We start from the raw sequence: 56,659 nt of genomic DNA on the forward strand, positions 1-56,659 counted from the left end.
GGGTCGCCGGAAAACCCGAGTCCGGTGGCCCGGATGGCCTCGTGGATGGCGAGATAGGCGGGTGTGGAGAACCGCGCTTCCGAGAAGCGCTGCCATGTCTCGCCCTCGAGCATGCCGGGTTCCTGCAGCGCGACCTCGAGCGCCTGACGCTCCATCGCTGCCACGGGGTCCCGGGGATCAGGGCGATTGAAGGACGGGAGTACGGCCGACGGCGGCAAGGGGGCAACGCCGGGCGCGGTCCCGGCGTAGCCGCGGCCGGACCCGGCATAGCCCTGCCCGCCGCCCTGCCCATGGCTCTGGGCCTGGCCGCCGCCCGGCGGAGCCGATGCGGCCTGCGCGGCGCGCTTGGTCGCCGCACCGACGGCCCTGCTGACCTCCTCGACCGGCATCCCCAGCCAGCCGGCGAGCTCCCGGGCATAGGCCGGCCGGATTCCGGCGTCGCGGATCTGCGCCACCACGGGCGCGGATTCACGCAGGGCCGCGATCCGGCCCTCGACGGTGTCCAGATTGTGCCGCTTCAGGGTGGCCCGGATGGCAAACTCAAACAGCGGTCGGCGGCTCCCGATCAAGTCCCGGACGGCGGAGTCGCCCTTGGACTGGCGCAGTTCGCAGGGGTCCGCGCCATTGGGTTCGACCGCCACGAAGGTTTGCGCGACAAACCGCTGGTCCTCTTCGAAGGCGCGCAGGGCCGCCTTCTGCCCGGCGGCGTCGCCGTCGAACGTGAAGATGACCTCTCCCCCGCTGCCGTCATCGGAGAGCAGCCGGCGGGCGATCTTGATGTGCTCGGTGCCGAAGGCGGTCCCGCACGTGGCTACGGCCGTCGGAATTCCGGCCAGGTGGCAGGCCATGACGTCGGTGTAGCCTTCGACCACCACGAGCTGGCGGTCCTTGGCGATGTTTCGCTTGGCGAGGTCGATTCCGTAGAGGACCTGGGACTTCTTATAGAGCGCGGTTTCGGGGGTGTTCAGGTACTTCGGACCTTGGTCGTCCTCATAGAGCTTGCGTGCGCCGAAGCCGATGGTGTCGCCGGCGATGTCCCGGATGGGCCAGATCAGCCGGCCGCGGAAACGGTCGTAGATGCCCCGGCCGCCTTCAGAGAACATGCCGGTCAGCTTGAGCTCGGCGTCCGTGTAGCCGCGGCCGCGAAGGTGTTTGAGGAGCGAGTCCCAGCCCTGCGGTGCGTAGCCCACACCAAACTGTTCGGCCGCCGCACGGTCGAAGCCGCGCCCGTAGAGGAAGTTGCGGCCCTCCGCGGCGCCGGGGGTGAGCAGTTGGGCGCGGAAGAACTCGTCGGCCACCTTGTGCGCGTCCAGGAGACGCTGGCGCCGGCCGATGTCCTCCCGGTTGGGCCCGGAGCCGCCGTCCTCGTAGTGGAGCTCGAAGCCGATCCGGTGGGCCAACTTCTCGACGGCCTCGTGGAAGGAGATGTGGTCCAGCTTTTGGACGAAGGAGATGACGTCGCCGTCCTCGCCGCAGCCAAAGCAGTGGTACCGGCCAACCTGGGGGCGAACCGTGAAGGAGGGTGAGCGTTCGTCGTGGAAGGGGCACAGACCCTTGTAGGACCCCAGCCCGGCACCCTTGAGCGTCACGTAGCCATCGACGACTTCCTTGATGTCGGTGCGCTGGCGCACTTCATCGATGTCTTCGCGTTTGATCAGGCCGGCCACAGTGCCATCCTAGTCCCCGGGTACGACGCCGACGGGCCGGCCATGGTGGCCCTCACCACAGCGACGGCAGGCTGCCCACGAGACGCTCGTACATGGCCAGCGCCGAGCCGTCCGTCAGCGACGCGACCTGATCGATGACGACGCGCAGCCGCGCGGCGTCGTCGCCCGCGTCGAGCCAGTCGGCGGCGAACATCGGCTCCAGGTGGCGGTCCCCCGTGGCGCTGAGCGCAGTGACGAGGGCATGCAGGACCTCGCGCTGGCGCTCATAGATGGGCTGCCGGTGTTCGGTGGTCATCACGAAGGTGGTGGCCAGGCCCTTCATCACCGCGATTTCCATGACGGTCTCATCCGGGACGATCAGCTCCGCGTTGTAACGGGTCAGGTTTTCCGGGCCGTAGACCGTGCGGGTGGCCTCCAGCGCGCTCTGGCAGAAGCGGCCGATGAGCTGGCTGGTCATGTCCTTGAGCGCCGCCATGGCCTTACGGCTGCCGTCGGCCTCGCGCACCCAGACGTCCGTGGCCTCCAGCCGGGCCAGAGCGGCGTCGATCGCGGCGGGATCGTTGTGCGGCAGATACCACTGCTTGGCGTAGCCGACGACGCGGGCGCGGTGGTCCGGGTTGTCCATCCAGCGCAGCTGGAAATGCCCTGCCACGATCGCGTCCTCGACGTCGTGCACCGAGTAGGAGATATCGTCCGCCAGGTCCATGACCTGCGCTTCGAGGCAGGACCGGCGTTCCGGGGCGCCGTCGCGGATCCAGTCGAAAATGGGGAGGTCGTCCTCGTAGGCGCCGAACTTGCTGGTCCGCTCCCCGTGGATGACCGGGGCGTTCACAGCGGACCACGGGTATTTGGCAGCGGCATCGAGGCTGGCCCGGGTCAGGTTCAGGCCGGCCGGCCGGCCGTCGGCGGCCAGGACCTTTGGCTCCAGCCGGCTCAGCAGCCGCAGCGTCTGGGCGTTGCCTTCGAAGCCCCCGATCCCGTGCGCCACCTCGTTGAGGGCCGCTTCGCCATTGTGGCCGAAAGGCGGGTGGCCCAGGTCATGGCTGAGGCATGCGGTGTCCACGACGTCGGGGTCACAGCCCAGCGCACGGCCCAGTTCGCGGCCCACCTGGGCAACTTCGAGGCTGTGGGTGAGCCGGGTCCGGACGAAGTCGTCAGTATCCGGGGCCACCACCTGGGTCTTCGCGCCGAGCCGGCGCAGCGCCGAGGAGTGCAGGACCCGTGCACGGTCACGCTCGAAATCCGACCGGTAGGTGCTCTTGGGCGGCTCCTCGACCCAGCGGGCCCAGTCGCGGGAGGTGTAGCCGTCCAGGACGGGGGCGGTGGTCCGGGTCTCAGCCACCGGAGACGTCCAGTTCGGCGAAGGAGATGTCGCGGGTCTGCGCGTCGTCCAGCGTCCGGTTCAGCAGCCAGTCCTTCGGCAGTGCCGGTTTTTTGGGCGAGCCGGCGCGGCCGCGCGGACCCTCGGCGTCGCCTCCGGGATACGGCGAGTCGAGGTCCAGCTGGTCCAGGGTCCCGCGCAGCACCTCCAGGCTGGTGACGAGCGCAAGCTTGGTCCGCAGTTCGCTGCCGACCACGTAGCCCTTGAAGTACCAGGCAATGTGCTTGCGGATTTCGCGCAGGGCCTTGCCCTCGTCCCCGAACGTCTCGACCATGAGCTCGGCGTGCCGGTACACGCTCTCGGCCACCTGGCGCAGGTCCGGCCGGTGCCGCTGGTCGCTGCCTTCGAACGCGGCCATGAGGTCGCCGAACAGCCAGGGCCTGCCCTGGCAGCCGCGGCCGACGACGACGCCGTCCACACCCGTTTCGCGGACCATCCGGACCGCGTCCTCCGCGGACCAGATATCTCCGTTGCCGAGAACGGGAATGTCCGGCAGCGCCTCACGCAGCCGGGCGATGGCGGACCAGTCGGCCTGGCCGGAATAGAACTGGGCGGCCGTGCGGCCGTGAAGGGCGACGGCGGCGACGCCGGAATCGCGGGCGATCCGGCCGGCATCGAGGTAGGTCAGGTGGTCCTCGTCGATGCCCTTGCGCATCTTGATGGTCAGCGGGACGTTGCCCTTGGAGGCTTCCTTCACCGCCGTCTGGACGATCGAGGTGAAGAGGTCGATCTTCCACGGCAGGGCCGATCCGCCGCCGCGCCGGGTGACCTTGGGCACGGGGCAGCCGAAGTTGAGGTCGATGTGGTCCGCCCGGTCCTCCTCGACCAGCATCCGGACGGCCTGTCCGACAGTGACGGGATCCACGCCGTACAGCTGGACGGAGCGGACTTTTTCGTCGTCGTCGTGCGAAATGATGCGCAGCGACTCCGGCGTGCGCTCGACGAGGGCGCGGGAGGTGACCATCTCCGCCACATACAGGCCGCCGCCGTATTCACGGCACAGCCTGCGGAAGGCGGAGTTGGTGATGCCCGCCATGGGAGCCAGGATCACGGGGGTGTCCACCGTGATCGGGCCCAGCTTCAGGGGCGGGAGTTCCAGCTTGGGGGCGGGAGGGGTTGCTACAACAGTCACCCGTCCATTGTCTCAAAGGCGGGCAAATCGGCCCGGTCCCGCTCCGGCTATGTGGAAATCTCCCCTCTACGGCAGCGTTCGGGTGCCGGCAGATCCCCCGTCAGCCCCGCAGGGCGGCCCGCCGCCCGCGGCGCGTGGCAGCACCGGCGCCGTCGGACCCGCCCGATTCGGACCCGGCCCGATCCGGCCCGCCCGTGTCTGGCCCGATCCGTTCCGGCCGGCCCCGTTCCGGTTGCGTCCGACCCGGCACGGTCCCTTCCGGCTGAGTCCTTTCCGATGCGACCCTTGCCACCACACCGCCCCTGATGCCGGTGGCCTTGACCACCAGCACAGCGATGAGGGTGGTGACCGGCACGGCCAGGACGAGTCCCACGGAGCCGACGAGGGTGCGGATGACTTCCTCGGAGAGCTCGGCGCTGGTCAGGGCGTCCCCGAGCGGCCGCTCGTAGAGCATGACCAGGATCAGCACCGGCAGGGCCGCGCCGGCGTAAGCAAAGGCGATGGTGTAGACGGTGGAGGCGATGTGGTCCCGGCCGATCCGCATGGCGGACGTGAAGAGCTGCCGGGCGCTGGTTTCGGGGGCGAGTTCCCACAGTTCCCAGACGGCCGAGGACTGCGTGATGGTGACGTCGTTGAGCACGCCCAGCCCGGAAATGATCAGTCCGCACAGGATGATGCCGGAGATCGAGATGTTGTCCGAGATGTTGGTCAGTGTGGCAGCGTCGTGGCTGCCCACACCGGCGAGGTTGGCGGCGTCGGTGGCCCAGGCCGCCAGCAGCGCTGTGATGGCGAGGCCGAACATCGTCCCGAGCAGCGCCGTCGACGTGCGGGCGGAGAAGCCGTGGGCGAAGTAGAGCACCCCGATCATAATCACCGTGGATCCCACGAGCGCCAGCAGCAGCGGCGGCTTGCCCTCGACCAGCCCGGGCAGCATGAATGAGACAAGCACGACGTAGGCACCGACAAGTCCGATCAGCGCCCGCAGGCCGCGCCAGCGCGCCACGGCGATCACGACGACGGCGTAGAGCACGGCCAGGAAGATGATGGGCAGGGTCCGGACAAAGTCGACGAAGACGTAGGCCGGCGCGCCCTGGCCCGCGGCGCCCTGCACCTTCGAGAGGTTCAGGTAGCGGATGTTGTCCCCGGGCTTCACGCCGTGGGACTTCGCGACGTCAGGGTTGATGACCACCTTCACCGGGTTGCCGCCCTTGTCCGGCTCGGTGTAGGCGAACGTGCATTGCGAGCCCGCGTTCGGGGGCTGCGGCGCGGTGCCGGAACCGGGGGTGTCCTGCTGGGCCGCGGCGTCGCCGCCGGCCTGGACATCCGAACAGCTGCCGACGACGACCCGCTGGATCTTGCCGGTATCAAACGTCACTCCCGGGGCCGTCGCGTAGGGGCTGGCCAGCGTGATGCCTTCCTTGCTCCCCGACGGCCACATGAAGGCCATGGCCGCCAGGGTCAGCAGCGTCAGCGGGATCAGGATGGCAGCCAGGATCCAGTTGGCCTTCTTCCGCGCCGCCAGCATTTGAGGCGTGGGCTCCGGATGTTGGTTATGGGAGTGCGAGTGTCCGACGCCCATCAGCAGTTCAACCTCATGCCGAAAACTCTACGGCGTGGGCGGGGCCGCCCCGGACCGATGGCGCCGCGCTTACGCCGGCGCGATGTTCTGGTTGACGTGGAAGAGGTTCTGCGGATCGTACTTGGCCTTGACCTCCCTCAGCCGCTTGTAGTTCTCCCCGTAGTTCTCCGCAATCCTGGGCAGATCATCCCCGTCCATGAAGTTGATGTAGCCGCCGGGAGCCGAATAGGGCCGCAGGGCGGCCGCGTAGTCCCGTACCCACGCGATGTTTGCCTCGTTTTCCGCGGGGTCCAGCCACTGCGCCGCGATCACGGGCGAGAACTTCACGTTCCGGTTGGCGAACGCCGTGTCCGTGGCGCCCACCCGCTGGACCGCACCATCGATGGGGTAGAGGTGTACTGCGGTCTGCACGCTGGGGACCTTGCTGCCGTGTTCGATGTGCGCGGCGATGGCGCCGTCGTTGAGCTCGGCCAGAAAATCCGCTTTCCAGTAGGCCTGCATGCCGGGGGGCTGCAGCGGGTCGAAAGCCGTGTTCAAGGCGGGGTACGGCATCGGCCCCACCATGGATCCCGCCGCCGGCGCGGCGTCCAGGAACGGCTGCCAGCGTGCCGGACCTTCCGCCGGATCGCCGGTCCACATGCCGACGACGACGCACACCGGTTTGCCGTGCCACTCCTCGGGCAGGAACGGAACTGGCGGACCTTGGTGGAAGCCCAGGAACGCGCCAAACTCTTCGGGGGCGCTGGCCATGTGGTCCCGGTAGAACCTTGCCACCGTCTCAGCATGCTCGATGGGGTAAATGATGATGCCGGCGTGGACCATGTCCACGGGGTGCATCCTGTACTCGAACGACGTCACGACGCCGAAGTTCCCGCCGCCGCCGCGCAGCGCCCAGAACAGGTCCTCGTTCTCGCTTTCGCTGGCGGTAAGGAACTTGCCCTCGGCCGTGACGACGTCGGCGGAGAGGAGGTTGTCGCAGCTGAGGCCGTACTTGCGGCTCAGGTACCCGATGCCGCCGCCGAGGGTCAGCCCGGCGATCCCGGTCGAGCCGACAATGCCGCCAGGAGTGGCCAGCCCGAAGGCATGGGTCGCGTGGTTGAAGTCGGCCCACGTCGCACCCGGCTCCGCGCGCGCCGTCGCGGCTGCGGGATCGACCCGGACGCCGGTCATGTTGGAGAAGTCGATGACCAGGGCGTCATCCCAGGTGCCAAAGCCCGGGGCGCTGTGTCCTCCACCGCGGACCGCCAAGTCCAGGGAGTTGTCCCGGGCGAAGTTGACGCAGGAGATGACATCGGCCACCTGGGATACCTGGGCCACCGCTGCCGGCCTTTTATCGATCATGCCGTTGAAGACCGCACGTGCCGCGTCGTAGCCGGCGTCGCCGGGCGTGATGATCTGTCCGCGGACTTGCCCGCGCAGGCTATCGAACTGTGTTCCGTTCATTTTCTATACCGTCGATTTCGTCGTGAGATTCGACCGGACGGTCCTCTGCGCTCCCAGCCGGCGTGGCGTCCGGAGGTTTACCTGCACATGCCTACTCTTACCGGATTCCCACGTCAAGGGGTCACGGCAAGCCGCACCCATCACCGGGGGCGCCGGCTCCGAATGCACACTAGGGGACCACCTGTCTTGACGGGAGAGGGCCGCAACCTATGGTTGGTAATTGACGGACGAAGGACCGGAAGGACACACACGTGGCTATGCGCAAACTCGACGACCGCGAGCCGGAGGCGGGCCGTTCCGGGCCTGCCGCCAAAGCCGTGCTGACCATCGCCGAAGCCGCCGGGGAGACCCGCGGAGTCGCGTTGATCCTGCACGGCGGGCGGGCCGACAGTTATGACGCCGTCCGCGGCCGGCACCTGAGCCCGGCCCGGATGGTGCCTTTCGCCCGGGCGCTTCACAGGCAGGGCGGCCCGCATGGGCTGGCCGTGTGGACCCTGCGCAACCGGTACCGTGGCTGGAACGGGGAGGACATGTCCCCCGTTCACGATGCCCGCTGGGCGCTCGCCCGGATCAACCAGGAACATCCCGGCGTGCCGGTGTACCTGCTGGGCCACTCCATGGGCGGTCTCACGGCGCTGTGCGTGGCCGACACCCCGCAGGTCGAGGCCGTCGTCGCGCTCGCCCCGTGGCTCAATCACAAAACCTCGGTCCAGCCTGTCGCAGGCCGCCGGGTCCTGATCGTCCACGGGACCGAGGACCGCTGGACCAGCCCGGCGAAATCCCTGGACTATGCCCGGCGCGCCGAGGGCGTCGCCGCGTCCGTTGACTACGTCTCGCTCAAGGCTGCCGGCCATTTCATGGTCCGCCGGCTGGCGCTGTGGAACGTGCTGGCGAACGGCTACGTCCTGGATGCCTTCGGCGAGGCAACGGGCGCCGAGATCTCCGGCGCCAGGGACGCATTGCGCGGCGCCCTCGGCAGCGCCCCGCCGGCAGCCGGAACACGTATGCCGGTGGTGTTGTGATGCCGCCGTTCCCGCTCGACGCTTTCCTTGCCAGCCTGCCATGGGTCATCGCGGGACTCGTGGTGCTGCTGGCGGTGACCTTCGCGGTCGCCGTGCGGCAGAACCGGCACTCGGTCATCGACACCGTCTGGGGCCTTGGCTTCGTGGTGGTGGCCGGCATCTCCTGGGGGCTTTCCGCCGGATACGGCGACGCCGGCAGGCGGCTGCTGCTGCTCGCCCTGGTCGCGGTGTGGGGCATCCGCCTCGCCGTCCACATCGGGGCACGCGCGCGCGGCGGCCACGAGGACCCGCGCTATGTGGACATGCTTTCCGCGGCGCCCGGATCACGCAACGTCTATGCCCTGCGGCGGGTTTACCTGCCGCAGGGGCTGGTGATGTTCTTCGTCTCGCTCACCATCCAGATCGGCATGTTCGCCACGGGAGGCTTGGGCTGGGTGGCCTTTGCCGGCGTCCTGCTCTGGATCCTAGGCTTCGTGTTCGAGACGGTCGGCGACTGGCAGCTGACGCAGTTCAAGGCCGATCCCGCCAGGCGCGGCACCGTCCTCAACACCGGCCTGTGGCGCTACACCCGCCACCCCAACTATTTCGGCGACGCCGCCGTCTGGGCAGGGCTCTTCCTCGTGGCCGCCGATTCCTGGCCGGGGGTCCTGACCATCCTCTCCCCCGCCCTGATGATCTGGACTCTTGCCGGCAAGACCGGGAAGCCGCTGACGGAAAAGGCAATGTCCGCCCGTCCCGGTTACAAGGAATACATCGAATCCACCTCCGGCTTCCTGCCCTGGCCGCCCCGGCGGCGGGTGGGCGGACACTGACATGCGGGGCCCGGGAGGTGCCCGGTATGGGCTGGGCTGGCGGCCCGTGAAGTGGCGGCCGGAGCCCAGCGACCGGTTCTACCGTTTCATCGTCCGCACCGGGCTGGCGCTGCGCTGGCTGTTCCGGATCCGTGTCCTCGTCACGGGCCGGGAGCATCTGCCGCCACCCGGGCCGCCCGGCGCATCACCCCGCGGCGCATCCACCCGAGCCCCGTCCCGTCCGGTGGTGCCCGGCCGGGGCGCCGTCGTCGCGATCACGCACTTCGGCTACCTCGACTTTGCCTTTGCCGAGATGCTGCTGTGGTGGCACAGCCGGGCCCAGCTGCGTTTCCTCGTCACGCAGGGCGCCGCCGACCACTGGTTTGCCGGCCCCGCGGTCAGCGCCGCCGGACATGTGGTTGTCGGGTACGGGTCGGGAGCACACGCCTACGACGCCGCCGTCGCCCGGCTGAGGGAGGGCGAATACGTCGCCGTCCTGCCCGAGGCCGGCGTGAGCCGCAGCTTCACGGTGCGCGAATGCAAGACCGGTGCGGTGCGGATGGCCGCCGAGGCCGGCGTGCCGATCATCCCGGTCTCCATCTGGGGCGCCCACCGGCTGATGACCCGCCACCATGCCTTCTCGCCGCGGCGCGCCTGGCGCGCCCCGGTCCGCATCCACGTCGGCGAGCCGATCCTTCCCGGCTCGCTCCCGGACCCGGCCGACGACGCCCGGACGGCGACGGCGCGCCTGGCCAAGACGCTGCAGGACGGGATCGACGCCGGCATCGCCGACTTCCCCCTGCAACCGGCCCCCGGGGCCTGGTGGATGCCGGCAGGTCTCGGCGGAGGCGCCCCGACGGAGGAGGAACGACGCCGCCTCGACGAGGCCGACGGCCCCCGGCGCGCGGGTGCCCGGCGCCGATAAGCCCTACTTCCGCTATCGTCTTGACTAAACTCCATGGGGTACAAAAAGCACTCAATGGAGAGGGACACCTGTGGCAAGCACAGTCGTGACCAAGAGCGGAACCGAAGAACGCGGTCTCGCCCGGATAGCCCAACGAATGGCGGCGTGGACGGAGCGGTGGTTCCCGGACGCCTACATCTTCGCCCTCGCCGGCGTAGTCATCATCGCGGTGGCCGCCTTGGCCATCGGCGCCACGCCCCAGGCGATCGCTGACTCGTTCGGCAACGGCTTCTGGGACCTGACGGCCTTTACCCTGCAGATGGCCATGGTGGTCCTCACCGGCTACGTCGTAGCCACCTCCCCGCCCGTCGCGAGGCTGATCAACAGGCTGGCCCTGGTGCCGTCAACCGCGCGGACCGCGGTGAGCTTCGTGGCCGTGCTGGCCATGTCCGTGTCCTTCCTCAACTGGGGGCTCAGCCTGATCTTTGGCGGGCTGCTGGCCCGCGCGATCGCCCGCCGCAAGGACCTGACGGTGGATTACCGTGCCCTGGGCGCGGCGGCCTTCATGGGCCTCGGCGCCGTCTGGGCCCTGGGGCTGTCCTCCTCTGCCGCGCAGCTGCAGGCCACGGCCGCGTCGCTGCCGCCGGCGCTGCTGAAAATCACGGGCATCCTGGACTTCGGCACCACGATCTTCACCTGGCAGTCGCTGCTGACGCTGGCCATCCTGATGGCCCTCACCACCGTGATTGCGCACTTCTCCGCACCCCAGGGCGGCTCGATCCGCACCGCAGAGGACCTGGGCGTGGACCTGGACGATGAGCCGGCAGAGTCCGCGCCGCGTTCCCGGCCGGGCGAATGGCTCGAATACAGCCGGGTCCTGCCGATCCTGGCCGGCGTCCTCACGCTCGGCTGGCTCGTCTCGCAGTTCCTCACCAAGCCGTTCCTCAGCGTGGTCAGCAGCCTCAACGGCTACCTGCTGGTGTTCCTCATCCTGGGCCTGGTTCTGCACGGGACGCCGCGGAACTTCCTGCAGGCCGTCACGAAGGCCGTCCCGGCCACCGCGGGCATCCTCGTGCAGTTCCCGCTTTACGCGGCGATGGCGGCCATCCTGACCAAGGCCACGGGAACCGGCGGCATGAGCCTCTCCACGCACCTCGCGGCGTTCTTCTCGGACATCGGCAGCGGCGGCGGCTTCGCCGTCGTCATTGCCCTGTACACGGCCGTACTCGGAATCCTGGTCCCCTCCGGCGGCGGAAAATGGCTGGTGGAGGCGCCCTACGTGATGCAGTCGGCCACCGACGTGCAGATGAACCTCGGCTGGACCGTGCAGATCTACAACATCGCCGAGGCGTTGCCGAACCTGGTCAACCCGTTCTTCATGCTGCCGCTGCTCGCGGTGCTGCGGCTGCGCGCCCGGGACCTGGTGGGCTTCACCTTCCTGCAGTTCGTCTTCCACCTGCCAGTGGTCCTGCTGCTTGTCTGGCTGCTGGGCATGACCTTCGACTTCGTGCCGCCGGTGATGCCCAAATAACTGCGCCCCCAACAACTGTGTCTTAACGCAGACTGACCCGCAGTCTGTGGCCGTTATCAAGCTTTATACGGCCACAGCTGCGGGTCAGTCGGGGTGAAGCCTAGGCCGGGTCGGAGACCACGAGCGTTTCCGAGCCCTGGACGTGGGCCTTGCCGCTCTCAAGCAGCGGTTCGACGACGGTGCGCAGGGCGGTCATTGCGTCGTCCAGTTCGAGCATCACCGGGTGCTGGTAAGCGATCAGGGCCAGGAGGTCCCGGACGGCGGCCCGGGCTTCGTCCACGCCGAGCTTGGGTTCGTGCCCGAGGAAAACCTCAGTGGGCCCGGCCGAGCCGCCGGCGCCGGCACCTGCATCGGCGCCGCCGTCGGCCCCCGGAGTTGCCGCCGCGTAGCTGATGGCGAACCCCTCCAGCCGGCCCTTGCGGCTGGCCGCAATGCCGTGCCCGAAGGCGCTGGCCTTGGGCGCCCGCAGCACGATCGCTCCGTGGGCGCCGCTGAGGTCATCGAGGAACAGGCGCTGCACCGCGGCGACGCTCAGCTCCCCCGGGCTGTCCCAGCCGTGCACGGCGGTGTAGTAGCGTCCCACGACGTCGCTGAGCTCCACCGAGCCTGTGGCCAGGTCTTCGACCTGGTCGGTAGCTGCGGACTCCGACCCGTCGCCGAACACCGGCAGCTTGAGCGGTGCCGGGTCAACGACAACGAGGCGGGAACGCTGGATCGGGGCCAGGCCCGCGGCCTCGGCAAACGCCGCCCCGGGGGTGCCCGGCTCCACTTTGCAGCGCAGTCTGGACACGCCCGACGGCGCCTGGGCGGCCTCGTGCCGCAGCATGGTCAGCAGCGTGGACCCGAGGCCGGCGCGGCGGTGGTCCCGGGCGACCTCGACATACGCCCAGAGCCGTTCCGGATGCAGCGAGGCCTCGTGGACCACGGCGGCCGCCACAGGAATGGCGACACCGTCCACGACGTCCTCGGCCACGATGCAGCGGCGCCACGGCGAGTTGCCCGAGGGCGCCAGCGTGCCGCGGAACTGTCCGGCCTGGACGGTCTCAGGGCCGCCCCAGATCTCCAGCAGGGCGAGGTCGTCGCCTTCCCGCCATTCCCGGTATGCGATGGCCATGATCAGGCGCCGATCAGCCGTGCGGCCAGGTAACCCTCCACCTTGTCCAGGGAGACGCGTTCCTGGCTCATGGTGTCGCGTTCGCGGATGGTGACGGCCTGGTCCTCGAGCGTGTCGAAGTCCACGGTGATGCAGAACGGCGTGCCGATCTCGTCCTGGCGGCGGTAGCGGCGGCCGATGGCGCCGGCGTCGTCGAACTCGATGTTCCAGCTCTTGCGCAGCTGCGCTGCGAGGTCCTTGGCCTTCGGGGACAGGTCCTCGTTGCGGCTCAGCGGCAGCACGGCCGCCTTCACCGGCGCCAGGCGCGGATCGAGCTTGAGCACGGTGCGGATGTCCACCCCGCCCTTGGCGTTGGGGGCCTCGTCCTCGGTGTAGGCATCGATCATGAAGGCCATGAACGAGCGGGTGAGGCCGGCGGCGGGCTCGATCACGTACGGGGTGTAGCGTTCGTTGGTGGCCTGGTTGAAGTAGCTCAGGTCCGCGCCGGAGGCCTTGGCGTGGGTGGAGAGGTCAAAGTCGGTGCGGTTGGCAATGCCCTCGAGCTCGCCCCACTCCGAGCCCTGGAAACCGAAACGGTATTCGATGTCCGTGGTGCCCTTGGAGTAGTGGCTGAGCTTGTCCAGCGGGTGCTCGAAGAAGCGCAGGTTCTCTTCGCGGATGCCCAGGCCCGTGTACCAGGACATGCGTTCCTTCATCCAGTACTCGTGCCACTGCTCGTCGGTGCCGGGCTCGACGAAGAATTCCATCTCCATCTGCTCGAACTCACGGGTGCGGAAGATGAAGTTGCCAGGCGTGATCTCGTTGCGGAAGGACTTGCCGATCTGGCCGATGCCGAAAGGCGGCTTCTTCCGCGAGGTGGTCAGGACGTTGCCGAAGTTCACGAAGATGCCCTGGGCCGTCTCGGGCCGCAGGTAGTGCAGGCCTTCTTCGCTGGCGACGGGGCCAAGGTAGGTCTTGAGCAGCCCGGAGAATTCGTGCGGCTCAGTCCACTGGCCGCGGGTGCCGCAGTTGGCGCAGGCGATGTCCTTGAGGCCGTTCTCGGCGGGACGGCCCTTCTTCTCCTCGTACTCTTCCTCGAGGTGGTCCGCGCGGTAGCGCTTGTGGCAGGACAGGCACTCCACCAGCGGATCGGAGAACACATCGACGTGGCCGGAGGCCTCCCAGACCTGGCGGGGAAGGATGACGGAGGAATCCAGGCCTACGACGTCTTCGCGGCCGCGGACCACGGACTGCCACCACTGGCGCTTGATGTTTTCCTTGAGCTCGGCGCCGAGCGGCCCGTAGTCCCAGGCAGAACGGGAGCCACCATAGATTTCACCGGCCTGGAAAACGAATCCCCGGCGCTTGGCGAGGGAAATGATCTGGTCGAGGACGGATTTTGCTGCCATGGGAACTCCAATTTTCTACAGGGCCGCTGGGTGCGGTCCGTGGTGTTGGCCCCGGGACGCCGGCTGGTTGCCGGCCGGGACGATACGAACAAAGCGATACGAACAATGCGATACGCACAAAGCGGTACGAACAGTGCGTTACGCACAACGCGGTAGGAACAGTGCGATGCAAACTCCAAGCCTACCGGCCCGCTAGCGCTTCAGCGCGCCCTTGGGCCAGGGCAGGGTGGCCAGGACTATGGCGCCGAGCGTCAGGACGGTGCCGAGGACTGTCGGGAGGGTGATCACTGTTCCGGGTACCGGCAGTATCAGGTCCAGCCCGAGGGACCCCAGCAGCTGGCCGGCGATCATCCCGAGGCCGGTGACCAGCACGCCCAGGCTGCGGACCAGGAGGGCGCCGATGCCGATGAAGATGCAGCCGAGCGGGCCGCCAAGGTAGTACCACCACTGCGCCGGGAGGGGGTTGCCGGCCCCGGCCACGGCGAGTTTGATCAGCCATGCCACCCACAGCAGTGCCGCCCCGGCGATGAAGTTCACCAGTGTCGCGGCGATGGGGGTGCCGTAGTGCACGGTGGCCGTGCCGTTCATGGCCTGCTGGAAACTCATCAGGAACCCGGCCAGGAGCGGAAGCAGCACGGGAACCAGCAGCTGCAGCCCGGATTCCCCGGCGCTGAACCGGGGCGACACCGCCCAGGCGACGGCGGCGACGGTGAGCACACTGCCGAGCACCCGGATGCCGGTAATGGGCCTCTTCCCCGCCGGTCCGATCCCCATCCGGTCCACCAGCAGGCCGCTGAGGGTCTGCCCCGTCACGGCGGCCACCGTGAAGAGGGCGACGCCGAGCAGTCCCACGGTGAAGGACTGGGCGAAGACGAAGAAGGCGCCGATGCAGCCGGCCAGGACGTAGTACGGCGGAAACTGCCGTTCGCGCACGGCCGGCAGGATCCGCGCCAGCCCGGCCCGGCCCCGGGGCAATGCCAGGGAAATGGCCACCATGACGACCAGTCCGGTGCTGAAGCTGACGACGGCGGCACCGATTCCGTCCCCCAGCGCCACCCCGAGCGCGCCGTTGATCCGGCCCTGGATCGGGATGAACAGCCCGGTTGCGACGGCCATGGGCAGGCCGACGATCAGCGGGAGACGGGGGGTGTGGGTCATTGGTGTCACCTTAGGTCAGGCATCATTGCTTGTATGAGCAATCCGGAATTCGAAGACATCACCATCCGCGACAGCATGATCCGGCTGGGCCAGCTGCTGAAACTTGCGAATCTGGTGGAGGACGGCGTGGAGGCCGCGGAGCTGATCAAGAACGGGCTGGTGAAGGTCAACGGCGAAATCGATGAGCGCCGCGGCCGCCAGCTGCACGACGGCGACACCGTCACCGTGAACGGCCGGACCGTGCGGATCAGCGCGCCCCCGGCCGCCTAGCCGCCCGCCCGCTTCTCCGGTGCGGCTGCTTCTCCGGTGCGGCTGTTTCTACGGCGCGGCTACTTCTTGGAGTTGAGCACCACGTGCGTGAGGAACTCCGAGACGTGACCGATTTCCTGCTGGTTGATGCCGTGCCACATGCCCGTGTAGAGGACTTTGGTGAGCTTCACATGCTTGCGGACCCAGCCGATGGTGTAGTCGATCTTGTCCTCGGTGATCACGGGGTCCTGCTGGTCCCGGCCCCAGAACAGCGGCACAGTGCCGTCTAGTTCGCCGTCGCGGAAGCTGGGGTCGTCACCGGCGTCGACGACAAACCCGGACAGGCCGACGACGGCGGCAAAGTCCGCCGGGCGCTGCCGCAACAACGTGGTGGCCATGGCCATGCCCATCGAGAATCCCAGCAGTGTCACCGACGGGTGGTTGGCTTTGACGCCGTCGAGCCAGTCCTGGACATACGCTGCGGCGCCCTTGACGGCGTCGAGCGAATAGTCAATGGACGCTGTCAGCGGGAACCAGGTGAAGCCCGGACCCATGGCGATCGGGGCGCGCAACGAGGCCACCGCGAAGTCCTGCGGGAGCATTTCCGCCAGGCTGAGCAGATCCTGTTCGTTGGCGCCGTAGCCATGCAGCAGGACAAGAAGCGGCTTGCCGGCCCGTTCCTGCTCCGGCTGGGACCATTGGACGACAGGGGCGGGGAAGGCGTCAGCGTGAGTCATGGAACCATTCTTACAGTTACCCGGCGGTAACAACTGACGGTGGCGCAGCTTAACGGGAACAGTGCAGGATAAGGGGGTGAGCAATACCGATCCCATGGAAAATTCACCGGACACCTCAGCCGCCCCCGCAGACACCGTCACCCACCCCTGGACCCGCTATGTGGCGATGGGCGACTCTTTCACGGAGGGCATCGGCGACCCGGAACCGGCCAGTCCGGGCGGCCACCGGGGCTGGGCAGACCGTGTGGCCGAAGAACTCAGCCGTGGGCACAACGACTTCGCTTATGCCAACCTGGCCGTCCGCGGCAGGCTCCTGCAGCAGATCGTGGACCAGCAAATGGCGCACTGCCTGTCCCTCAAACCGGACCTCATCACGCTCTCCGCCGGCGGCAACGACCTCATCCGCCCCGGCGGCGATCCGGACGTGCTGGCCGAAAAGCTGGACTCGGTGGTGCAGATCCTCAGCCTGGGCGGCGCCACCGTCGTCCTGTTCAACGGCCCGGATACCGGCTCCACGGTGCTGGGCCGGATCCGCAGCAAGGTGGCCATCTACAACGAGAACCTGCGCACGATCGCCGCCCGCCACGACGCCGTGATCGCGGACATGTGGTCGCTGCGCCAGCTCAATGACCCGCAGATGTGGAACGTCGACCGGCTGCATTTCTCACCGCTGGGCCACCACACGATCGCGGCCATGGTGCTGGATTCGCTCAACGTCGAGCACACCCTCCAGCCCCTCTCCCCCAAGCCGCTGCCACAGCGCAGTTGGCGCGAGGCGCGCAGTGGGGACCTGGTGTGGGCCAGGGAGTATTTTGTCCCCTGGGTGGTGCGGCGGCTGCGGCACCGCTCCTCCGGCGACGGCATGACGGCCAAGCGGCCGCTGGCCGGCCCGGTGTTCGGTCCCGGCGTTCCGCTTGGCTCCGGCGAAGGCCCGCCCGGCGCCGAGGACGCGGTGCGGTCCTGAGGCTGCGGTCCTGAGCCTGCGGGGCATAAGCTGGAGGAACACTTCTCCGGCCCTACCGATGAGCCCGCAGATGAGAAGGCCCAGCAGCTGAAAGGCCCAGTACCGTGAGCAGTATGTTCTTCTGGATCATCGTGTTGTCGTTCCTGGTTCCCGTGGCGATGCGCCTCTACCGCAGGTCTGCCCGCGGCCGGAACCAGGGCACGCCGGGACAGTTCGGCCGGTTCCCCGGCAACCAGAACAACCCCGGCCAAGGCAACCAGCCGCGGGACGGCTACACCCAGCAGGACTACTTCGGCGGCTTTGGCCAGCTGGGCGCCCCGAAGCAGTCGGGTCCGGCCAACCCGCAGTACCCCAACCCGCAGTACCCCAACGCGGAGTACCCGCAGCACCCCAGTCCCCGGTTCCCCGACCAGCCGTTCCCGAACCAGCCGTATCCCGGCCAGCAATACCCGAACCCGGCCGGTTACCAGTCCCCCGTCCCGTATGAGGACAGCCCCGAGTACTTGAACAACCCGCCGCAACCGCAACGGCATGATCCGGCGCCGGGCGCGGGACAGCCGCAGGCGCCGCAGACTCCCCCGCCGCCGTCGGCCGGGCAGGGCTACCGGGCCCGCAAACTGGCCGAACTCGACCAGCAGTACACCGACGGCAAGCTGTCCATAGAGGACTACATGGCCCAGCGCGCCGAAATCATGAAGGGCTAAGACCCTGTTGTTGGGCCGGCGAAGTTGACGTCGGCCGCGTTGACCGTTCCCGCCGTCCGCCCCGGCGCCTTGTGGTACTGCCAGTACAGATTGGTGTGGGCCACCACCAGTGCCGGCGGCGGCGCGCCATAATCGGTCAGGTCCTCGGTGGTGTGAGCGTCCGCGACCAGCGTGACATCGTAGCCGCGGGTGATCGCGCCGTGCAGGGTCGAGCGGATGCACTCGTCGGTCTGCGCACCGGCCAGGAAGACACGGCCGATGCCCCGCCCGGCCAGCACGGACTCCAGGTCGGTGCCCTCGAAGGCGTCGCTGTACTCCTTGGCCACGAGTGGCTCCGAACCGCGGCGCGCGAGCTCCGGCACATACTGCCAGCCGTCGCTGCCGTGCGGCAGGTCCTCGCCGCTGTGCTGGACCCAGACGACGTCCACCCCGGTACCGCGCGCCTTGTCCACGAGGGCGGCGATGGTCGCGACGACGTCGTCGCGACGGTAGGCCTCCGCGACGACGCCGACCTGCATATCGACGACGAGCAGTGCCGTGTTGGGGCGGTTGACGAGCGTGGTCATGGTGCCTCCCGGATCGTGGCTGTCACTGCCTGCCTACTCTAATCCCCGCCCCTAAAGCAACGCGGGGTCACTTACGGCCCATGATCCGGTGTCGGATGGGCGCGAAGTGACCCCTCGTTGCTTGGAAGGGGTGGCGCGTCAGTCGACCTGGGGGAAGCCGAGGTCGATCACCGAGGTGGACGGGTCCGGCCAGCGGGTGGTGACTACCTTGCCGCGGGTGTAGAAGCGGATGCTTTCGGGCCCGTACATGTGGGTGTCGCCGAAGAGCGAATTCTTCCAGCCGCCGAAGGAGAAGGTGCCCACCGGCACCGGGATAGGCACGTTGACGCCCACCATGCCGGCCTCCACATCGAACTCGAACTGCCGGGCGGCGCCGCCGTCGCGGGTGAAGATGGCCACGCCGTTGCCGAACTCGTTGTCGTTGACCAGCTTCACGGCGTCGGCGTAGGTCTCAACGCGGACCACCGAGAGGACGGGGCCGAAGATCTCGTCGTCGTAGACCTTCATCCCGGGCTTGACGTGGTCGATCAGGCTGACGCCAATGAAGAAGCCGTTGGAGTCGAATTCGTGCTCGCGGCCGTCCACCACCACGGTGGCGCCTTCGTTGGCCGCGCCGGCAACGTAGGAGGCCACCTTGTCGCGGTGCTCGGCCGTGATGAGCGGGCCCATCTGGGAGGCCGGGTCCGTGCCCGGGCCGATCGTGAGGGCAGCCATGCGGGTGCTGATCGCCTCCACGAGGTCGTCGGCGATGCTGCCGACGGCGACGAGGACGCTGACCGCCATGCAGCGCTCCCCGGCGGAGCCGTAGGCGGCCGAGACGGCGGCGTCCGCGGCCATGTTGAGGTCCGCGTCCGGCAGGACCACCATGTGGTTCTTCGCACCTCCCAAGGCCTGGACGCGCTTGCCGTGATCGGCGGCGCGCTTGTAGATCGACTGCGCGATCGGCGTCGAGCCGACAAAGCTGACGGCCTTCACCGCCGGGTGTTCCAGCAGGACGTCCACGGCTTCCTTGTCGCCGTGGACCACGTTGAGCACACCGGCCGGCAGGCCGGCCTCGGCGAAGACCTGGGCGATGAAGACGGCGGAGGACGGGTCCTTCTCGCTCGGCTTGAGCAGCACGGTATTTCCGCAGGCCAGGGCGCTGCCGATCATCCACAGCGGCACCATGGCGGGGAAGTTGAACGGCGTGATGCAGGCGACGACGCCGACCGGCTGGCGGACCGAGTGGACATCGACGCCGCCGGAGACCTGCTCGGAACGCTCGCCTTTGAGCATGTGGGAGAGCCCGGTGGCGAATTCGATGTTCTCCAGGCCCCGGGTGATTTCACCTTCCGCGTCCGAGAGGACCTTGCCGTGCTCACTGGTAAGCAGGGCCGCGAGTTCGGGCCGGCGCTGCATGAGCAGTTCACGGACCTTGAAGAAGATGGCGGTGCGCCGGGCCAGGCTTGTGGCTCGCCAGCCGGGCAGCGCGGCACGGGCGGCCTCGACGGCCTCCTCGACGCGGGCGGCCGAGGCCAGGGCGACCTCTTTCTCCTGCTCGCCGGTGGCCGGGTTGAACACCGGGCCGAAGCGCTCGGCGTCGGAAATCAGGGCGCCGTTGATGAAGTGCGGAATGCGTTCCATGGGTGGGTCTCTTTCGTGAAGGGGGGCCGTGAAGGGCTAGTTGGCGGACTCGAGGGTGCCGTCGACGAGCTTGACGATCATCGAGCAGTCCTGGCCGGACTGGCCGGAGTCGATGAGGCGCTGGAAGAGCTGCTGGACGTGCTCGCCGAGTTCCAGCGGGGTGCCGGTGTCCCGCGCAGCGCTGATGGCCAGGCCGATGTCCTTGTTGGCGAGTTCGGTAGTGAACGTCGGGGCGAAGTCGTTATTGGATGCCGCAGTGGGCACGACGCCGGCCACGGGGTACCAGGTGCGGAGCGCCCAGCTGTCGCCGGAGGAGACCGACGCGATGTCCCAGAAGACCTGTTTGTCCAGGCCGAGGCGGTCGGCGAGGACTGCGCCCTCGGCGGTGGAGGCGAGGTTGATGAAGAGCATGAGGTTGTTGCAGATCTTCGCGGCCTGGCCGGTGGTGGCGCCGCCGGTGGGGATGATGTTCGCGGCCATGGGGCGGATGTATTCGGTGGCGTCGGCGACGGCGCCGGGCTCGCCGCCGATCATGAACGTCAAGGTGGCGGCCTTCGCGCCGCTCATGCCGCCGGAGACGGGAGCGTCGACGAAGCGGAAGCCGGCGGCAGCGGCGGCGTCGTGTAGGGCCTGCGCGGAGGCGATGTCGATGGTGGAGGAATCCACCAGGAGGGTCCGGGTGTCCGCGTGGGCAAGGACGCCGTCCTCGCCGAGGTACACGGCGCGGGCGTGCTCACCCTTGGGGAGCATGGTGAAGACGACGTCGGCGCCGGCGACGGCCTCGGCGATGCTGCCCGCAGCTTTGACTCCTCCGGCCTCGGCGGCGGCGAGGGCTGCGCTGTTGAGGTCGAAGCCGCGGACCTCGTGTCCGGCGTTTGAGAGGTTGACGGACATGGATCCGCCCATGTTTCCAAGTCCGATCCAGGCGATGACTGCCATGGCTTAAGCTCCTTTGCTTGATGTGCTGCCGGCGCCTTGACGCTCCGGCCTGAAAGCCGAAACCCCGGCGCCCCGGTGTCCACCATCACACCCTGTTAGAGTGCAATCAAGGTAAAAAATCACAGATGCCATGTGCACAGATGCACAATCGTGGCTCTGGCTTCCTCATCCGCCACACTCGCTGCAAAGGGGACATGAGTGGACTTGCGCCGGCTTCCGAGCCCCGATGACCTGCTGATCCTGCTGACCGTGGCACGGCTGGGCCGGTTCAACGCCGTGGCGGAGACGCTCGGCACCACCCACACCACCATTTCCCGCCGCGTCCTGGCCCTGGACAAGCAGCTCGGCGGCCGGACGCTCGAACGCAGCCCGCACGGCTGGGAGCTGACCGAACTCGGCAGCCAGGCGGTCGCGGCGGCGGAAGCCATCGAGGGCACTCTCGGTGCCCTCTCCAGCAGCATTGCCCGCTCCGGCGATGTGGTCTCCGGCCTGGTCCGGATCAGCACACCGGACGGCTTCGGCGCCGAATTCCTGGCCCCGGCCCTCGTGCGGCTGCAGCGCGCGAATCCGCTGCTCAACGTGGAGCTGCTCAGCGCCACCCGCAAGGTAAGCCAAAACCGCTCCGGCGTAGACCTGGAAGTGGTGGTGGGCAACATGGAGGTCACCACCGCCCGCGCCATCTTCCTGAGCAACTATTTCCTCAGGCTGTACGCCAGTCCCGGCTATGCGCAGGAGCACGGCCTTCCGGCAACACTCGACGACGTCCGGCAGCACGGCTTCGTCTCCTACGTGGAATCGGCGCTCCAGGTGGCCGAGCTGGGCCACCGTTCCACGCAGCTGCCGGTGCCGCGGTCCAGCTTCCAGGCCACAAGCGTCTTCGCCCAGCTGGAGGCTGTCCGGCGGGGCGCCGGGATTGGCCTGCTCCCCAATTTCCTCGTGGCGGGCCGGCCGGGGTTCCTGCCCGTCCTGCCGGACGACTTCCAGCGCCAGCTGCCCATCTGGGCTGTGGCCCGGCCCGAGGCGCTGCGTTCGGCCCCGGTCCGTGCCGTACTGGAGGCGATTCGCGGCGAAATCCGGGAGCGGCAGGATGTGCTGTCCGCCTGAGGCCGCGCCAGCGCAGCCGGACGTGGGCATGCGGCGGCAGCCTGCCGCGTTGGCCTGCCGCGTTAACGCAGACTGCCCGGGTCCGCGCCGTGCGCGGATCCGGGCAGTCTGCCCCAACGGGTTTGATGGGGCCGGTGAGGATTACCGCTTGCTGGCGGCGAGGAGGTCAGCGGTGCCCTGGGCGTCGGCGGCGTCGACGTCCCGGAGCGAGATGCCGCGGGTTTCCTTAAGGAAGAAGACCGCAACCAAAGTGACCACACAGGCGCCGAGGAGGTAGATGGCGACCGGGACGGAGGACTTGTACTGGCCCAGGAGCGCGACGGCGATGATCGGCGCCAGCGAACCGGCCACAATCGAGGTGACCTGGTAGCCCAGCGAGACACCGGAGTAGCGCATCCGGGTCGGGAACATTTCGGCCATGAGCGCCGGCTGGCCGGCGTACATCAGGGAGTGGAACAGCAGGCCGATGGTGATCGCAGCGAGGATGATCAAGTCGTTCTTGGTGTCCATCATCGGGAAGGCGAAGAAGCCCCACGTGCCGCCGAGGATGGCGCCGGCCATGTAGACGGGCTTGCGGCCGACGTTGTCCGAGAGCCTGCCGACCATCGGGATCACGGCGAAGTGGATGAAGTGTGCCACGAGCAGCAGCAGCAGGATCCGGGAGGTGTCCGTCTGGACGACGACCTTCAGGTACGTGATCGAGAAGGTGACCACGAGGTAGTAGAGGATGTTCTCGGCGAAGCGCAGGCCCATCGCGGTGAAGACGCCCCGCGGGTAGCGGCGGAAGACTTCGGCCACGCCGTAGCCCTTGTTCTCGACTTCGACTTCCTTTTGGGCCTCCAGGAAGATGGGGGCGTCCTGGACCTTGGTGCGGATGTAGTAGCCGACCAGCACAATCACGGCGGAGAGCCAGAAGGCGACGCGCCAGCCCCAGCTGAGGAAGTCGGCGGAGGACAGCACGGAGGACAGCGTGAACAGCACGGCGGTGGCGAGCAGGTTGCCGAGCGGAACGGCCGACTGCGGCCAGCTGGACCAGAACCCGCGGGACTTGCTGGGGCTGTGCTCGGCGACGAGCAGGACGGCGCCGCCCCATTCACCGCCGACGGCGAAGCCCTGGGCAAAGCGCAGGAAGACCAGCAGCGCTGGGGCCCAGTAGCCGATCTGCGCGAAGGTGGGCAGGCAGCCCATCAGGAAGGTGGAAACGCCCACCAGGAGGATGCTGACCTGGAGCAGCTGCTTGCGGCCGAACTTGTCGCCGAAGTGGCCGAAGACGATGCCGCCGATCGGGCGGGCGACGAATCCGACGGCGTAGGTCAGGAACGCGGCGATAATGCCGTCGAGTTCCGTGCCCGAATTGGGGAAGAACGTTTTGCCGAAGACCAGCGTGGCGGCGGAGGCGTAGAGGAAGAATTCATACCACTCAACCACCGTGCCGGCCATGGAGGCCGTTACTACCTTCTTCAGGCCGGACGTTTGGACGTCCGGCTCGTCTGCGCGCGTTGTCGCGGCGTTTTCCGTACTCATGAGAACTCCTTCGGTGTCGCCTTCGACACCCTGCGGACCATTGGACTGAGGACGCCCGTGATGTAGGGCACATGGCGTCATTCCCCATGAGTATGGACGCTCCCGCGCTGAGCCTCAACGGCCATTAGTGCAGAGCGCATCTGCAAAAATGCACAAGCGGGCGGGCCTAGTGGCCGAAGAAGGTCTCCCGGAGCTGCCCGCTGAGCTGGCCGATTTCGGTCAGGAAGCCGTCGTGGCCGATCGGCGCTTCGATAATGTGCAGTTCTGCTCCGCCCGGCAGGGCCTCGGCCAGCTGGCGGGACTGGGCCGGGAAGTACAGGCGGTCCGAGTCCACCGCCGCCACGAGGAACTCTGCGGTGGCCGGGGCCAGGGCCTCCGCGAGGCTGCCGCGCCCGCGGCAGACATCGTGGCTCATGAGGGCTTCGGTAATGGCGATGTAGCTGTTGGCATCGAAGCGCCGGACCAGCTTGCTGCCCTGGTGGTCCAGGTAGCTTTCCACCTGGTAGCGCCCGCGTCCGGCCAGCGATCCGGCTTCCAGGGGCGTCTCGGACTCCTGGGCGTTCCGGCCAAACCGGCCGTCCAGTTCGGCCGCGGAACGGTAGGTGATGTGCGCGATGCGGCGGGCGAGGGCGAGCCCAGCCTCGGGTTCGGGGCCGCCGTAGTAGTTCCCGCCGTTGAAGTGGGGATCCTGGCGGATGGCCAGCGTCTGGGCCTGCGCAAAGGCAATCTGTTCGGCCGTGCTGCTGGGGCCGACGGAAATCACGGCGCAGCGCCGGACCCGGCTGGGGTACGTGACGGCCCATTCAAGGGCGCGCGCGCCGCCAAGCGAGCCGCCCACCACGGCGTACCAGCAACCGATGCCCAGGGCGTCGGCCAGCCGCGCCTCGGCAGCGGTGGTGTCGCGCAGGGTGACGAGCGGGAAGCGCGATCCCCAGGGGCGCCCGTCGGGGGCCGGGGTGGAGGGTCCCGTGGAACCGTAGCAGCCGCCCAGGATGTTGATCGAGACGACGAAATACTTGTCCGTGTCCACGGGCGCTCCGGGTCCGGCGAGCTGTTCCCACCAGCCGGGTTCCCCGCTTTCGCCGCGGGTCACATGCGTGTCGCCGGTCAGGGCGTGTTCAATGAGGACGGCGTTGGAGGCGTCGGCGTTCAGGGTCCCCCACGTCTCGTAGGCTAGGACCACATCCGGCAGCAGGATCCCGGATTCGAGCTGCAGATCACCGATCCTGACGAACTGGACGGTCCCGTCCGGGGTCCGGGATGGTTTGGTTTCGGGTACACCCGTGCGGGTGACGGCAATCGTCATGTGAGGACCTATCTTCGCGCTTGCCTGCCGTCAGCTGACCGGCAGGCCAGGTCTTCACCCGGGGCACCCCGCCGCAAAAGGAGGGTTGCCGGCCAGCAAGCCGGGGCTGTCGCTGGCACTCATGACCTGGTACGAGTCTACGAAACACGGTGCGGAAATCACGAAGATTGTGACTTCCATGTGACAGCCCCTTGGCCGGCCGCCCCTTGCGGGGAGGCCGGCCGGGGTGACTAGGCGGACTTGGCCGCGCGGAATCCGGCGTCGAGGTCCGCGAGGATGTCGTCGATGTGCTCCAGTCCCACCGACAGCCGCACCAGCCCGGGGTTCACGCCGGCGATCGTCTGCTGTTCGGGCGAGAGCTGGCTGTGGGTGGTCGACGCCGGGTGGATCACCAGGGACCGGACATCGCCGATGTTCGCGACGTGCGAGTGCAGTTCGAGGGCATCGACGAACCGCTTGCCGGCCTCCGCTCCCCCGGCGATGTTGAACGCCACGACGGCGCCGGTCCCCTTGGGCCCATACTTGCGGCCGCGCTCGTACCAGGGGCTGGACGGCAGCCCGGCGTAGGCGACCGATTCGACGTCGTCCCGCCCCTCCAGCCATTGCGCCACCTTGGTGGCGTTGGCCACGTGGCGCTCGACGCGCAGGCTCAGCGTTTCGATGCCCTGGGCGATGAGGAAGGCGTTGAACGGGGACACCGCGGAGCCGAGGTCGCGCAGGAGCTGGACCCGGGCCTTGAGGATGTAGGAAAGGTTCGCGCCCAGTGCGCCGTCGGCGCCGAGGTCGCGGGCGTAGACCAGGCCGTTGTAGGTGGGGTCCGGGGTGTTGAAGCCGGGGAACCGCTCCGGGTCCTTCCCGAAGTCGAAGTTGCCGGAGTCCACGATCACGCCGGCGATTGCGGCGCCGTGCCCGCCGAGGTACTTGGTGGCGGAATGGACCACGATGTCCGCGCCCCACTCGATCGGCCGGATCAGGTAGGGGGTGGAGAGCGTGTTGTCGACCACCAGCGGGACGCCGGCCTCGTGCGCCACGCGGGAGACGCCCTCGATGTCCAGCACGTCCTGGCGGGGGTTGGAGACCACTTCGCCGAAGAACAGCTTGGTGTTGGGCTGGACGGCGTTCCGCCACTGGTCCAGGTTGTCCGGGTCCGCCACGAAGGTCACGGAGATGCCGAACTTCTTCAGCGTGTGGGCGAGCAGGTTGTAGGTTCCGCCGTAGAGGCTGGGGCTGGCCACCATGTGGTCCCCGGCCTCGGCGATATTGAGGATCGCGAACGTCTCGGCGGCCTGGCCGGAGCTGAGCAGCAGGGCCGCGAGGCCGCCTTCCAGGCTGGCCACGCGCTGTTCGACGGCGTCCTGGGTGGGGTTGCCGATCCTCGTGTAGATGGGCGCGAGTTCGGCGAGCGCGAAGCGGTTCGCGGCGCTTTCGGCGCTGGGGAACACGAACGACGTCGTCTGGTAGATGGGCAGGGAACGCGCGCCGGTGGCGCTGTCCGGCTCCTGGCCGGCGTGGATCTGGCGGGTTTCAAAGGACCAGGCGTTGGACATTGATGCTCCTCGAGTCACTGGGCACAGCACCGGCCGGGGCTTTTTCGGCCCGGACCGGGACAGGCGCCGCGCTTGCCCTCCGGCGGGCGCCGGACGGCCAGGTCTTCACCCGGGGCACCCCACCGCGATACGAGGGTTGCCGGCCAGCAAGCCGGGGCTGTGCGCTGGCACTCATGACCTGGCTTCAGTGTAGGAACGGCGGCGGAGTCCTGGATAGCTTTGTGACGAAGATGAAGACGGTCTCCATGTCGGCGCGTCCCGGGCCGCCCCGATCGGCGCGCCGGGACGTCCCATGACGGTTAGGGGAGCCTAAGCTGAGAGGTCCATCACAAAGTGCCAAGATGATGGCATGCGCATGGATCACGTCTCTTACGCCTGTGAACACGATGGCTTGGCAGCCACCACTGAACGTATTGCGTCTGCCCTCGGCGTTGAAGCCGTGAAGGGTGGAGTGCACCCCCGTTTCGGGACACGCAACATGATTATCCCGCTCGCGGGACACAAGTACCTGGAAGTTGTGGAGGTCCTGAACCACCCGGCCTCCGACAAGGCCCCGTTCGGCCAGGCCGTCCGGGCACGTTCCGAGGCCGGCGGCGGCTGGATGGGCTGGTGCGTCGAGGTTGACGACCTGGCCCCGTTCGAGGAGCGGCTCGGCCGCGCCGCCGTCAACGGCAACCGGAAGTTTCCCGACGGCCGCGAACTGGTCTGGAAGCAGATCGGCATCCTGGGGCTCATCGCCGACCCCCAGGTGCCCTACATGCTCAAGTGGGAGGGTGACCCGGAACTGCACCCGTCCAACGCCTACGCGAGCGATGTCAAGATGTCCGCCCTGACCATTGCCGGTTCGGCAGCCCGCGTCACGGAGTGGCTGGGCGAACCGGTTGAAAAGCCGCTGGAAGACGTCGCCGTGAACTGGATCGCGCCGCACGGTACTCCCGGCATCCTCTCCGTCACCTTCGAGACCGCCTCCGGAGCGGTCACGATCTAACGCTCCACCTGCCCCACGCTTCGGCCGCCATCTCTTAGGTGCCAACGATGTCACCTAGGAGACGGCGGCCGAGATCATTTAAAGGCCGGTCAGGGTGCCGGCCCCTAAACGCAACGCGGGGTCACTTCTGGCCCATCCGGGGGCTCCGGATGGGCCAGAAGTGACCCCGCGTTGCTGTGTGAGGCTCAGCCCAGGCCCACGGCCTTGCCGAACAGGCTGAACCCCACGAACGCCACGGTGTCCAGGATGGCGTGGGCAATCACGAGCGGCATCACCCGTTTGGTCCGCGTGTACACCAGCGCGAAGACGACGCCCATCACCGCGTTGCCGATGAACGGCCCGAACCCCTGGTACAGGTGATAGCTGCCGCGGAGCAGGGCGCTGGCGGCAATGGCTGCCGGCACGCTCCAGCCCAGTTTCCCGAGCCGGTCCAGCAGGTACGCCACCACAATCACTTCCTCGACCACCCCGTGCCGGATCGCAGACAGGACCAGCACCGGCACGGTCCACCAGTACGCGTCCAGGGCGCTGGGGATGATCGCCGTCGTGATCCCCATCGCCCGGCCCGCCGCGTAGAGCCCCAGGGACGGAATGCCGATCAGCGCGGCGAGTCCCAGGCCCTGCAGCAGGTCCTTGCCGGGCCGGGCGAAGTCGAAGCCGATCCTTCGGAACGCCGAGGTCCCGCGCTGACCGGCCGGCCAGTGCTCGGTAAGGAAATAGATCACGAGGGCCACCGGGACCAGGGCGAAAACGATGTCCAGCAACTGGTACGTGAGGTCGAAGTATTCGCGCGCGCTCTGCGAACGGTTCAGGGTGGATGTCCCCTGGGCCAGCGGCGCCGTGGTCATCTTGTCCAGCAGCTGCACCAGGGAGTAGACCGCGGACTGCCCCAGCGACAACCCCAGGACAATCAACACTTCGAACCGCAGCCGACGGCGGGAGGGAACCAACATGGTTCTATCTTGCCTGCACTTGCCGATAGTTTGCTGGTGCCCGCGTGGTGCCGGCCGAACGGGGTTTTGGCTGCGGCACTTGCTTTTTGGGAGCCCTATGCTTGGGGACTATGAGCGCGCCCCGGAAAATCATCATGATCCGGCACGGCCAGTCTGCCGCCAATGCCGACACCTCGATCTACAACCGTGTTCCGGACTACCGGATCCCTTTGACACCCCTGGGCCTGGAGCAGGCCACCGCGGCCGGGGAGGAGGTCCGGCGCCAGCTGGACGGCCGCCCGGTGTGCGTCTACGTCTCCCCGTATCTGCGCGCCTACCAGACCCTGGAGGCGCTGAATCTCGGCCCGCTCGTGGAACGGGTGATCGAGGAACCGCGCCTGCGCGAACAGGACTGGGCGAACTTTCAGATCGCCGGCGACATTGAGGACCAGAAGGAGCTCCGCAACGCCTACGGGCACTTCTTCTACCGCTTCCGCGAGGGCGAGTCCGGTTCCGATGTGTATGACAGGATTTCCTCCTTCATGGAAACGCTGCACCGGCACTGGTCCAAGCCCGGCTATGCCCCGAACGCGCTGTTCGTGACGCACGGCTTGACCATGCGGCTGTTCTGCATGCGCTGGTTCCACTGGTCGGTGGAATATTTCGAGTCCTTGAACAACCCGGAGAACGCCGAGGTCCGCACCCTGCTGCGCACCGCGCGCGGGAAGTACGAGCTCGACAAGCCCTTCACGCAGTGGGAGAAGCGGCGCGTGGACGAGACCGTCCTGGACGCGCCGCCCATGATGTTCTAGGGCCCGTCAGCGGACGGCCGGCTAACGGATGGGCTGCGCTACGCCGGCCCGCCACACCGCGTGCGTCAAGGGGATGCCGGGCCGGTAGGCCAGGTGTGTGGCGGAAGGCGCGTTGAGCAGGTGCAGGTCCGCCCGGTGTCCGACGGCGATCGAACCCACCGCGCGTTCGCCGTCGACGTCGTTCCCGGACTCCCGGCCCAGGGCCAGCGCGCCGCCGTAGGTCGCGGCGCGCACCGCCTCGTGGACGCTGAGCCGCATCTGCAGCACGGCGGTGGTGACGCAGAACGCCATGGAGCTGGTGTAGGACGTGCCGGGGTTGCAGTTGGAGGCCAGCGCCAGCTGCACGCCGGCGTCGAGCAGTTCCCGGCCGGGGGCCAGCGGCTGCCGGGTGGAAAGATCGCAGGCCGGCAGGCAGGTGGCAACCGTGCCGCGCGTGCCGCTGCCGCCGGCAGCGTCCCACCCGGACCAGCTGGCGGCGAGGGCATCGACGTCCGCGGCCGAAAGGTAGTTCACGTGGTCCACGCTGGCGGCGCCGACCTCCACCGCCAACCGGACGCCCGGGCCCTCGCCGAGCTGGTTGCCGTGGACGCGCAGCCCCAGCCCGGCGGCCTTGCAGGCCAGGAGCACCCGGCGGGACTGGTCCTCGTTGAAGGCGCCCTGCTCGCAAAAGACGTCGGCCCAGCGGACGTAGGGCCGGACTGCGGTGAGCATCGGCCCGCAGACCAGCTCCGTGTATTCCTCCGCGTCCATCCCGGCGGGCACGAGGTGCGCCCCCAGGTAGGTCACCTCGTCCGCCACGGTGGAGGCGATGCGGGCGCTGCGGGCCTCGTTCTCGAGGTCCAGGCCGTATCCGGTTTTGGTCTCCAGGTAGGTGGTACCCTGCGACACGGCCTCCGCGACGCGGCCCATCGCCAGCCGGGTCAGGTCGAAGTCGCTCGTGCTCCGGGTGGCGCCGGTGGTGACGGCGATCCCGCCGGCGCTGTAGCTTTGTCCCGCCATCCGGGCCTCGAACTCGGCCGTGCGGTCCCCGGCGAAGATCAGGTGCGTGTGGGAGTCGACCCAGCCCGGCAGGAGCGCCCGGCCCCCGGCGTCCACCCGTTCGTCCGCGGCCGGGGCATCCGCTGCGGGGCCGAGCCAGGAAATCCGCTCCCCCTCGATCACCACCGCCGCGTCGCGGAGGACGCGGTGTTCCGCGTCCTGGGTCATCAGTTCGGCGATATTGGTGATGAGGATACTCATGGATCCATTCTTCAGCGCCGGATGGACCAGCGGGTCGCGGCCAGCGCCTCCGCTGTCCGGGATGCCGGACTGGCGTCCCCTGCCGGGAACACCGGCGGGGACATAGCCGGGGCTGCGCCGGCGGATCCCTGGCCGGCGAGGATCAGGCCGGCGGCAAGCTCCGCGACGCCGGATGAGGTCTGGAATCCGTACCCGCCCTGGCCGGCGAGCCAGAAGAATCCGGTGGCCTCGGCGTCGAACCCCACCACAGGGACGCCGTCGGCGGCCTCCGTCCGCAGCCCCGTCCAGGCCGTGCGGACGTTCCGGATCCCGAGTGTCGTGATCGTGTTGAGCCGGGCGACGAGCCGTTCAACGTCGCCGGGGTAGGGCTGGGCGTCCTCGGGCCCGCTCGGCACGTGTTCGGCGGGCGAGATCAGAACCTGGCCGCCGTCGGGCCGGAAGTAGAAGCTGTCATCGGCCGCCGCCACCATCGGGCAGGCCTCCGGGAGGGGATTCTCGACGTCGACGATCGCCGCGGTGCGCCGGTACGGCTGCAGGCCGAGCTTCTCGACGCCGCTGAGGACGGCGAGTTCGTCGGCCCAGGCACCGGCGGCATTGACCACGACGGCGGACTGGAAGCCTTCCTGTCCGGCGCCCAGTTCCCAGCCGGTGCCGAGGCGCTGGGCCGAATGGACCCGGGCGCCGGTGATGATGTCCACGCCTCCCGCTTCGGCACGGCGCCGGTGGTCCTCGAGCAGCACGGGGGCGTTGCAGGCGAAGGATCCGGTGTCGAGGCCGGCGGCGCTGAACGAGTCCGGGACCAGGGCCGGGCACAGGTCCAGTGCCTCGGCGTGGGTGATCCGGCGCATGTGGCCGCTGGCCTCCGCCCGGACGGTGGCATCGTCCCCGATCAGCATGAAGCTGCGCGGGGTGAGCACCGGCTCCGGACGTTCGGCGTCCTGGGCCGCGATGAGGTCGAGCGTTTGGACGGTCAGTTCCTGGACCACGGGCGGGCCGTAGCTGGGAATCAGTTGCCGGGCCGAGCGGGCCGAGGTGTGGTAGGCCAGGGTCTGCTCGGCTTCGATCAGGGCCACGCGGCAGTGCCCGGCCAGGGTGGAGGCGAGGGACAGGCCGGCGATCCCGCCGCCGACAATTACGACATCGTAATGAGCTGACATGGTCCCATCCTTGCAGATTCTCGGGTCAGGCCGTGCCGCGACCTGCGCCCGGGCGGGCCGGTTCCGCACCACTGGACATGTCCCCCGTTGCGGCGGGCCGGACCGGGACATGCCCCTCCCTGGTCCGCACCACTGGACATGTCCCCCGTTGCGGCGGGCGGGCCCGGGACATGCCCTTCGTTGCTCGTGGCCGTTGGACATAGTGGCATTATGTCCAGTCCTCGCCGCCGGAGCTGGGCATGTCCCGCGGACAAGCCAGTAGAGAAAGCCGGGTTGAACGCGCAAGGCCGGGCAAAGCCAGGATGAACGCGCAAGGCCGGGCCGGGCCGGGCAAAGCCGGAGTGAACGGGCCGAGCCGGGCCCCTGGAGCCGGGCCGCGCTCTCGGAGTGGGGCCGGACCCCGTGCTGAAAGTGGGGCCCGGCCTCAGGGATCCGGACTAGGAGGCTGCGGCCACCGCAGCGCGGCTGCGCACGAACGCCTGGACGCAGGCCTCGACGTCGTCGGCGCTGTGCGCGGCCGAAAGCTGGACGCGGATCCGGGCGGCGCCCTTGGGCACCACCGGGTAGCTGAACGCCGTGACGAAGACGCCGTTGTGGAGCATGGCGTCGGCCACCTTGGCCGCCATGACGGCGTCGCCGAACATCACCGGGACAATCGCGTGCTCGCCGGGGAGCAGGTCGAAGCCTTCCTCGGACATGCGGCTCCGGAAGAGTTCCGCGTTCGCGAAGAGCTTGCCGCGCAGTTCGCCGGAGCTTTCCACGAGGTCCAGGGCCTTGAGCGTGGCGGCGACGATCGCCGGGGCCAGCGAGTTGGAGAACAGGTACGGGCGGGCCTTCTGGCGGAGCATCGCCACGACCTCGCCGCGGCCGGACACGTAGCCGCCCGAGGCGCCGCCAAGGGCCTTGCCGAACGTGCCGGTGTAGATGTCCACACGGTCCGAGACGCCGGCGTGCTCCGGGGTGCCCGCACCGGTGGCGCCCATGAAGCCGACGGCATGCGAATCGTCCACCATGACCAGGGCGTCGTACTTGTCGGCGAGGTCGCAGATCGCTTCGAGCGGGGCGAGGAAGCCGTCCATCGAGAAGACGCCGTCCGTGACGATGATCTTGCGGCGGGCCGGGTTCTCCTGCGTGGTGGCCTCGATCAGCTTCGATTCGAGGTCTGCCATGTCCTGGTTGGCGTAGCGGAAGCGCTGGGCCTTGCAGAGCCGGATGCCGTCAATGATGGACGCGTGGTTCAGGGCATCCGAGATGACGGCGTCTTCCGGGCCGAAGAGGGACTCGAACACGCCGCCGTTGGCGTCGAAGCAGCTGGAGAACAGGATGGTGTCCTCGGTGCCGAGGAACGCCGAGACGCGCTTTTCCAATGCCAGGTGCAGGTCCTGGGTGCCGCAGATGAAGCGGACGCTGGCCATGCCGAAGCCGCGCTCGTCCATCGCGGTCTTCGCCGCCGCGATGATGTCCGGGTGGTCCGCGAGGCCCAGGTAGTTGTTGGCGCAGAAGTTCAGCACGTCGGCACCGGACTCGCCGATCTGTCCGGCCTTGATGCGGTTGGCCTGCGGCGAGTCGATGTGCCGCTCGGTCTTGAACAGACCGGCGCTGCGGATCTCATCGAGTTCGTGCTGCAGCTGGTCCTTGATGGCTGAATACATGGTTTGGCTCCTCGGCTGGTTGGATGCGGGGGCAGAATGCTGTGTCTGGCAGGGGCCCGGAAGCGGGCGGTCAGGAAAGGGGCCTAGAAAACGGTCCAGTCGAGGACCACCTTGCCGCCGACGCCGGCGCGGGCCACCTCGAAACCCTTTTCCCAGTCGGTGGCCGGCAGCGTGTCCGTGACCACGGCCGAGATGTTCGCGTGCAGGACCGGGTTGGAGGAGAGCATGGCGCTCATCGCGTACCAGGTCTCGAACATTTCGCGGCCGTAGATGCCCTTCATGGTCAGCATGTGTGTGACCACCTTGCCCCAGTTGATGTCGATGGACTGGCTGGGCAGTCCCAGCATCGCGATCCGGCCGCCGTGGTTCATGTTGTCGATCATCTCAGGCAGCGCGGTGGGGTGTCCCGACATTTCCATGCCGATGTCGAAGCCTTCGCGCATGCCGAGTTCGCGCTGGGCGTCCTTGACCCGCATCTTCGACACGTCGATCGCGAGGTCGACGCCGAGCCTGCGGGCCAGTTCCAGCCGGGGCGCGGAGACGTCGGTGATCGCGATCTTGCGGGCGCCCGCGTGCCGGGCGACGGCGATCGCCATCAGGCCGATGGGTCCGGCGCCGGTGATCAGGACGTCCTCACCGACCAGCGGGAAACTCAGGGCCGTGTGGACGGCGTTGCCGAAGGGGTCGAAGATGGCGCCGAGCTCCGGGGTGACGGAGGGGTCCTGGTGGACCCAGACGTTGGCCTCCGGGATCACCACGTACTCGGCGAAGGCGCCGTCGCGCTGGACGCCGACGCTGACGGTATTGATGCACATCTGCCGGCGGCCGGCGCGGCAGTTGCGGCAGATTCCGCAGACAATGTGGCCTTCGCCGGAGACCCGGTCCCCCACCTTGACGTCCAGGACGTCCTCGCCTGTCTCCACGACCTCGCCGTAGAACTCGTGGCCGGCGATCAGCGGAGCGTTGATGATGCCCTGCGCCCAGGCGTCCCAGGACTGGATGTGCAGGTCGGTACCGCAGATGCCGGTGGTCATGACGCGGATCTTGACGTCGCCCGGGCCGGTCTCCGGCTCGGGACGGTCGACGAGCTCGAACCCTGCGTGGGCGCCGGCCTTGTAGAGAGCCTTCATGGGCCTTCCTAACTGTGCTTTTGGTGTTCTGCTCCGCGCGTTCTGTTCCGCCGTGCGGCGCGGGCGTGTGGGACAACTCACCCCATTAGACCCACCGGAAAGCATTAGCACAACCGAATTTTTCTCAATCGACGAATTAGGAATTGCTGTTGCATAGAATGGCTGGCATGGAAATCCACCAGCTGGAGATGTTGCGCGAACTCGGGGCCCTGGGCAGCGTCAAGGCCGTCGCCGAAACCCTCCTGGTGACGCCGTCGGCCGTGTCCCAGCAACTGGCCGCGCTGCAGAAGACCGTGGAGGTGCCGCTGACCCGCAAGGAGGGCCGGAACCTGGTGCTCACGGAGGCCGGGCAGGTGCTGGCGGACGCCGGGGCCGCGGTGGTCAGCGCGATGGCGGATGCGAAGATGGCGATCGGCGCCTACCACGGCTCGCCGGTGGCGCCGGTGACACTCAGCGGTTTCCACAGTGCCGGGCAGGCGCTGTTCGCGCCGCTGGCACGGCTTCTGGATGGCCCGGGCCAGCCGCGGATCCTGCTCTCCGACGAGGACGTCGCCCAGCAGGATTTCCCCGCCCTGACGGCACGCTATGACCTGGTCCTGGCGCACCGGATGGATCACAGCCCCCGCTGGCCCGAGGAACGCGTCGCCGTGATCCCGCTCGCGCACGAGCCGCTGGACGTGGCACTGCCCGCCGGGCACCGGCTGGCCGGGCAGCGCGCGGTGACGGCCGACGACGTCGTGGGCGAACCGTGGGTGACGAGCCGCGCCGGCTACTCCCCCGCCGACGTGCTCTCCGCCGTCGCGGCGGTCTCCAGCCGTGAGCTGAACATCGTGCACCGCATCAACGACTACTCGACCGTGGCGGCGCTCGTGGCGGCCGGCGGCGTGATCGGCCTGCTGCCGCGGCACACCGCGCGGCCTGTGCTGAACCCGGACATTGTGCTGCGGCCGCTGGAGGGCATCAGCACCCGGCGCCGGATCGACGTCCTGGCCCGGCCGGAGAACCTTAAACGCACATCGGTCATGATGGTCTGCGAAGCGCTGCAGACCATCATGACCGATTTAGTGGGCGGCTAGGGGCTAGCCCTCGACGCCGAGGCGCTGCAGGATCAGCTCGCGGACGCGGCCGGCGTCGGCCTGCCCGCGGGTGGCCTTCATGACGCCGCCGACGATCGCGCCGATCGCCTGGACCTTGCCTCCGCGGATCTTGTCCGCGACGTCGGGCTGCGCGGCGAGGGCCGCGTCGATGGCTTCGAGGAGCGGGGCGTCGTCGGAGACCACGGCGAGGCCGCGCTTCTCGACGATTTCCGCCGGCGTTCCCTCGCCGGCGAGGACGCCGTCGAGGACCTCGGAGGCCATCTTGTTGTTGATCTTGCCGTCCTCCACCATCTTGTTCAGTTCCACGATGGTGGCCGGGGCGACGCCGAGCTGGCCGGGATCGACGTCGGCGTTCTTGGCGCGTCCGACGATCTCGCCCATCCACCATTTGCGCGCCACGGTGGCGGTGGCACCTGCGGCGATGGTTTCCTCGATCTCGTCCATGACGCCGGCGTTGACGACGTCGCGGAACTCCAGGTCCGAGTAGCCCCAGTCGGCCTGCAGCCGCTTGCGGCGCGCGGCCGGCGGCTCGGGCAGGGTGGCCCGGAGTTCCTCGACCCATTCGCGGGACGCGGTGATCGGGACCAGGTCAGGTTCCGGGAAGTAGCGGTAGTCGTCGGCGTCGGACTTGGCCCGGCCCGACGTCGTGGTCCGCGTGTCCTCGTGCCAGTGGCGGGTTTCTTGGATGACCGGCTCGCCGGAGTCCAGCACGGCGGCGTGCCGCTGGATCTCGTAGCGGACGGCGTGTTCGACGGCGCGCAGCGAGTTGACGTTCTTGGTCTCCGAGCGGATGCCGAAGCGTTCGCGGCCGTGCGGGCGCAGCGAGACGTTGGCGTCGCAGCGGACGTTGCCGCGTTCCATCTTCGCGTCCGAGACCCCGAGGTTCTTGACGATTTCGCGGACGGCGGCCACGTAGGCCTTGGCGAGTTCGGGGGCGCGGCTGCCGGCGCCTTCGATCGGCTTGGTGACGATCTCGACCAGCGGCACGCCGGAGCGGTTGTAGTCCACCAAGGAGTAGTCCGCGCCCTGGATGCGGCCGGTGGCGCCGCCCATGTGGGTCAGCTTGCCGGCGTCTTCCTCCATGTGCGCGCGTTCAATTTCGACGCGGAACACAGTTCCGTCGGAGAGTTCGATGTCCAGGTAGCCGTCGTACGCGATGGGCTCGTCGTACTGGGACGTCTGGAAGTTCTTCGGGGTGTCCGGGTAGAAGTAGTTCTTCCGGGCGAAGCGGCACTTCTCGGCGATCTTGCAGTTCAGCGCCAGGCCGATCTTGATCGAGGACTCGATCGCGGTCTTGTTCACCACCGGCAGCACGCCGGGCATGCCGAGGTCCACCTCGTTGACGTTGGTGTTCGGCTCGTCGCCGAAGACGTTCGGCGCGCAGGAGAACATCTTGGTCTTGGTGTTGAGCTCCACGTGGACCTCGAAACCCAGGACGGGATCGTACTTGTCCATCGCCTCTTCGAAGCTGAGGGTTGCGTCAGTCATTAGTGTGAGCCTCCGTGGCTTGAAACGGCAGAATCAGTGAGCGAGGGGGCCTTGTCCAGCAGCGGGCCGCCCCACTGCGCCTCGAGCAGGGATTCCAGGACCGCGCCGACGCGGTACAGGCGGGCGTCCTGGCGGGCCGGTGCCAGAAGCTGGATGCCCACGGGCAGTCCGTCCTCGTCGGCCAGGCCGCCCGGCAGGGACAGGCCCGGGACGCCTGCCATGTTCGCCGGAATGGTGGCGACGTCGTTGAGGTACATCGCCAGCGGGTCGTTGAGCTTCTCGCCGAGCTTGAACGCCGTGGTCGGCGCCGTCGGGGAAATCAGCACGTCGGCCTTTTCAAACGCGGCGTCGAAGTCGCGCTGGATCAGGGTGCGCACCTTCTGGGCCGAGCCATAGTAGGCGTCGTAGTAGCCGGCGCTCAGGGCGTAGGTGCCCAGGATGATGCGGCGCTTGACCTCGTCGCCGAAGCCGGCGGCGCGCGTGGCGCCCATGACCCGCTCGATGGTCATGGGACCGTCCTTGGGCAGGACCCGCAGACCGTACCGGACGCCGTCGAACTTGGCCAGGTTGGAGGACGCCTCCGACGGCATGATCAGGTAGTACGCGCCCAGGGCGTACTTGAAGTTGGGGCAGGAGACCTCGACGATCTCGGCGCCCGCGCCCTTGAGCAGTTCGAGGGATTCGTTGAAGCGGTTCTCGACGCCGGCCTGGTAGCCCTCGCCGTGGAGCTCCTTGATGATGCCGATCTTCATGCCCTTGACGTTGCCTGTCCGGGCCGCGGCCACGAGGTCCTCGAGCGGGTCCGGCAGCGAGGTGGAGTCGCGGGGGTCGTGCCCGCCGATCACCTGGTGCAGCAGGGCCGAGTCGAGGACGGTGCGCGAGACCGGGCCGATCTGGTCCAGCGAGGAGGCCATGGCGATGGCGCCGTAGCGGGAAACGCCGCCGTAGGTGGGCTTGACGCCGACCGTGCCGGTGACGGCGCCGGGCTGGCGGATGGAGCCGCCGGTGTCCGTGCCGAGGGCCAGCGGGGCTTCGAAGGCCGCGACGGCAGCAGCGGAGCCGCCGCCGGAACCGCCGGGGATGCGCTCCAGGTCCCACGGGTTGTGCGTCGGGCCGTAGGCGGAGTGTTCGGTGGAGGAGCCCATCGCGAACTCGTCGAGGTTCGTCTTGCCCAGGATCGGCATCTTGGCGGCGCGCAGGCGCTCGACGACGGTGGCATCGTAGGGGCTGTGCCAGCCTTCGAGGATCTTCGAGCCGGCCGTGGTGGGCTGCCCGATCGTGACGATGAGGTCCTTGACGGCGATCGGGACGCCCGCGAGGACGTGGAGCTCCTCGGCGGCGGCACCGCCGGCGGCGCGGATCGCATCCACTTCGGCGGCGACGGCAAGCGCCTCGTCGGCGTTGACGTGGAGGAAGGCGTGGACCTTGCCGTCGACGGCGGCGATGCGGTCCAGGTAGGCCTGGGTGACCTCGACGGCGGTGATCTCGCGGGCGGCCAGCTTCTCGGCGAGCGCGGCGGCGGAGAGGCGGATCAGTTCATTGTTCTCAGTCATGGTCTTAGACCTCATCCAGGATTGCCGGGACCTTGAAACGGCCTTCGTACGCGTCGGGGGCACCGGAGAGGGACTGCTCGGCCGTAAACGTGTGGCCCACCACGTCCTCGCGGAACACATTGGTCAGCGGAATCGGGTGGGACGTGGCCGGGACGTCATCACCGGCGGCTTCACTGACGGACTTCACTGAATCCACGATGACGGCGAGTTCGCCGGCCATCCTGTCCAGCTCTTCAGCACTCATCTCGATGTGCGCGAGTTGCGCGAGATGCGCGACGTCGTCGCGGTTGATCGCAGCCATGGATCTCCCCTGCAAGGTATGGATAATTTTCCGTCCCAGTCTACGTGGGTTGAACTGCTGTTACTGTCCGGCGCCGAGAAGGACGACGACAAACAACGCGGGGTCACTTACGGCCTATCCGGAGGTCCGGGATGGGCGGTAAGTGACCCCGCGTTGCTTGGTGCAGGGGCGGGCCGGTCAGCCGATGCCGATGGCTCCGGTGAGGACGCCAACGCCGAGCATGACCAGGGAGATCACGGCCGTGCGCCACAGGACCTTCTTGTGGTGGTCACCCAGGTCCACCTTGGCGAGGGAGACCAGGAGCAGGATCGCCGGGACCAGGGGGCTCTGGAGGTGGAAGGGCTGGCCGGTGATGGAAGCGCGGGCCATGTCGGCGGCGCTGACGCCGTAGTGGGCCGCCGTTTCGCTCAGGACCGGCAGGACGCCGAAGTAGAAGGCGTCGTTGCTCATGAAGAACGTCATCGGGATGCTCAGGACGCCGGTGATCACGGCCATCAGCGGGCCCATGTCGGACGGGATGATCTGGACCAGCCATTCCGACATGGCCTTGACCATGCCCGTGCCGTTGAGGACGCCGGTCAGGACCGAGGCGGCCATGACCATGCTGACGACGGCGACAATCGAGGGAGCGTGCGCGATCAGCTGGGCGCTCTGGTCCTTGACCTTGGGGAAGTTGACCAGCAGTGCGATGGCGGAGCCGACCATGAAGACGAACGGGAGCGGAATGACGTTGGCGACGAGCGTCACCATGACCGCGACCGTGAGGCCGAGGTTGAACCAGAACAGCTTGGGACGGAGGGTCTTGCGGTTGGGGTCCAGGGCGGTGTCGGCCATGGCGGAGTCGCGGTCGTCAACGAGGGAATCGGTGCGCTCCAGCACTGCAACGGAGGATCCTTCCGGGGAGAGCCCGGCGGGCGAGGCTCCGGGGCCCTTGCGGCCGCGGCGGATTCCGGTACCGCCGGCCGCGCTGCCGCCGGCTGAGTCGCCGTCGAAGGCTGCAGCTGTATCCGGGACGCCCCAGATCTCGGGGGCGACGGCGCGGAGGCGGTTGCGTTCCTGCAGGCCGAGCAGCCAGGAGAAGACCAGCACCACAATGAGTCCGGCGATGAGGGACGGGACCATGGGCACGAAGACATCGTTGACGTCGAGTTTCAGAGCGGAGGCGGCGCGGGCGGTGGGGCCGCCCCAGGGCAGGATGTTCATGGTGCCGTTGGCCAGGCCGGCCACGCAGGTCAGGACCACGGGGCTCATCTTCAGCCGCAGGTAGACCGGCAGCATCGCCGCGGTGGTGAGGATGAAGGTGGTGGAGCCGTCGCCGTCGAGGGAGACCGCTGCCGCGAGGATGGCCGTGCCCAGGACCACCTTGGCGGGGTCGTTGCCGAGCTTGCGCAGGATGAACCGGACCAGGGGGTCGAAGAGGCCGACGTCGATCATCAGCCCGAAGTAGATGATCGCGAACATCAGCAGCGCGGCGGTGGAGGTCATGGATTTCATGGAGTCCATGACCATGGGGCCGATGCCGAGGCCCGCGCCGGCGAAAAGCCCGAAGACTGTGGGAACAATGATGAGCGCCAGCACCGGCGTCAACTTCTTCGTCATGATCAGCACCATGAATACCGCGATCATGGCGAATCCTAGTAATACCAGCACGGCCGGCTCCTTCTTCGTTGAATGACACCACTCCGGTGTGATGCGCACTACAGACGTTAGAGTGGCGCCCGTCACGACTGGGCCTTTGGCTCAATTGATTGGCATACTGCTTATTGGATGCATTTTGCGCATTTTGCTCACGTCCGTTCCAACCCAGGCAGGAGTCCGATGAAGCGCCGCACAGCTCTGCCGGCCCTGCGCTTTTCGACACAGACACTGTTGCTGCAGCTCGGCGTCGTGGCGCTGGTGGTGCTGCTGAGCAGCGCCGTCCACGCCTGGCTGAGCTATGACCGGCTGGGCCGCGAGGCGGAGAACCAGGCGCTGACCCTGGCCCGGACGGTGGCCTCGGACCCCTCGGTGCGGGCAGAGGTCCAGTCCATCAGCGCCCTTCCCGCTGCTCCCCCGGCCGCCGAGCTGTTGGCCGGTCCGTTGATGGCTGCCGCGGAGGGTGCCCGCACCCGCACCGGGGCCCTGTTCGTGGTCATTACGGACGAGACCGGTATCCGGCTGGCGCACCCGGACGCGGAGCGGCTGGGCGAAAAGGTCAGTACCGACCCCTCGGAGGCCCTCGCGGGCCGGGAGGTCACCACGCGGAACACGGGCACGCTGGGCCCGTCCGCCGGCGCCAAGGTCCCGGTGTACGCCCCGGGCTCGACGGCGGTGGTGGGTGAGGTGAGCGTGGGCTACTCCACCGAGACGATCAGCCAAAGCCTGGCCCGGGACATCATCCCCATCGCCGTCACGGCCGCCGGCGCGCTGCTGGCCGGCGTGCTGGCCTCCTTCCTGCTGCGGCGGCGGCTCCAGCGGCTGACCCTCGGGCTCGAACCCGAGGAGATCAGCACCCTGGTGCACGACCAGGTGGCCGTGTTGCAGGGCGTCGACGACGGCGTGATCGGCGTTTCGGCCGACGGCAGGGTCAGCGTTTTCAACGCCGCCGCCCAGCGGCTGCTCGGTGTCCCGGACCTCGCGGGCACGGCGTGGGCCGCCGCCCCGGTGCCGGAGCAGCTCAAGGCCCTGACCCGGGCCGATGCGGCCGAGGGTGAGGCGGTGGAACTCGTGGCCGGCGGCCGGGTGCTGGTGGTGAGTGCCCGGAAGGCCCTGCACGGCCGCGAGGACCTGGGCTGGGTGGTGATGCTGCGGGACCGGACCGAGCTTCAGCAGCTGACCCGCCAGCTCGACGCCGTCGGCACCATGTCCGCGGCATTGCGGGCGCAGCGCCACGAGTTTGCCAACCAGCTGCACACGATCGCCGGCTTCATGAGCATCGGCCAGCCCCAGCAGGCCCAGGACTATCTCGCCAAACTGGCCGGTACCGGGCCGCTGGCATTCCCGGTGGACCAGGCCGAGCTGCTCCAGGACCCTTACCTGCAGGCCTTCCTCGGCGCCAAGGGCGTCGAGGCGGACGAGCGCGGCGTGAGCCTCCGCCTCGGCCCGGAATCCGTGGTCCGCGGCCACGTTACCGAACCCCAGGACGTCACCACAGTCCTGGGGAACCTGATCGACAACGCCGTGAACGCCGCCGTCGCCGGTTCCGCGGCCGAGCGCTGGGTGGAAGTCGAAGTGCTGGACGAACCGGGCCTCAACGGAGGCCCCGGCACACTCCACATTGTGGTGGCCGATTCCGGCGACGGCCTGGGCGCCGGAATGACGGCCGCCGAGGCCGAGGCGGTCTTCGCGGAGGGCTACACGACCTCGGTCCGGCCGGCGCGCCCCGGCGCAGGGCAGGGTCTGGGGCTGGCGCTGTCCCGGCAGCTCGCGCGCCGCCGCGGCGGAGACGTGCGGGTGCTCGAAGCGGGCTCCCCCGGCGGCCCGGGCGCCGTTTTCGTCGCCACGCTTCCGGGAACCACCGAACCGGGGCCAACGCTGCCGGGACCCGCCCAACCGGGAACCCCCGACCTGCGAACCCCTGACCTGCGAACCCCCGAACCACGCCGAGAGGACAACGATGTCTGAGGATTTCAGGGTGCTGATTGTCGACGATGATTTCCACGTCGCCAAGCTGCATGCCGCCTACGTGGATTCGGTGGCCGGCTTCCTGGCGCTGCCGCCGGCCGGCTCGGCGTCCCAGGCGCTGCAGGCCATCCACAGCCTGCGCCCGGACCTGGTGCTGCTGGACGTCTACCTGCCGGACGCCTCGGGCCTGGACCTGCTGCACCAGCTGGACGTCGACACCGTGATCCTCAGCGCGGCCTCGGACACGGCCTCGCTGCGCCTCGCGTTCCGCCGCGGGGCACTGGGCTACCTGCTCAAGCCCTTCACGGCCGAATCCCTCTCGCAGCAGCTGCGCTCCTATGCACGCTACCGCCGGATCCTGGCCCAGCCGGGCTCCGTCAGCCAGGAGACGGTGGAGCGCGCCAAGCGCGCCCTGATCCCGGGCGACGTCGTCGCCTCGGCACGTCCCCGCTCCGCCACCGAGGCCGCGGTGCTGGAATCCCTGGTGCCCGGCGAGCAGTATTCGGCCGCCGACGTCGCCGCCCGGGTCGGCGTGTCCCGGGCCACCGCCCAGCGGTATCTGTCCGCGCTGGCGGACGACGGCGCCGTCGACATCCAGCTGCGCTACGGCACCACCGGGCGGCCCGAGCACCGCTACGGGATCCCTGCCGGAACCGGCCACTAGTCCGCCCTCTAGCCTCGCCAGCAGAAGCAACGCGGGGTCAGCTACGGCCCATCAGGACCGCCGGGATGGGCCGTAAGTGACCCCGCGTTGCTTCTAGGCGCCGTCGGGCCGTTTCTGTGCCGCCGCTTGCTCCGCCTGCACGGCACGGTAGACGTTGCCGTGGATCATGTCCGCCCCGATGCGCTCGATCGCGCCGTCGCGCTCCAGGACCGCCCGAACCTCGGGCTTGAGCCGGGTCAGGCGCAGGTTGACGTCCGACTCGCGGGCGAGGTTCGCGATGTCCGCCATCTTCGTTGCCCCCTGCGAATCGACGAAATTGATCCCGCCGCAGTCGAGCACAATCCCGGTGAGCCCCGGCGTTGAATGGATGACCTCGCGCAGACGGTCCTCCAGCGCGTCGGCGGTGGCGAAGAACAGGCCGCCGTCGAACCGGATCACCGCAATGCCGGGAACGATCTCGTCGCCGGGGTGCCCATCGGCTTCACGGAAGACCTGGGTGCCCGGTTCACGGCCGAGGGACGGCATCTCCGGGTGGGTGGCCACCCGGACGAGCCAGAAGAGCGAGAGCACGATCCCTATCACGACGCCCGCCAGCACGCCGAAGATGAGGGTGCCGATGATCGCTGCGATCGCAATCCAGAAGTCAAACTTCTGCACCCGGGCAAGCCGCCGCATCTCGGGCACGTTCATCATGCCCATGACGACAGCCTCGATGATCAGCGCCGCCAGCACGGGCTTGGGCAGGTTCGAGAACAGCGGCGCCAGGAAGAGCAGCGTGAGCAGGACGGTGACCCCGGAAGTGAGGGAGGCAAGCCCGGTCTTCGCCCCGGAGTGGTCGTTCAGCGAGCTCGCCGACAGGCTCGTCGAGACGGGCATCCCCTTGAAGAGTCCTGCGGCAATGTTGGCCAGCGACTGGGCAATCGATTCCTGGTTGATGTCGATCTGGTAGCGGTGCTTGGCAGCGAACGCCCGCGCGTCCCCGGCGGTCTGGGAGAAGCCGATCAGGACCACTGCCACCGCCGCGAGGGCCACGGTACCCACGTGGTCCCACATCAACTGGCCGTCCGGGACCTGAAGCGAGGGCAGGCCGCTGGGCACCTCGCCCACCAGGGCCACGCCTTTGGCCCCGAGATCGAACAGCGCCGCAGCCAGCAATCCGCCCACCACCAGGACCAGGGCGCCGGGGACTTGGGGAGCGACAGCTTTCAGCCCGAAGACGACAGCCAGTGCGATTGCCCCCACCACAACGGTGGTCGGCTGCGCCTCGCCAAGGGTCCCCAGCCATGACCACAGCTCCTGGATGGGGTTCGAGCCGGTGACCTCGGTCCCGGTGAGCTTGGGGAGCTCCCCGATCACGACGTCGATCGCCGCGCCGAAGAGGAAGCCGGTGACCACGGCCTTCGAGAGGAACTGCGCGATCCAGCCCATCTTGAGGACGGCAAGGAGCAGGAACAGGATCCCGGAGGCGAGCGTGATTCCCGCAACGAACGAGGCGACGTCCTGCTCTCCCGTGATGCCCGCCGCGAGGACGGCACTGGCAGCCACTGCCGCCAGGCCCGAGCTGGGGCCCATCGAGATCTGCCGGCAGGTGCCGAAGATCGCGTAGACGATGGCGCCGGCGGCCGCGGCATACAGGCCGTTCTGCAGCGGTATACCGGCGATGCCTGCGTACCCGAGGTTCTTCGGAACGATCAGGGCCGCGACGGTGACCCCGGCGATCAGATCGCCGCGCAGCCACGAGCGGTCATAGGAGCGGAACTGGCCGATGAGGGGTACCCTGGTGGGCCCCTGCCCGGGCGCCTTGGTCATGCGCCAGTCATACTCCGAGTCCGGAAGTTCCGCCAGAGTCCATGTGACCCCTCGCCGGTTTCTAGGTGGCGCTCTTCTGGGCGACGAGTTCGATCTCGACGAGCATCTTGGGGTCCAGGAACGGCAGCACGTGAACGAGGGAGAGCGTGGGACGGATGTCGCCGAAGACCTCGCCGTGGGCCCGGCCGGCCTCTTCCCACTGGCTGATGTCCGTCAGGTACAGCTTGGACTGCACCACGTCCTCGAAGCCGAAGCCGGCGTCGGCCAGCACGGCGCCAAGCTTCTGCAGGATGTAGCTGGTCTGGGCATAGAAGTCCTCGCCCACGACTCCGTCCTCCCCGCTGGCGGCCGTCGCGGAGATGTAGAGGGTGTTGTCCACCTGGACAGCCCGGGAATAGCCGAGGGCCTGTTCCCAGGTGGAGCCGGTACCGAAGGTCTTGCGCATGGTGGGCCTTTCGCAGTTGCCGCAGGGATCGGCACAACTGTAGGGCGCCGGGCGCCTGGGAGGCCAAACCGGGTTGTTTTGTGTCGGCGGGACTGCGCGGGGCCTCCGCCCGGGCTAGAGTTCCTGGCGGTAAACGAGCAGTTTGATGTCCGTGCCCGGCACGAGCCAGTCGCGCTCCGGCGCCCGGAGGAAGCCGGTCTTCTGGTAGAGGCCGTGGGCACTTTCCCAGCTCTCGCCCGTGGTCAGGGCCACGGCGTGGATTCCGGGCAGGGCCCTGGCGTGCTCGATGATGGCCTGGACCATGGCCTTGCCGGCACCGCTGCGCTGCACGGACGGGTCCACCACGAGCATGCGGAACTCGAGCTCGTCGCTGAAGGCGATGTCCGCGTAGGGCTCGCCGGCGACCGCCAGCGTCACGGAGCCGAGGATCCGGCCCTCCCGCTCCGCGACCCAAACCGTCGCGGCCGCCGCGCGCTGCCCGACATTCTGGATCTGCTGCATGTAGGGGTGGTCGGCGCTCTCAAAGTAGCCTGCCGCCAGGTAGGCGTCCCGGGTGATGCGCGCTATGGCGTCGAAGTCGGCCGGAACGGCGGGGCGAATGAGGATCTGCGAAGGCACCTGTCAATGGTACGGGCGCCCGGCCCGGGCCGTGCCCGGAAAAGCCGTTTCCGTGACTGAACTATCACTCAGGCCTATCACTCCGGCCCGGAGCCGGCCCCGTGCCGGCCCGGTGAGAGGACTCTAGAGCGGGAATTTGCCGGAGAGTTCCAGCGGCCCGGCGCACGTCCATGCGGCCAGGCGCTCATCGTCGGAGGGGCCGCCGGCCAGGGGGCTGGTAAGCCGCGGCCGGCGCACCCAGCAGCCTGCCTCCTCGGCGATCAGGGCCCCGGCGGCGAAGTCGTGTTCGTTGAGCCCGCGCTCACCGTAGGCATCGTGCGTGCCGTCCGCCACGAGGCACAGGTCCAGTGCCGCGGACCCGAGCCGGCGCATGTCCGCGAAGCCGTCCATCAGGCTGCCGAGGCCCTCGGCCTGTTCCGCCCGCACGCCGGGATCGTAGCTGAAGCCCGTGGCCAGGATCTGGCCGGTCCGTCCGGGGACCGGGCCGAACAGGGCGGTGAGCTGGCCCTGTTCCTGGAGCCAGGCACCCTCGCCGCGGGACGCGTAGTAGGTGCGTCCCAGCGCCGGTGCGCTGACGACGCCGGCCAGCCAGACGCCGTCGGCGTCGGCCACCGCCACGGAGGTGGCGTAGTAGACGATGTTGCGGATGAAATTGGTGGTGCCATCGAGCGGGTCGATCGACCAGCGGTAGCCGCTGGGCTCCGCCGGCAGGACGGTGCCGCCCTCCTCCCCCGTGATGATGTCCCACGGCCGGGCGGCGGTGATGACGTCCCGGACGGCGGCTTCGGCGGCGAGGTCGAAGGCGGTCACCCAGTCGCCGGAGTCGCCCTTGTTGCTGACGTCCAGGGCGGCAGTCTTCCGGGTGGCCAGGACGGCGGCCCCCGCCGCCGCGGCCGACTTGGCCAGTTCAAGCAGCCCGGGAATGCCGGGGGTGGGAGAACCCGCGGAGTGGGAACTCATTCGGCCGCCGCACCATCGGCGCCGGGAGCCTCGCCGTCGCCGGCCAGGACCGGGACACCGTCCGCGCCGGTGGTCTCGCCACCGTCCGCGCTGGCGTCCGCTCCGCCGCCGGCCGGCCCGTTCGCCAGCAGGGCGCGGAAGCCGTCCTCATCCAGGACCGGGACGCCGAGCTGTTCGGCTTTGTCCAGTTTGGTGCCGGCGTTCTCGCCCGCCACCACGTAGCTGGTGTTCTTCGACACCGATCCGGCCGCCTTGCCGCCGCGGATCAGGATGGCTTCCTTGGCCTCATCGCGGCTGAAGCCCTCGAGGCTTCCGGTCACCACCACGGTCAGCCCCTCCAGCGTCCTGGGCGTCGACTCGTCGCGTTCGTCCGCCATCCGGACGCCGGCGTCCGCCCAGCGGTCCACGATGTCGCGGTGCCAGTCCTCGGCGAACCATTCGGTCAGCGCCTGCGCGATGACCGGGCCCACGCCGTCGACGTGGGCGAGCTCCTCCTCGGAGGCCTGCCGGATGGCGTCCATGCTGCCGAACGCGGTGGCGAGGGCGCGCGAGGCCCGCGGGCCGACGTGCCGGATGGACAAGGCCACCAGGATCCGCCACAGCGGCTGGGATTTCGCTTTTTCCAGCTCCCGGAAGAGCTTGTCCGTGGTGGCCGTGGGCTTGGACGGGGTCTTGGTGGTGGCCTTGGTGAAGAAGTAGGGCACCAGCTCGAACTCCCCGGTGCCGACGCCCTTGGAGCGCTTCTCCCGGCGGACGCGGACGTCCGCGAGCTGCTCCGGGGTCAGGTCGAACAGGGTCGCCTCGGTGGTCAGCGGCGGTTCCGCGGGCTCGGCCGGCTGGGTCAGTGCGATGGCGGCTTCCCAGCCGAGGGCCTCGATGTCGAAGGCGCCGCGGCCGGCCAGGTGGAAGACGCGTTCGCGCAGCTGCGCCGGGCAGGACCGGGAGTTGGGGCAGCGGATGTCCACGTCCCCTTCCTTCCCGGGGGCCAACGGCGTGCCGCACGCGGGGCATTCGGTGGGCATGATGAAGTCGCGGACGGGAGGGTCCTGCTGGTCCCGCAGCGCCAGCACCGGGCCGACAATCTCCGGAATGACGTCTCCGGCCTTGCGCAGCACCACGATGTCGCCGATTTTCACGCCCTTGGCCTTGACCACCTCCTGGTTGTGCAGGGTGGCCATCTCCACGGTGGAGCCGGCAACCTTGACCGGTTCCATCACGCCGTACGGGGTGACCCGGCCGGTGCGGCCGACGTTGACGGCGATGTCGAGCAGCTTGGTGTGGACCTCTTCGGGCGGGTACTTGTAGGCCACGGCCCAGCGCGGCACCCGGGTGGTGTAGCCCAAGGCCCGCTGGGTGGCGAAGTCGTCCACCTTGATCACAATGCCGTCGATCTCATGGGTGAGGCTGTGCCGCTTGTCGCCGTAGCGCTTGATGAATTCGAGCACGTCGGCCAGCCCGGCCAGGACCTCGAAATACGGGCTCGTGGGCAGTCCCCACTCGGCGAGCTTCCGGTAGGTCTCGGACTGGCTGGCAGTGTCGAGTCCCTCGCGGGCGCCGATGCCGTGGACGTACATCCGCAGCGGACGCTTGGCCGTTTCCGCGGGGTCCTTCTGCCGCAGCGAACCTGCGGCGGCGTTGCGCGGGTTGGCCAGCGGCGCCTTGCCGGCCTCGATCAGGGCTTCGTTGAATTCCGCGAAGGCCTGCGACGGGATGAAGACTTCGCCGCGGACTTCCATCTCAGCCGGGAAGCCGGTGCCGCTGAGCTGCTGCGGGATTTCCTTGATGGTCAGGACGTTGTGCGTGATGTCCTCGCCGGTGGTGCCGTCCCCGCGGGTGGCGGCCCGGACCAGCGCCCCGTCGCGGTAGAGCAGGTTGACGGCCAGGCCGTCGATCTTCAGTTCGGTGAGCCAGGACGGCGGGTCGCCGCCGTTGCCGAGCTTGGCGACGCCCGCCTCGGCCTTGACCATCCAGGCCTCCAGCTCCTCGAGCGAGAAGACATCCTCCAGGCTGTACATGCGCTGCAGGTGTTGGACGGCGGCAAACGCCGCTGACACCTCGCCGCCGACTTCCTGCGTGGGCGAGTCGTTGGCCACCAGTTCCGGATGCATGGCTTCGAGCGTTTCCAGCCGCCGGTAGAGCTCGTCGAACTCGGCGTCGGAGATGATCGGCGCGTCCTGCTGGTAGTACGCAAAGCGGTGCTTGCGGACCTGCTCCACAAGGTCTTCGTACTCCGCACGGATGTCCCCGGAGGGGACCTGCTCCCCCGCGGGGCCTTGAGGATCCGTGCCATGCCGGGGGGCTGCTTCGGCTGCTTCGTCAGTCCCTGCTGAGGTCTCTGCTGCGGTCTTCCCTGTGCTCACAGACCTATCCTGCCCTAGATCACCGCTGTTGTCCGGTCAGGGGTCCGTCAGTCTGCGGTCGCGGGTTCCGGTCCGGCCACCGATCGAGTACCTGGACACCTCGCCCCGCCCGGGGACGACTTCTGCGCCGGCGGAGGGAGCCGTGCTAGTCGTTGATGACGGCGGCCAGGTCGGCGGCCGGGCGGTCGCGAACGCCCAGTTTCGTGAGCGCGAGTGGGCCAAGGACGGTTCCGCTGAGGATGATGCCCGCGAAGATCAGGCACGAGAGCTGCCACGATCCACCGTCGTACAGCAGACCCGCCAGCAGCGACCCGGCTGCTGCCCCGAGCATTTCGGAGTTGGTCAGCAGGCTCATGCCGCGGCCCACGCGGTGCCCGCTGACCTCAGCGACGACCGCCCGCTGGATCGGCAGCAATATCGCCCATGAGGCACTCGTTAGCACCCAGAGCGCGGCGATCACGAGCGGGCTGGGGGTGAACGCGAGGCCAGCAGCAGTCAGTGCCGACGCGACGGACGCGAGGACGTATCCCGTACGCCGGCCCCGCCGTTCAACGAACCGGTGCAGCACCCGTGGCATAACCGTAAGCACGATGCCGCCGGGCAGGTAGATGAGTGCAATCTGGTAGACCTCCAGCTCAAGCGCCTTCTGCAGGTGAAGCAGCAGGAGCAGCGACACACCGGCCTCGGCGACTGCAGTCATCAGCGCGATCAGCAGCAGCGGGGCGAGGCGCTTGCCGTCGCCCCGGAACCCGTTCGGCGGCTCCTCCTGCGGTGGCGCCAGGAACTTTGGCACGCGGAACAGCAGGACCGCCGCGAAAAGACAGGCAACAGCGAGGATCCCGAAGACCCCGCTGAAGCCGGTCAGCGGCAGCAGGACCATCGCTGGAATCCAGAAGAACCACGATCCGAGTGCTTCGGATGACAGCAGCCCGGCCAGTGAGCCGGAGTCGCGATCGAGGGACTCGGCCACGATCGCCCGGACGGCAATCCAAAAGAACGCGCCGCCCATGCCGCCCACAACTGCGGCGGCGAGGGCGAGCGGCAGCGACGTCGCAAGGGCGTAGCCCACGCAGCTCACCGCGTAGAGCACGGCTCCTGCCGCAGCCACTGTCGTTCGCACCCGAGTGTCCACCAGCCAGCCGGAAATCGGACGCGCGATCACCGAGACGACGAGCTCGACGGCGACGAGGGCTCCGATCGCGCTTGGCGCGACGCCGAGTTCAATGCCGCCCCAGAGCGGGATCAGGAAGTCCATTATTTCCGCCGACCCGCCAATCAGGGTTGCGGCAGTGCCCGCTGCTTTCCTTCGATCCGGCTTAGTCCCCATGCCCGCGAGCCTAAGGGGCGAACCACGAATTTGGTCTGACGCTGACCGTGAGGTCAGGCGGGCGCGTCCCCGCTGGCAGTCCGGGCATCGACAACGATCGCCGTGATGTTGTCCCGGCCGCCGCTGCGCAAGGCCGACTGGATCAGCTCGTCCACGGCAGCCTGGGGGTCGGCCTCGGCCGCGAGGATGCCGGCGATCTTCTCGTCGGTCAGTTCGCCGTTGAGGCCGTCGGAGCACACCAGGATCCGGTCGCCGTCTTCAAGGGGAAGCAGCCAGAAGTCGGCCTCGGAGTCGTCCCCGGTTCCCAGTGCCCGGGTCACAACGTGCCTGCGCGGATACACGGCGGCCTCGGCCTCGGTGATCTGGCCGGTGTCCAGGAGTTCCTGTACCTCGGAATGGTCGACGCTGATCTGGGCGAGCCGGCCGTGGCTGTAACGGTAGGTGCGGGAGTCCCCGATGTTGAGGACAAGCCAGTACGGGACGTCCTGTTGTTCCACCACCACGACGCCGGACAGCGTGGTTCCGGCGCGCGATCCCGTGGCGTGACGGATGCCCGCATCAGCCATGAGCAGGTACTCCTGCAGGATGTCCGCCGTCGCGTCCCGGCTGCCGGTCTTGAACTGTGGCAGCTCGGCCAGGGTGCGCACGCAGATGCTGCTGGCAACTTCGCCGGCCTCGTGCCCGCCCATGCCGTCCGCCACGGCGAAGACGGGGTCGGCGGCAATGAAGGCGTCCTCGTTCGCCTCGCGGCGCAGCCCCCGGTCCGTGCCGAACCCGCAGTGCAGCCGCGGTCCCTGTTTGCCGTCCGATGGCGGGATGGGGGCGTCTGGCGTTGCGTTCATGGCGGTCCTCAATACAGTGGTGCGCGGCTTCAGCGGTGCGCGAGGGCTGACGGCGGTCACAAACCCGGCCGGATCGCAACTGCCGGTCCGACTATTGCATATGCGCCGCTCAACTGAGAAGCCCGCCACGGGCTACAGCCGGGCTGATCCGGTGCTCAGTCCAGGATCAGGCCCCGGCCGCTGCCGGGCTGCAGCTGCACCGGGTGGATTTCACCGAACCCGCGGACGTCCTCGGCCGGACGGGGCACCAGGACGAAGCGTTCGTCCTGCTCCAAGGCGGCCGCGGTCATCGAATCCACCAGCACGGTTCCGGGGTCCGCGAGGGCAGTCAGGCGGGCGGCGAGGTTGACGGTGGGTCCGTAGATATCACCGAGGCGGGAGAGGATGCGGCCCCAGACCATAGCCACGCGGGCCTGGGGCAGGATCTCGTCGTCGGTGAAGGCGCGGGACAGGGCCAGGGAAATCTCGGCTCCCGCCGCCGGAGTCTCGGCAATGTACAGGACTTCGTCGCCGACGGTCTTGACCAGCCGGCCGCCGCCGACCGAGATGATTTCGGCGCACTTGTTCTCGAAGCGCTGCACCAGCTGGGCGAGCGTCTTCTCGTTCATCCGGCGGGACAGGCTCGTGTAGGAGACAAGGTCGGCGAAGCCAACGGCCCGGGCCAACGGCAGGGGCGCATCGTCCTCGTCGCCTTCGCGGCCCTCTTCGCTGGACTGCAGCCCGGCTTCGGCCCGGACGGCCAGGCGCTGCACAGCGGCGTTGAGCTGGCGGCGCCAGGAGTAGGCGAGCATCTCCTCGAGGGGGTCGATCAGGTTCGGCAACTCGCTGACGAGCCGCTTCCGGGCGACGGCGTCGCTCACGCCCTGTTCCTGGACCATGTCCTCCACGAGGGCCTCGATCTGCCACACCACCATCCGGTCGGTCATCTGGCCGATGGCCCGGGTGATGGAAATGGCGGCTTCCTCGGTGAGCTTGCCGTCGCGCACCAGGTCCACGATGGTGGACAGGGCGGCCTGGTCACGCTCGGTGAAGGCGACGTCTTCATCCCCGAGGTTGGGAAAGCCCAGGGCGCGCCAAAGTTTCCGGGCAGAAAGCAGCGAGAGCCCGGCACCGGCGGCGACTTCACGACGCCGGAGCTTGCGCTCACCGCCCAGCAGCCGCGCTTCCAGGGCCTTGGCGGCGAGCCGTTCAGCGGACATCGTGCCGGTGGGCGGGGCCAAAGGTTCAGGGTCGGCGGCTTCGGATCCGGGTTCGGCGGCGGGTTCGATGAGCGCGCCTGCCTCGGTGTCGAAGGCGGTCCCGGCGTCGCTGTCGGCGGCAGCCGAACCGGCGGCGTCCTCGGGCTCCCGGGGCAAATCCGGGGCAGCGAGGTCGGTGTCCTGGTGGACGTTCTCAGCGTTCATCTCTTCCACCTTCTCTCGTCTCCCACGGCCAGGCCTCGCCTGGGTTGTAGGTCATGCCGTCGGCCCCGGACGCCTCGCCCTGGGGGAGGTCGTCGATGGCGTCCAGCAGGAAATTGCGGAATGTCGCCACCTCGGGGACATCGGGGACCACCGTTCCAAGGGGGTACCCGGTCTCCAAGGATATATTCCCGGAGTGCAATAGGCGCTGCAACAACGATTGCTCAATGGCCACATGGCGGACGGCGGCGAGGGGGATCTGTTCATCGCGCCGCCTTAACATGCCGTAGCGGGTAACTAATCGCTGGCTGGTGAGGATGTAGCGGGTGGCGTGCCATGCAATGACCCGGGGGAGGCAATAGCCCAGCAGCACCCACGCCGCCAACGCCAGGCACACGGCGACCAGCCAGGGAGTCCACTCCTTGGGGATGAGGGGCAGGAGCCGTGTCGGGCCGCCCTTGACAACCCAGGCGCAGGCGTACGCGGCCGCGGCCGGAATAACAACGAACGTCAGCGCCGGGACAATGAGCATCCTGGGCTGGGGCCGGGTCACCACAATTACTTGCTCTCCCGGCAGGAGCACTTTACGCATAACCGCTTTCTGCCCCGCCGTTGCCCTGGCCGCCGGTCCCGGCCGGGTTCCACGGCCTCAGGTGCACGACGTCGCCGGCGGTCACCACGTGTTCATGGCCCGCGGCATCGACCACCAGGAGCGAGCCGTATTCGTCCAGCCGCGTGGCGTGGCCAATGATCTCGTGGTCGCCCGGGAGCTGGGCCCGGACCTGCTTGCCGAGGGTCGAGAGGAAGTGCTCCACCCGTTTGTGCAACGACGGGCCACCGGCCAGGCCGGCGGTGGGGTCGCCGTCGGCGTTGCAGAAACTCCGGTAGAGGGTGGCGAAGCGGGACAGGTAGCTCTTCAGGAGCTCCGTCCGGTCCACTGTGTCCGGATTCTCCAGCAGCACGGAGGTGGCGGTGGGAACCGGGAGTTCGGGCTCTGTCAGCGTGACATTCAGGCCGGTGCCGAGGATGACCGGCGGCGCTCCGCCGGCGCCGAGCGGGCCGAGCTGGGCCAGGATGCCGGCGATCTTCCGGCCCCGGACCAGGACGTCGTTGGGCCACTTGAGTTCCGCCGGAAGGCCTGCCGTTTCCGTCAGGGCCTCACGCAGGGCGAGGGCGGCCAGGAGGGACAGCCAGGAGTACCGGTGGGTCGGCAATGGCCGGCCGGCCCCGTTGACCGGCAGGAGCACGAGCGAGACGGAGACCGAGCTGCGGGCCGGCGCCTCCCACCGGCGGTCGAGCCGGCCGCGGGCGGCGCTCTGGTACTCGGCGGTCAGCACCGACAGGTCCGGCCACGCACGGGGATCCTCGGTCACCCCGCGGAGGAGATCGACGTTGGTGGAGCCGGTGGATTCAAGCACCGTCAGGCGCGGAATTCCGTTGGCGGACAGGAACGCCTCATCACTGAGGGCACTCAGGTCCAGGGGCGGACGGTCCGGGGTTTCCTGCACGGCTTCCATCCTTGAATCCTACCGAGGAAAGCGCGCCGGGGCCCCGGCCAGCCGACTCATATGCCTCCGCCGAAACTCCCCACTTTTGGCCGGGACGTCCGGCGTGTCGGCCGGACACGCCGCTGATTCCGGCGCCCGGCCCTCAAATGAGGCGAAATTCCGCAGGGCAGGCGTGCGTAAAACACCCAGCAAGTTCAGAGGAAGATGTCCGGGACCAGCTGGGCCTCCGGCGCGCCGAGGCTGTACGGGCTGAAGTCCGTCACCCCTGCCGCCGCGAGAACCTGTTCATCGGTGTAGAAGTTGCCGCTCCGGCTCCCGCCGGCGGGGACCGCGTTGCCGCCGGTCAGCACGGCGTGGGCGGCGTCGGCCATGATTTCGGGGCTGCGGGCGCCCTTGACGATCATGTCGCCGCCGGGCATGTTGCGGATCGCCGCGGTGTCGATCAAGGTACGCGGCCAGAGAGAGTTCACGGCGACGCCGTCGGCCTTGAGCTCCTCGGCCAGCCCCAGCGTGGTCAGGCTCATGCCGTATTTGGCCATGGTGTAGGCCAGGTGCAGGCCGGCCCACTTCGGATCCAGGTTCAGGGGCGGGGAGAGTGTGAGGATGTGCCCGGCCGCGGAGGCGCGCAGGGCCGGCAGCGCCATCTTCGAGAGCAGGAACGTGCCGCGCACGTTGATGTCCTGCATGAGGTCGTAGCGCTTCATGTCCACGTCGTCGGTGCTGGAGAGGTCAATCGCCGATGCATTGTTGATGACGACGTCGACCCCGCCAAAGCGGTCCACGGCGGCGCCGACAGCCCCGGCGACGTCGGCGTCGTTGCGCACGTCGCCGACCAGCGGCAGGGCCTGGCCGCCGGCGGCCTCGATCTGTTCGGCGGCGGTATACACGGTTCCCTCCAGCCTGGCGTGGGGCTGACCGGTCTTGGCCATCAGGACGATGTTGGCGCCGTCCCGGGCTGCGCGGAGCGCGATGGCCAGGCCGATGCCGCGGCTGCCCCCGGAGATGAGGACAGTGCGGCCCTGGAGGGAACCGGCGGCCTGGTACGGCCCTGCGGCGGTGCCCGAAGCATCGTTGCTTGAAGTCATGCCCACACTCTAGCGGACCAATGTTACTCGCGGGTAACAAAGCGGTGCGGGAGCTTCGCAGCGGGAAAATTGTAGGTTCCCTACAGCGGCACCGGCCAATACCGTCACTAGACTTGCCAGCAGAGCCCTGCTTTTGTGGATTCCAGCCAAAGGACCCCACATAACGGGCGCCGTACAACCTTGCGACAGAGCCGGAGAAACTTGATGAGCCACGATCTGACCACGACTGCGGGAAAGATTGCAGATTTCCGCGACCGCCAGGCCCGTGCCGAGCAGCCCTCCGGTCCGGAAGCGATCGCCAAGCAGCACGCGCGCGGCAAGAATACCGCCCGCGAGCGCATCGACCTGTTGCTGGACGCCGGCTCCTTCGTCGAATTCGACGCGCTGGCCGTGCACCGCTCCACCGCGTTCGGCATGGAGAAGAAGAAGCCCCTCGGCGACGGCCTCGTCTCCGGCTACGGCACGGTGGACGGCCGCCCGGTCGCGGTCTACAGCCAGGATTTCTCCGTCTACGGCGGCTCGCTGAGCCAGGTCAACGGCGAAAAAATCGTCAAGGTCCAGGAGTTCGCACTCCGCAACGGCTGCCCCGTGGTCGGCATCCTCGACGGCGGCGGTGCCCGCATCCAGGAGGGCGTCGCCTCCCTGGCGATGTTCGCGGACATCTTCCGCAACAACGTCCACGCCTCCGGCGTCGTTCCGCAGATCTCGCTGATCATGGGCCCCTCCGCCGGCGGCGCGGCCTACTCCCCCGCCCTGACCGACTACGTGGTCATGGTGGACAAGACCTCGCACATGTTCATCACCGGCCCGGACGTCATCAAGACCGTCACCGGCGAAGACGTGGACATGGAAACCCTCGGCGGCGCCCGGCAGCACAACGCCAACACCGGCACCTCGACTTACCTGGCCTCCGACGAGGCCGACGCCGTCGAATTCGTCCGCGAACTGCTCGACTTCCTGCCCTCCAACAACCTCGCCGAGGCCCCGGTGCTGGAGCACCAGCAGGAGCTGGAAATCGACGACGACGACCTCGCCCTGGACGCGCTGATCCCGGACTCGGCCAACCAGCCCTACGACATGCGCAAGGTCATCGAGCAGATTGTCGACGACGCCCACTTCCTCGAGATGCAGTCCCTCTATGCCCCGAACGTGATCATCGGCTACGGCCGGGTCGAGGGCCACACCGTGGGCATCGTGGCCAACCAGCCCATGCAGTTCGCCGGCACCCTGGACATCGCGGCCTCGGAAAAGGCCGCCCGCTTCGTCCGGCACTGTGATGCCTTCAACATCCCCATCATCACGCTCGTGGACGTGCC

49 protein-coding genes and 2 riboswitches (2 of these 51 cut by a window edge) are annotated in these 56,659 nt (G+C 68.5%); of the genes, 14 read left to right on the top strand and 35 right to left on the bottom strand.

Going from position 1 to position 56,659, the window contains the following annotated elements; translation table 11 throughout:
* The 5 genes from dnaG to C566_RS0111870 form a co-directional block, all read right to left on the bottom strand.
* Positions 1-1,667, bottom strand: partial view of a DNA primase gene (gene dnaG / locus C566_RS0111850; RefSeq protein ID WP_018774560.1) — the 5' portion only. It extends 289 nt beyond the left edge of the window; the window shows 1,667 of its 1,956 coding nt (coding positions 1-1,667); the start codon lies at positions 1,665-1,667; its stop codon lies off the left edge, out of view.
* 52 nt (positions 1,668-1,719) lie between these two features.
* Positions 1,720-3,009, bottom strand: a complete 1,290-nt coding sequence (locus C566_RS0111855; RefSeq protein ID WP_018774561.1) for a deoxyguanosinetriphosphate triphosphohydrolase — start codon at positions 3,007-3,009, stop codon at positions 1,720-1,722.
* A complete protein-coding gene (gene dusB, locus C566_RS0111860) occupies positions 3,002-4,180 on the bottom strand; it encodes a tRNA dihydrouridine synthase DusB (RefSeq protein ID WP_018774562.1) in 1,179 nt (392 codons plus the stop codon). Before dusB ends, C566_RS0111855 begins: the two co-directional genes overlap by 8 nt.
* Before the next feature lie 100 nt (positions 4,181-4,280).
* Positions 4,281-5,759, bottom strand: coding sequence for a YibE/F family protein (locus C566_RS0111865; protein WP_026266626.1), 1,479 nt, complete (start codon positions 5,757-5,759; stop codon positions 4,281-4,283).
* Between the two features lie 69 nt (positions 5,760-5,828).
* The gene (locus tag C566_RS0111870) at positions 5,829-7,202 is read right to left on the bottom strand and encodes an FAD-binding oxidoreductase (RefSeq protein WP_018774564.1); all 1,374 of its coding nucleotides are present in this window, start codon (positions 7,200-7,202) and stop codon (positions 5,829-5,831) included.
* A 257-nt stretch (positions 7,203-7,459) separates the two neighbouring features.
* Between C566_RS0111870 and C566_RS21405 the strand changes: the two genes are divergently transcribed.
* The 4 genes from C566_RS21405 (at position 7,460) to C566_RS0111890 (ending at position 11,450) form a co-directional block, all read left to right on the top strand.
* On the top strand, positions 7,460-8,224 hold the full coding sequence (locus C566_RS21405) for an alpha/beta hydrolase (protein WP_018774565.1): 765 nt from the start codon (positions 7,460-7,462) through the stop codon (positions 8,222-8,224).
* Positions 8,224-9,036 carry a DUF1295 domain-containing protein gene (locus C566_RS0111880; RefSeq protein WP_018774566.1) on the top strand — a complete coding sequence of 271 codons (813 nt, stop codon included), beginning with the start codon at positions 8,224-8,226 and terminating at the stop codon, positions 9,034-9,036. Before C566_RS21405 ends, C566_RS0111880 begins: the two co-directional genes overlap by 1 nt.
* Positions 9,037-9,082: 46 nt before the next feature.
* Positions 9,083-9,940, top strand: coding sequence for a lysophospholipid acyltransferase family protein (locus C566_RS0111885; protein ID WP_018774567.1), 858 nt, complete (start codon positions 9,083-9,085; stop codon positions 9,938-9,940).
* Between the two features lie 70 nt (positions 9,941-10,010).
* Positions 10,011-11,450 carry a short-chain fatty acid transporter gene (locus tag C566_RS0111890; RefSeq protein ID WP_081627324.1) on the top strand — a complete coding sequence of 480 codons (1,440 nt, stop codon included), beginning with the start codon at positions 10,011-10,013 and terminating at the stop codon, positions 11,448-11,450.
* A 100-nt stretch (positions 11,451-11,550) separates the two neighbouring features.
* Here the strand turns inward: C566_RS0111890 and C566_RS0111895 are convergent, their stop codons facing one another.
* The 3 genes from C566_RS0111895 to C566_RS0111905 all read right to left on the bottom strand — a co-directional run bounded on the left by C566_RS0111895 (position 11,551) and on the right by C566_RS0111905 (position 15,110).
* The gene (locus tag C566_RS0111895) at positions 11,551-12,564 is read right to left on the bottom strand and encodes a GNAT family N-acetyltransferase (RefSeq protein ID WP_018774569.1); all 1,014 of its coding nucleotides are present in this window, start codon (positions 12,562-12,564) and stop codon (positions 11,551-11,553) included.
* A 2-nt stretch (positions 12,565-12,566) separates the two neighbouring features.
* Positions 12,567-13,952 (bottom strand): glycine--tRNA ligase, encoded by a 1,386-nt coding sequence (locus C566_RS0111900; protein WP_018774570.1) that lies wholly within the window; start codon positions 13,950-13,952, stop codon positions 12,567-12,569.
* 192 nt (positions 13,953-14,144) lie between these two features.
* Positions 14,145-15,110, bottom strand: coding sequence for a DMT family transporter (locus C566_RS0111905; protein ID WP_018774571.1), 966 nt, complete (start codon positions 15,108-15,110; stop codon positions 14,145-14,147).
* A 33-nt stretch (positions 15,111-15,143) separates the two neighbouring features.
* Here C566_RS0111905 and C566_RS0111910 point away from each other — a divergent pair, with 33 nt between their 5' ends.
* Positions 15,144-15,380 (top strand): RNA-binding S4 domain-containing protein, encoded by a 237-nt coding sequence (locus C566_RS0111910; RefSeq protein ID WP_018774572.1) that lies wholly within the window; start codon positions 15,144-15,146, stop codon positions 15,378-15,380.
* Positions 15,381-15,439: 59 nt separating this feature from the next.
* Here C566_RS0111910 and C566_RS0111915 read toward each other — a convergent pair whose 3' ends face one another.
* The gene (locus tag C566_RS0111915) at positions 15,440-16,096 is read right to left on the bottom strand and encodes an alpha/beta hydrolase (RefSeq protein ID WP_018774573.1); all 657 of its coding nucleotides are present in this window, start codon (positions 16,094-16,096) and stop codon (positions 15,440-15,442) included.
* A gap of 94 nt (positions 16,097-16,190) precedes the next feature.
* Here C566_RS0111915 and C566_RS0111920 point away from each other — a divergent pair, with 94 nt between their 5' ends.
* Both C566_RS0111920 and C566_RS0111925 read left to right on the top strand, forming a co-directional pair.
* Positions 16,191-17,060 carry an SGNH/GDSL hydrolase family protein gene (locus C566_RS0111920; RefSeq protein WP_026266628.1) on the top strand — a complete coding sequence of 290 codons (870 nt, stop codon included), beginning with the start codon at positions 16,191-16,193 and terminating at the stop codon, positions 17,058-17,060.
* 113 nt (positions 17,061-17,173) lie between these two features.
* Positions 17,174-17,764 carry a hypothetical protein gene (locus C566_RS0111925; protein ID WP_231386348.1) on the top strand — a complete coding sequence of 197 codons (591 nt, stop codon included), beginning with the start codon at positions 17,174-17,176 and terminating at the stop codon, positions 17,762-17,764.
* Here C566_RS0111925 and C566_RS0111930 read toward each other — a convergent pair.
* From C566_RS0111930 to mmsB, 3 genes are all read right to left on the bottom strand, one after another.
* Positions 17,761-18,330 (bottom strand): isochorismatase family protein, encoded by a 570-nt coding sequence (locus C566_RS0111930; RefSeq protein WP_018774575.1) that lies wholly within the window; start codon positions 18,328-18,330, stop codon positions 17,761-17,763. The two genes, C566_RS0111925 and C566_RS0111930, sit on opposite strands and share 4 nt — an antisense overlap.
* A 138-nt stretch (positions 18,331-18,468) precedes the next feature.
* Positions 18,469-19,953 (bottom strand): CoA-acylating methylmalonate-semialdehyde dehydrogenase, encoded by a 1,485-nt coding sequence (locus C566_RS0111935; RefSeq protein WP_018774576.1) that lies wholly within the window; start codon positions 19,951-19,953, stop codon positions 18,469-18,471.
* Between the two features lie 36 nt (positions 19,954-19,989).
* Complete coding sequence (mmsB, locus tag C566_RS0111940; protein WP_018774577.1) at positions 19,990-20,892, bottom strand: 3-hydroxyisobutyrate dehydrogenase; 903 nt, start codon at positions 20,890-20,892, stop codon at positions 19,990-19,992.
* Between the two features lie 204 nt (positions 20,893-21,096).
* Between mmsB and C566_RS0111945 the strand changes: the two genes are divergently transcribed.
* Entirely contained in the window at positions 21,097-21,996 is a 900-nt protein-coding gene (locus C566_RS0111945) for a LysR family transcriptional regulator (protein WP_018774578.1), read from the top strand.
* A 141-nt stretch (positions 21,997-22,137) separates the two neighbouring features.
* Here C566_RS0111945 and C566_RS0111950 read toward each other — a convergent pair whose 3' ends face one another.
* The 3 genes from C566_RS0111950 to C566_RS0111965 form a co-directional block, all read right to left on the bottom strand.
* Entirely contained in the window at positions 22,138-23,520 is a 1,383-nt protein-coding gene (locus tag C566_RS0111950) for an MFS transporter (RefSeq protein ID WP_018774579.1), read from the bottom strand.
* 166 nt (positions 23,521-23,686) lie between these two features.
* Positions 23,687-24,826, bottom strand: a complete 1,140-nt coding sequence (gene metX / locus C566_RS0111955) for a homoserine O-acetyltransferase MetX (RefSeq protein ID WP_018774580.1) — start codon at positions 24,824-24,826, stop codon at positions 23,687-23,689.
* An 11-nt stretch (positions 24,827-24,837) separates the two neighbouring features.
* Positions 24,838-24,953: riboswitch (SAM riboswitch) on the bottom strand.
* A 103-nt stretch (positions 24,954-25,056) separates the two neighbouring features.
* Positions 25,057-26,373: a bifunctional o-acetylhomoserine/o-acetylserine sulfhydrylase gene (locus C566_RS0111965; protein WP_018774582.1), complete on the bottom strand. Its 1,317-nt coding sequence runs from the start codon at positions 26,371-26,373 to the stop codon at positions 25,057-25,059.
* Positions 26,374-26,436: 63 nt separating this feature from the next.
* A riboswitch (SAM riboswitch) is annotated at positions 26,437-26,552 on the bottom strand.
* Positions 26,553-26,722: 170 nt separating this feature from the next.
* On the opposite strand from C566_RS0111965, the gene C566_RS0111970 reads away from it, so the two are divergent.
* Entirely contained in the window at positions 26,723-27,361 is a 639-nt protein-coding gene (locus C566_RS0111970; RefSeq protein ID WP_026266630.1) for a VOC family protein, read from the top strand.
* Between the two features lie 185 nt (positions 27,362-27,546).
* On the opposite strand, the gene C566_RS0111975 is transcribed toward C566_RS0111970, so the two are convergent.
* The gene (locus C566_RS0111975; protein ID WP_018774584.1) at positions 27,547-28,314 is read right to left on the bottom strand and encodes a CPBP family intramembrane glutamic endopeptidase; all 768 of its coding nucleotides are present in this window, start codon (positions 28,312-28,314) and stop codon (positions 27,547-27,549) included.
* 110 nt (positions 28,315-28,424) lie between these two features.
* Between C566_RS0111975 and C566_RS0111980 the strand changes: the two genes are divergently transcribed.
* Positions 28,425-29,105: a histidine phosphatase family protein gene (locus tag C566_RS0111980; RefSeq protein ID WP_026266631.1), complete on the top strand. Its 681-nt coding sequence runs from the start codon at positions 28,425-28,427 to the stop codon at positions 29,103-29,105.
* Positions 29,106-29,126: 21 nt separating this feature from the next.
* Here the strand turns inward: C566_RS0111980 and hutI are convergent, their stop codons facing one another.
* From hutI to tdh, 4 genes are all read right to left on the bottom strand, one after another.
* A complete protein-coding gene (hutI, locus tag C566_RS0111985) occupies positions 29,127-30,344 on the bottom strand; it encodes an imidazolonepropionase (protein WP_018774586.1) in 1,218 nt (405 codons plus the stop codon).
* 11 nt (positions 30,345-30,355) lie between these two features.
* Complete coding sequence (locus C566_RS0111990) at positions 30,356-31,501, bottom strand: NAD(P)/FAD-dependent oxidoreductase (protein WP_018774587.1); 1,146 nt, start codon at positions 31,499-31,501, stop codon at positions 30,356-30,358.
* A gap of 437 nt (positions 31,502-31,938) precedes the next feature.
* Positions 31,939-33,153 carry a glycine C-acetyltransferase gene (locus C566_RS0111995; protein ID WP_018774588.1) on the bottom strand — a complete coding sequence of 405 codons (1,215 nt, stop codon included), beginning with the start codon at positions 33,151-33,153 and terminating at the stop codon, positions 31,939-31,941.
* Positions 33,154-33,236: 83 nt separating this feature from the next.
* Positions 33,237-34,283 carry an L-threonine 3-dehydrogenase gene (gene tdh / locus C566_RS0112000; protein WP_018774589.1) on the bottom strand — a complete coding sequence of 349 codons (1,047 nt, stop codon included), beginning with the start codon at positions 34,281-34,283 and terminating at the stop codon, positions 33,237-33,239.
* A 167-nt stretch (positions 34,284-34,450) separates the two neighbouring features.
* Here tdh and C566_RS0112005 point away from each other — a divergent pair, with 167 nt between their 5' ends.
* On the top strand, positions 34,451-35,359 hold the full coding sequence (locus C566_RS0112005) for a LysR family transcriptional regulator (protein WP_018774590.1): 909 nt from the start codon (positions 34,451-34,453) through the stop codon (positions 35,357-35,359).
* Positions 35,360-35,362: 3 nt separating this feature from the next.
* On the opposite strand, the gene gatB is transcribed toward C566_RS0112005, so the two are convergent.
* The 4 genes from gatB to C566_RS0112025 form a co-directional block, all read right to left on the bottom strand.
* Positions 35,363-36,868 carry an Asp-tRNA(Asn)/Glu-tRNA(Gln) amidotransferase subunit GatB gene (gatB, locus tag C566_RS0112010; protein WP_018774591.1) on the bottom strand — a complete coding sequence of 502 codons (1,506 nt, stop codon included), beginning with the start codon at positions 36,866-36,868 and terminating at the stop codon, positions 35,363-35,365.
* The gene (gene gatA, locus C566_RS0112015) at positions 36,868-38,421 is read right to left on the bottom strand and encodes an Asp-tRNA(Asn)/Glu-tRNA(Gln) amidotransferase subunit GatA (protein WP_018774592.1); all 1,554 of its coding nucleotides are present in this window, start codon (positions 38,419-38,421) and stop codon (positions 36,868-36,870) included. The genes gatB and gatA overlap by 1 nt, the downstream gene beginning before the upstream one ends.
* A gap of 4 nt (positions 38,422-38,425) precedes the next feature.
* On the bottom strand, positions 38,426-38,722 hold the full coding sequence (gene gatC / locus C566_RS0112020) for an Asp-tRNA(Asn)/Glu-tRNA(Gln) amidotransferase subunit GatC (protein WP_018774593.1): 297 nt from the start codon (positions 38,720-38,722) through the stop codon (positions 38,426-38,428).
* A 177-nt stretch (positions 38,723-38,899) separates the two neighbouring features.
* Positions 38,900-40,372 (bottom strand): CitMHS family transporter, encoded by a 1,473-nt coding sequence (locus C566_RS0112025; RefSeq protein WP_026266632.1) that lies wholly within the window; start codon positions 40,370-40,372, stop codon positions 38,900-38,902.
* Between the two features lie 168 nt (positions 40,373-40,540).
* Between C566_RS0112025 and C566_RS0112030 the strand changes: the two genes are divergently transcribed.
* Both C566_RS0112030 and C566_RS0112035 read left to right on the top strand, forming a co-directional pair.
* Positions 40,541-42,325: a sensor histidine kinase gene (locus C566_RS0112030; RefSeq protein WP_018774595.1), complete on the top strand. Its 1,785-nt coding sequence runs from the start codon at positions 40,541-40,543 to the stop codon at positions 42,323-42,325.
* The gene (locus C566_RS0112035) at positions 42,318-42,989 is read left to right on the top strand and encodes a response regulator (protein ID WP_018774596.1); all 672 of its coding nucleotides are present in this window, start codon (positions 42,318-42,320) and stop codon (positions 42,987-42,989) included. The genes C566_RS0112030 and C566_RS0112035 overlap by 8 nt, the downstream gene beginning before the upstream one ends.
* A 93-nt stretch (positions 42,990-43,082) precedes the next feature.
* Here the strand turns inward: C566_RS0112035 and C566_RS0112040 are convergent, their stop codons facing one another.
* The 11 genes from C566_RS0112040 to C566_RS0112090 form a co-directional block, all read right to left on the bottom strand.
* Complete coding sequence (locus C566_RS0112040) at positions 43,083-44,798, bottom strand: SulP family inorganic anion transporter (RefSeq protein ID WP_018774597.1); 1,716 nt, start codon at positions 44,796-44,798, stop codon at positions 43,083-43,085.
* Positions 44,799-44,859: 61 nt separating this feature from the next.
* Complete coding sequence (locus C566_RS0112045) at positions 44,860-45,243, bottom strand: RidA family protein (RefSeq protein WP_018774598.1); 384 nt, start codon at positions 45,241-45,243, stop codon at positions 44,860-44,862.
* A 114-nt stretch (positions 45,244-45,357) separates the two neighbouring features.
* Positions 45,358-45,861: a GNAT family N-acetyltransferase gene (locus C566_RS0112050; protein WP_018774599.1), complete on the bottom strand. Its 504-nt coding sequence runs from the start codon at positions 45,859-45,861 to the stop codon at positions 45,358-45,360.
* A gap of 123 nt (positions 45,862-45,984) precedes the next feature.
* Positions 45,985-46,821, bottom strand: a complete 837-nt coding sequence (locus C566_RS0112055) for an inositol monophosphatase family protein (protein ID WP_018774600.1) — start codon at positions 46,819-46,821, stop codon at positions 45,985-45,987.
* Positions 46,818-49,181 carry an NAD-dependent DNA ligase LigA gene (gene ligA, locus C566_RS21410; protein ID WP_081627325.1) on the bottom strand — a complete coding sequence of 788 codons (2,364 nt, stop codon included), beginning with the start codon at positions 49,179-49,181 and terminating at the stop codon, positions 46,818-46,820. Before ligA ends, C566_RS0112055 begins: the two co-directional genes overlap by 4 nt.
* 145 nt (positions 49,182-49,326) lie before the next feature.
* Positions 49,327-50,508 (bottom strand): MFS transporter, encoded by a 1,182-nt coding sequence (locus C566_RS0112065; protein ID WP_043466774.1) that lies wholly within the window; start codon positions 50,506-50,508, stop codon positions 49,327-49,329.
* Between the two features lie 53 nt (positions 50,509-50,561).
* Positions 50,562-51,350: a PP2C family protein-serine/threonine phosphatase gene (locus C566_RS0112070; RefSeq protein ID WP_018774603.1), complete on the bottom strand. Its 789-nt coding sequence runs from the start codon at positions 51,348-51,350 to the stop codon at positions 50,562-50,564.
* A 155-nt stretch (positions 51,351-51,505) separates the two neighbouring features.
* Positions 51,506-52,753 (bottom strand): adenylate/guanylate cyclase domain-containing protein, encoded by a 1,248-nt coding sequence (locus C566_RS0112075; RefSeq protein ID WP_018774604.1) that lies wholly within the window; start codon positions 52,751-52,753, stop codon positions 51,506-51,508.
* Complete coding sequence (locus C566_RS0112080; protein ID WP_018774605.1) at positions 52,743-53,342, bottom strand: PH domain-containing protein; 600 nt, start codon at positions 53,340-53,342, stop codon at positions 52,743-52,745. The genes C566_RS0112075 and C566_RS0112080 overlap by 11 nt, the downstream gene beginning before the upstream one ends.
* Positions 53,335-54,267, bottom strand: a complete 933-nt coding sequence (locus C566_RS0112085; RefSeq protein WP_018774606.1) for a biotin--[acetyl-CoA-carboxylase] ligase — start codon at positions 54,265-54,267, stop codon at positions 53,335-53,337. The genes C566_RS0112080 and C566_RS0112085 overlap by 8 nt, the downstream gene beginning before the upstream one ends.
* A gap of 185 nt (positions 54,268-54,452) precedes the next feature.
* Entirely contained in the window at positions 54,453-55,343 is an 891-nt protein-coding gene (locus C566_RS0112090) for an SDR family oxidoreductase (RefSeq protein WP_018774607.1), read from the bottom strand.
* Positions 55,344-55,547: 204 nt separating this feature from the next.
* On the opposite strand from C566_RS0112090, the gene C566_RS0112095 reads away from it, so the two are divergent.
* A protein-coding gene (locus C566_RS0112095) for an acyl-CoA carboxylase subunit beta (protein WP_018774608.1) crosses the window boundary here: on the top strand, positions 55,548-56,659 show its 5' portion. 472 nt of this gene lie beyond the right edge of the window; only the first 1,112 of its 1,584 coding nucleotides appear in the window; it begins with the start codon at positions 55,548-55,550; its stop codon lies off the right edge, out of view.

It is taken from the genome of Arthrobacter sp. 131MFCol6.1, assembly GCF_000374925.1.
Taxonomy (GTDB): domain Bacteria; phylum Actinomycetota; class Actinomycetes; order Actinomycetales; family Micrococcaceae; genus Arthrobacter.

Excerpts from the sequence above, each read along its gene's own strand:
- C566_RS0111965 (WP_018774582.1), bottom strand. The coding sequence starts at position 26,373 with ATGTCCAACGCCTGGTCCTTTGAAACCCGCCAGATCCACGCCGGCCAG.
- C566_RS0111975 (WP_018774584.1), bottom strand. The coding sequence starts at position 28,314 with ATGTTGGTTCCCTCCCGCCGTCGGCTGCGGTTCGAAGTGTTGATTGTC.
- C566_RS0111870 (WP_018774564.1), bottom strand. The coding sequence starts at position 7,202 with ATGAACGGAACACAGTTCGATAGCCTGCGCGGGCAAGTCCGCGGACAG.
- C566_RS0111930 (WP_018774575.1), bottom strand. The coding sequence starts at position 18,330 with ATGACCACGCTCGTCAACCGCCCCAACACGGCACTGCTCGTCGTCGAT.
- C566_RS0111900 (WP_018774570.1), bottom strand. The coding sequence starts at position 13,952 with ATGGCAGCAAAATCCGTCCTCGACCAGATCATTTCCCTCGCCAAGCGC.
- C566_RS0111980 (WP_026266631.1), top strand. The coding sequence starts at position 28,425 with ATGAGCGCGCCCCGGAAAATCATCATGATCCGGCACGGCCAGTCTGCC.
- C566_RS0111920 (WP_026266628.1), top strand. The coding sequence starts at position 16,191 with ATGGAAAATTCACCGGACACCTCAGCCGCCCCCGCAGACACCGTCACC.
- C566_RS0111910 (WP_018774572.1), top strand. The coding sequence starts at position 15,144 with ATGAGCAATCCGGAATTCGAAGACATCACCATCCGCGACAGCATGATC.
- C566_RS0112055 (WP_018774600.1), bottom strand. The coding sequence starts at position 46,821 with ATGAGTTCCCACTCCGCGGGTTCTCCCACCCCCGGCATTCCCGGGCTG.
- hutI (WP_018774586.1), bottom strand. The coding sequence starts at position 30,344 with ATGAGTATCCTCATCACCAATATCGCCGAACTGATGACCCAGGACGCG.
- C566_RS0111950 (WP_018774579.1), bottom strand. The coding sequence starts at position 23,520 with ATGAGTACGGAAAACGCCGCGACAACGCGCGCAGACGAGCCGGACGTC.
- C566_RS0111880 (WP_018774566.1), top strand. The coding sequence starts at position 8,224 with ATGCCGCCGTTCCCGCTCGACGCTTTCCTTGCCAGCCTGCCATGGGTC.
- C566_RS0111915 (WP_018774573.1), bottom strand. The coding sequence starts at position 16,096 with ATGACTCACGCTGACGCCTTCCCCGCCCCTGTCGTCCAATGGTCCCAG.
- mmsB (WP_018774577.1), bottom strand. The coding sequence starts at position 20,892 with ATGGCAGTCATCGCCTGGATCGGACTTGGAAACATGGGCGGATCCATG.
- C566_RS0111995 (WP_018774588.1), bottom strand. The coding sequence starts at position 33,153 with ATGTATTCAGCCATCAAGGACCAGCTGCAGCACGAACTCGATGAGATC.
- C566_RS0112085 (WP_018774606.1), bottom strand. The coding sequence starts at position 54,267 with ATGGAAGCCGTGCAGGAAACCCCGGACCGTCCGCCCCTGGACCTGAGT.
- gatA (WP_018774592.1), bottom strand. The coding sequence starts at position 38,421 with ATGACTGAGAACAATGAACTGATCCGCCTCTCCGCCGCCGCGCTCGCC.
- C566_RS0111990 (WP_018774587.1), bottom strand. The coding sequence starts at position 31,501 with ATGTCAGCTCATTACGATGTCGTAATTGTCGGCGGCGGGATCGCCGGC.
- C566_RS0112030 (WP_018774595.1), top strand. The coding sequence starts at position 40,541 with ATGAAGCGCCGCACAGCTCTGCCGGCCCTGCGCTTTTCGACACAGACA.
- C566_RS0112065 (WP_043466774.1), bottom strand. The coding sequence starts at position 50,508 with ATGGGGACTAAGCCGGATCGAAGGAAAGCAGCGGGCACTGCCGCAACC.
- C566_RS0111935 (WP_018774576.1), bottom strand. The coding sequence starts at position 19,953 with ATGGAACGCATTCCGCACTTCATCAACGGCGCCCTGATTTCCGACGCC.
- C566_RS0112090 (WP_018774607.1), bottom strand. The coding sequence starts at position 55,343 with ATGACTTCAAGCAACGATGCTTCGGGCACCGCCGCAGGGCCGTACCAG.
- C566_RS0111865 (WP_026266626.1), bottom strand. The coding sequence starts at position 5,759 with ATGGGCGTCGGACACTCGCACTCCCATAACCAACATCCGGAGCCCACG.
- C566_RS0112080 (WP_018774605.1), bottom strand. The coding sequence starts at position 53,342 with ATGCGTAAAGTGCTCCTGCCGGGAGAGCAAGTAATTGTGGTGACCCGG.
- metX (WP_018774580.1), bottom strand. The coding sequence starts at position 24,826 with ATGACGATTGCCGTCACCCGCACGGGTGTACCCGAAACCAAACCATCC.
- gatB (WP_018774591.1), bottom strand. The coding sequence starts at position 36,868 with ATGACTGACGCAACCCTCAGCTTCGAAGAGGCGATGGACAAGTACGAT.
- C566_RS0112075 (WP_018774604.1), bottom strand. The coding sequence starts at position 52,753 with ATGAACGCTGAGAACGTCCACCAGGACACCGACCTCGCTGCCCCGGAT.
- C566_RS0111970 (WP_026266630.1), top strand. The coding sequence starts at position 26,723 with ATGCGCATGGATCACGTCTCTTACGCCTGTGAACACGATGGCTTGGCA.
- gatC (WP_018774593.1), bottom strand. The coding sequence starts at position 38,722 with ATGGCTGCGATCAACCGCGACGACGTCGCGCATCTCGCGCAACTCGCG.
- tdh (WP_018774589.1), bottom strand. The coding sequence starts at position 34,283 with ATGAAGGCTCTCTACAAGGCCGGCGCCCACGCAGGGTTCGAGCTCGTC.
- C566_RS0111895 (WP_018774569.1), bottom strand. The coding sequence starts at position 12,564 with ATGGCCATCGCATACCGGGAATGGCGGGAAGGCGACGACCTCGCCCTG.
- C566_RS0112040 (WP_018774597.1), bottom strand. The coding sequence starts at position 44,798 with ATGACCAAGGCGCCCGGGCAGGGGCCCACCAGGGTACCCCTCATCGGC.
- C566_RS0112045 (WP_018774598.1), bottom strand. The coding sequence starts at position 45,243 with ATGCGCAAGACCTTCGGTACCGGCTCCACCTGGGAACAGGCCCTCGGC.
- C566_RS21405 (WP_018774565.1), top strand. The coding sequence starts at position 7,460 with ATGCGCAAACTCGACGACCGCGAGCCGGAGGCGGGCCGTTCCGGGCCT.
- C566_RS0111925 (WP_231386348.1), top strand. The coding sequence starts at position 17,174 with ATGTTCTTCTGGATCATCGTGTTGTCGTTCCTGGTTCCCGTGGCGATG.
- C566_RS0111905 (WP_018774571.1), bottom strand. The coding sequence starts at position 15,110 with ATGACCCACACCCCCCGTCTCCCGCTGATCGTCGGCCTGCCCATGGCC.
- C566_RS0112005 (WP_018774590.1), top strand. The coding sequence starts at position 34,451 with ATGGAAATCCACCAGCTGGAGATGTTGCGCGAACTCGGGGCCCTGGGC.
- C566_RS0112035 (WP_018774596.1), top strand. The coding sequence starts at position 42,318 with ATGTCTGAGGATTTCAGGGTGCTGATTGTCGACGATGATTTCCACGTC.
- C566_RS0112070 (WP_018774603.1), bottom strand. The coding sequence starts at position 51,350 with ATGAACGCAACGCCAGACGCCCCCATCCCGCCATCGGACGGCAAACAG.